27 protein-coding genes, 4 tRNA genes, 1 rRNA gene and 2 pseudogenes are annotated in these 41170 nt (G+C 35.2%); 26 read left to right on the top strand and 8 right to left on the bottom strand.

What is annotated here, in order from left to right:
* The first annotated feature begins 214 nt into the window (after positions 1 to 214).
* Positions 215 to 326: ribosomal RNA gene (gene rrf / locus GOQ17_RS14175) — 5S ribosomal RNA — on the top strand.
* A 231-nt stretch (positions 327 to 557) separates the two neighbouring features.
* Here the strand turns inward: rrf and GOQ17_RS14180 are convergent.
* Complete coding sequence (locus GOQ17_RS14180) at positions 558 to 893, bottom strand: MerR family transcriptional regulator (protein ID WP_159638441.1); 336 nt, start codon at positions 891 to 893, stop codon at positions 558 to 560.
* Between the two features lie 101 nt (positions 894 to 994).
* On the opposite strand from GOQ17_RS14180, the gene GOQ17_RS14185 reads away from it, so the two are divergent.
* On the top strand, positions 995 to 1339 hold the full coding sequence (locus tag GOQ17_RS14185; protein ID WP_201288630.1) for a hypothetical protein: 345 nt from the start codon (positions 995 to 997) through the stop codon (positions 1337 to 1339).
* Between the two features lie 243 nt (positions 1340 to 1582).
* Here GOQ17_RS14185 and GOQ17_RS14190 read toward each other — a convergent pair whose 3' ends face one another.
* Positions 1583 to 3067, bottom strand: a complete 1485-nt coding sequence (locus GOQ17_RS14190) for an SUMF1/EgtB/PvdO family nonheme iron enzyme (RefSeq protein ID WP_159638443.1) — start codon at positions 3065 to 3067, stop codon at positions 1583 to 1585.
* Between the two features lie 163 nt (positions 3068 to 3230).
* Here GOQ17_RS14190 and ispF point away from each other — a divergent pair, with 163 nt between their 5' ends.
* Entirely contained in the window at positions 3231 to 3707 is a 477-nt protein-coding gene (ispF, locus tag GOQ17_RS14195) for a 2-C-methyl-D-erythritol 2,4-cyclodiphosphate synthase (protein ID WP_159638445.1), read from the top strand.
* A gap of 3 nt (positions 3708 to 3710) precedes the next feature.
* Here the strand turns inward: ispF and GOQ17_RS14200 are convergent, their stop codons facing one another.
* On the bottom strand, positions 3711 to 4919 hold the full coding sequence (locus tag GOQ17_RS14200) for a TCR/Tet family MFS transporter (protein ID WP_159638447.1): 1209 nt from the start codon (positions 4917 to 4919) through the stop codon (positions 3711 to 3713).
* A 468-nt stretch (positions 4920 to 5387) separates the two neighbouring features.
* Between GOQ17_RS14200 and GOQ17_RS14205 the strand changes: the two genes are divergently transcribed.
* On the top strand, positions 5388 to 7637 hold the full coding sequence (locus GOQ17_RS14205) for a penicillin-binding protein 1A (RefSeq protein ID WP_159638449.1): 2250 nt from the start codon (positions 5388 to 5390) through the stop codon (positions 7635 to 7637).
* Positions 7638 to 7710: 73 nt separating this feature from the next.
* Positions 7711 to 9510 (top strand): excinuclease ABC subunit UvrC, encoded by a 1800-nt coding sequence (gene uvrC / locus GOQ17_RS14210; protein WP_159638451.1) that lies wholly within the window; start codon positions 7711 to 7713, stop codon positions 9508 to 9510.
* 33 nt (positions 9511 to 9543) lie between these two features.
* Here the strand turns inward: uvrC and era are convergent, their stop codons facing one another.
* Entirely contained in the window at positions 9544 to 10422 is an 879-nt protein-coding gene (gene era, locus GOQ17_RS14215; protein ID WP_159638453.1) for a GTPase Era, read from the bottom strand.
* Between the two features lie 118 nt (positions 10423 to 10540).
* On the opposite strand from era, the gene GOQ17_RS14220 reads away from it, so the two are divergent.
* The 9 genes from GOQ17_RS14220 (at position 10541) to GOQ17_RS14260 (ending at position 19829) form a co-directional block, all read left to right on the top strand.
* Positions 10541 to 10612: transfer RNA gene (locus GOQ17_RS14220), tRNA-Met, on the top strand.
* 42 nt (positions 10613 to 10654) lie between these two features.
* Positions 10655 to 10726, top strand: a tRNA-Met gene (locus GOQ17_RS14225).
* Positions 10727 to 10770: 44 nt separating this feature from the next.
* A tRNA-Met gene (locus GOQ17_RS14230) sits at positions 10771 to 10842 on the top strand.
* A gap of 44 nt (positions 10843 to 10886) precedes the next feature.
* Positions 10887 to 10958, top strand: a tRNA-Met gene (locus GOQ17_RS14235).
* A 275-nt stretch (positions 10959 to 11233) separates the two neighbouring features.
* Complete coding sequence (locus GOQ17_RS14240; RefSeq protein WP_236537162.1) at positions 11234 to 14365, top strand: SusC/RagA family TonB-linked outer membrane protein; 3132 nt, start codon at positions 11234 to 11236, stop codon at positions 14363 to 14365.
* A 10-nt stretch (positions 14366 to 14375) separates the two neighbouring features.
* A complete protein-coding gene (locus GOQ17_RS14245) occupies positions 14376 to 15953 on the top strand; it encodes a RagB/SusD family nutrient uptake outer membrane protein (protein ID WP_159638455.1) in 1578 nt (525 codons plus the stop codon).
* 171 nt (positions 15954 to 16124) lie between these two features.
* Positions 16125 to 17432, top strand: a complete 1308-nt coding sequence (gene der / locus GOQ17_RS14250) for a ribosome biogenesis GTPase Der (protein WP_159638457.1) — start codon at positions 16125 to 16127, stop codon at positions 17430 to 17432.
* Positions 17433 to 17462: 30 nt separating this feature from the next.
* Positions 17463 to 18935, top strand: coding sequence for a cysteine--tRNA ligase (cysS, locus tag GOQ17_RS14255; protein WP_159638459.1), 1473 nt, complete (start codon positions 17463 to 17465; stop codon positions 18933 to 18935).
* 24 nt (positions 18936 to 18959) lie between these two features.
* Positions 18960 to 19829 carry a DUF4440 domain-containing protein gene (locus GOQ17_RS14260; protein WP_159638461.1) on the top strand — a complete coding sequence of 290 codons (870 nt, stop codon included), beginning with the start codon at positions 18960 to 18962 and terminating at the stop codon, positions 19827 to 19829.
* Positions 19830 to 19890: 61 nt separating this feature from the next.
* On the opposite strand, the gene GOQ17_RS14265 is transcribed toward GOQ17_RS14260, so the two are convergent.
* Complete coding sequence (locus GOQ17_RS14265) at positions 19891 to 21255, bottom strand: peptidylprolyl isomerase (protein WP_159638463.1); 1365 nt, start codon at positions 21253 to 21255, stop codon at positions 19891 to 19893.
* 230 nt (positions 21256 to 21485) lie between these two features.
* Here GOQ17_RS14265 and GOQ17_RS14270 point away from each other — a divergent pair, with 230 nt between their 5' ends.
* The 7 genes from GOQ17_RS14270 (at position 21486) to GOQ17_RS14300 (ending at position 32604) form a co-directional block, all read left to right on the top strand.
* Positions 21486 to 22520 (top strand): lactonase family protein, encoded by a 1035-nt coding sequence (locus GOQ17_RS14270; protein ID WP_159638465.1) that lies wholly within the window; start codon positions 21486 to 21488, stop codon positions 22518 to 22520.
* Between the two features lie 41 nt (positions 22521 to 22561).
* A complete protein-coding gene (locus tag GOQ17_RS14275) occupies positions 22562 to 23095 on the top strand; it encodes an RNA polymerase sigma factor (RefSeq protein ID WP_159638467.1) in 534 nt (177 codons plus the stop codon).
* Positions 23096 to 23138: 43 nt separating this feature from the next.
* Complete coding sequence (locus tag GOQ17_RS14280; RefSeq protein ID WP_159638469.1) at positions 23139 to 24314, top strand: FecR family protein; 1176 nt, start codon at positions 23139 to 23141, stop codon at positions 24312 to 24314.
* Between the two features lie 397 nt (positions 24315 to 24711).
* Positions 24712 to 28338 carry a SusC/RagA family TonB-linked outer membrane protein gene (locus GOQ17_RS14285; RefSeq protein ID WP_159638471.1) on the top strand — a complete coding sequence of 1209 codons (3627 nt, stop codon included), beginning with the start codon at positions 24712 to 24714 and terminating at the stop codon, positions 28336 to 28338.
* Positions 28339 to 28349: 11 nt separating this feature from the next.
* The gene (locus GOQ17_RS14290; protein WP_159638473.1) at positions 28350 to 29831 is read left to right on the top strand and encodes a RagB/SusD family nutrient uptake outer membrane protein; all 1482 of its coding nucleotides are present in this window, start codon (positions 28350 to 28352) and stop codon (positions 29829 to 29831) included.
* A 24-nt stretch (positions 29832 to 29855) separates the two neighbouring features.
* The gene (locus tag GOQ17_RS14295) at positions 29856 to 31274 is read left to right on the top strand and encodes a substrate import-associated zinc metallohydrolase lipoprotein (protein WP_159638475.1); all 1419 of its coding nucleotides are present in this window, start codon (positions 29856 to 29858) and stop codon (positions 31272 to 31274) included.
* A gap of 4 nt (positions 31275 to 31278) precedes the next feature.
* Positions 31279 to 32604, top strand: a complete 1326-nt coding sequence (locus tag GOQ17_RS14300) for a DUF4302 domain-containing protein (RefSeq protein WP_159638477.1) — start codon at positions 31279 to 31281, stop codon at positions 32602 to 32604.
* A gap of 221 nt (positions 32605 to 32825) precedes the next feature.
* Here GOQ17_RS14300 and mtgA read toward each other — a convergent pair whose 3' ends face one another.
* Positions 32826 to 33569 (bottom strand): monofunctional biosynthetic peptidoglycan transglycosylase, encoded by a 744-nt coding sequence (gene mtgA / locus GOQ17_RS14305; RefSeq protein WP_159638479.1) that lies wholly within the window; start codon positions 33567 to 33569, stop codon positions 32826 to 32828.
* Positions 33570 to 33696: 127 nt separating this feature from the next.
* Between mtgA and GOQ17_RS14310 the strand changes: the two genes are divergently transcribed.
* Entirely contained in the window at positions 33697 to 34059 is a 363-nt protein-coding gene (locus GOQ17_RS14310; protein ID WP_159638481.1) for a DUF2200 domain-containing protein, read from the top strand.
* Between the two features lie 113 nt (positions 34060 to 34172).
* Entirely contained in the window at positions 34173 to 36779 is a 2607-nt protein-coding gene (gene mutS, locus GOQ17_RS14315) for a DNA mismatch repair protein MutS (RefSeq protein ID WP_159638483.1), read from the top strand.
* Here mutS and GOQ17_RS14320 read toward each other — a convergent pair.
* Positions 36776 to 37894: a hypothetical protein gene (locus GOQ17_RS14320; protein WP_159638485.1), complete on the bottom strand. Its 1119-nt coding sequence runs from the start codon at positions 37892 to 37894 to the stop codon at positions 36776 to 36778. The two genes, mutS and GOQ17_RS14320, sit on opposite strands and share 4 nt — an antisense overlap.
* Before the next feature lie 73 nt (positions 37895 to 37967).
* Between GOQ17_RS14320 and GOQ17_RS14325 the strand changes: the two genes are divergently transcribed.
* From GOQ17_RS14325 to GOQ17_RS14335, 3 genes and pseudogenes are all read left to right on the top strand, one after another.
* On the top strand, positions 37968 to 38675 hold the full coding sequence (locus GOQ17_RS14325) for a tRNA1(Val) (adenine(37)-N6)-methyltransferase (protein WP_159638487.1): 708 nt from the start codon (positions 37968 to 37970) through the stop codon (positions 38673 to 38675).
* A gap of 4 nt (positions 38676 to 38679) precedes the next feature.
* The gene (locus tag GOQ17_RS14330) at positions 38680 to 39174 is read left to right on the top strand and encodes a metallophosphoesterase family protein (protein ID WP_159638489.1); all 495 of its coding nucleotides are present in this window, start codon (positions 38680 to 38682) and stop codon (positions 39172 to 39174) included.
* Between the two features lie 64 nt (positions 39175 to 39238).
* A pseudogene (locus GOQ17_RS14335) lies at positions 39239 to 39582 on the top strand (class 1 fructose-bisphosphatase); the annotation flags it as partial.
* A 13-nt stretch (positions 39583 to 39595) separates the two neighbouring features.
* Here the strand turns inward: GOQ17_RS14335 and GOQ17_RS16435 are convergent.
* Positions 39596 to 40504 (bottom strand): annotated as a pseudogene (locus GOQ17_RS16435) (IS982 family transposase).
* Positions 40505 to 41170: the final 666 nt, after the last annotated feature.

Below are 41170 nucleotides of genomic sequence, written 5' to 3' on the forward strand. Positions count from 1 at the left end.
GCTACAGGTGTAAAGGTTGAGAGACCAAAGCTGAGTAGTACTAATAGCCCGAAGCTTTCCAAGCGGATAGTAACTGTTGTCTTCTTCTTAGTTTCTATTTTTTCTTTCAATAGTATGTCAATTTAATGGTTGATGTATACTTGTAAATGGTTAATGACTGATTTCATTGCTAATTAACAATTGATACTTTAACATTAAACATTAAATAAGATTTTTAGGTGCCTATATCGGCGGTGTTCACCTCTTCCCATTCCGAACAGAGAAGTTAAGCCCGCCCGAGCCGATGGTATTGCCGTAACAGGTGGGAGAGTAGGTCGGTGCCTTTTTTTATACAAACCCCTTATCAATAAAATGATAAGGGGTTTTTTGTTATGGGTTTTTTAAATCAAAATTATTAGATAGTTTCATAATGAATGAACCATTATTTAATATTATTGATCATATATAAATATGAAATGGTAGGTGTTTGTAATAATAATATTATAAAAATATATTAAAAAAATCGAGCTCTTATATATTACAAGAGCTCGATTTTTACAAGATAAGAAAAGTGAGTTTTATAAACTGTCCCGTACCTCTATTAAAAATGATTTTAATCGCTCAAGAGAATCAACAACACGTTGGTTCTCTTTTGCTTCTGACTTATTTGTTTTCAAGTATTCGCGTGCGCCTTGCAAAGTATAACCCTTATCTTTTACCAAATTGAAAATTATTTTCAAATTAGCGATATCCTCCTTTGTAAAGAGGCGATTACCTTTTTTATTTTTTTTGGGTTGAAGAATATCAAATTCACGTTCATAAAAACGAATTTGAGAAGCATTGACGTCAAACATCTCAGTAACTTCTCCCATTGTATAATACAATTTATTGATTTCTCGTTCTTTGTAAGGCATGCTTGAATCGTGCTTTATTTTGTATTAACAAATATACAATCTAGCTTCCATATATAAAAGTTAGGAATAATAGTTGTAATAGAATATGTATACTTGTATGGATGAAAGGTAAGATTTTTATAAGCAAATTTTGGACTAAAGTGTTTTCTATAGGTAAGGCAGATGCTATAACTATTTTTCCGTTTATATTTTTGCGTACCCCTAATCAAAAATATGATAAAATTTTATTGAATCATGAACGAATTCATATTGCACAGGCTTTAGAACTTTTTGTTATACCATTTTACATATGGTATTTGCTTGAATTTTTGATACGTTTCTTAAAATATAGAAATTTTGATAAAGCGTATTTAAATATTTGTTTTGAAAGAGAAGCTTATGCAAATCAAAATGATAAGTATTATTTATATAATAGAAAGCTTTGGAGTTTTTTGAGGTACTTATAGAGAGTATACTGATGTGATAAATTTTGAATTACTCCCATTGTATAGTAAGCTTGCTCGATTAGTTATGGCAGTAGTATTCTTAAATATCGCTAACTAAGCATTCATTTAAATTATCTTTTAGATATATAGCTTAATATTCTATAAGGGATAAATAGCAAAAAAAGAGTTCAATTGTATTTATCAATTGAACTCTTTTTGATTTAATTTCACCTGTAATGAAAGAATGTTTTATAATAATGTTAATTATTTTTTGGGACCAAATACATTTCCTACCATTGTCATTGCGCATCTAAAACCTATCATGGCATTCGATTCATCTTGCTGCATATGACGACGTGTTCCTGGATTCAACCAGTATGCTCGATCATTCCAAGAGCCACCTTTGTATACTCTTGATTTATCATTTATCAACGTTGTTTTACCGTATAACTCTTTTTGTTCTTCATCTTTGAAACCGCGAACATCACTGTCATAAGTAGTTTGTTGGCTGTTTTGTCCAGCTTGCAGTTCTTCCCATGTCTGCTTACGAGGAGCTTTAGCAGCCACTTTTATAGGTCTTCCATATTGATCTTTGGCTAATTTACCCGTCTCAGCATTCTCATATTGGTTGTCCATAAAGACATGACCACGATATGGATTAAAATCTTCAAAATCTTCGAAAGACAGTTGGCGATACACATCGCTTACCCACTCATTGACATTTCCAGCCATATTATATAAGCCGAAATCATTTGGTTTATAGCTTTTTACTGGAACGGTAATATCTCCACCATCATTCAAATCGCCTGCAACACCCATGTTATTACCACTTGTAATTTTAAAGTTCGCCATCATACGTCCTTGTGTACGACGCTTATGATCACGTACACCCAGACCATTCCATGGATAAGTTTTGTTGGATTCAATGTTGCCTTCATAAGTATTTCCAACAAGTCCCAATGCTGCATATTCCCATTCTGCTTCTGTCGGCAATCGATATGCTTGTTTCAATATACCATCTTCCATACGTGCGGTACGACGAGCATTCTGTTGCGCTCCTGGTCTATTGTCTTTAGGCATATTTTTGCCATCGACTCCTTGACCTTGTATTTGACCATTTAAGTATATCTCCGAATTGAAAGGTTGGTTATTTTGATTTTGACTTGCAGTTTTATAATCAGCCAATATACCTCGTTGTCTCAGAATATGTTCGTTGACACGATCTGTACGCCATTGCGAATAAGCATTAGCCTGTTCCCAAGTTACACCAACTACTGGATAGTCTTGGAATGAAGGGTGACGTAAATAAAAATTCACGTAAGGCTCGTTATAAGAAAGAGGGTTGCGCCATACCAAAGAATCTGGTAGTGCATCGTAATACATTTTACGATCTTGAGGAAAATTCTGCGATATCCAGTGTAAATATTCTAGCCAATCTGCATTGGAAACTTCAGTTTCATCTATATAAAACGAAGCAACGGTAACACGACGTTTTAGATTGTCATGTGAATAGGCTACATCCTCATTAAGACTTCCTCCCATCACGAAAGTACCGCCTTCGATAGCAATTAGACCTGGGCCTGGTGCTTCTTTAACTTTTCGATTTATTTGAAGCCCTCCATTATTGGGGTCATTATATTTGACACCTGTCTTATCGGAAAAATTATTTCTCTTGTTTTTACACGAATAAAAGTTGAATAAATTTACCGTAATAAATATCGCTGCTATAAGTATACGCATTCTATGCATAGTAGGATCGAATTGGATTTTTTAGTAACATTCAAAAATATAAATTATTTTAGAAGATAGAGAAAACTCTTATGTAGAATTTTGTACATTTTGTCGATTGTTGTGCCAAGTTAACTATAATTAGTCTGCTTTATGTCCTTTTAAAATCTTAATTTCGTCTATTATGAAAATTAAAGTAGGATTTGGTTTCGATGTACATCAAATTAAAGGAGGGCATCCTTTCATATTAGGGGGTGTAAAATTAGAGCATCACGCAGGAGCTTTTGGGCACTCGGATGCAGATGTGCTTGTTCACGCTATTTGTGATGCAATTCTTGGGGCAGCTAATTTGGAAGATATTGGTTATCATTTTCCAAATACGGATATGAAATGGAAAGGTGTGAGCAGTTTATTATTATTGAAAGAATGTATCCGTTTAATAAACGAAAAAGGTTGGAGTATAGGTAATATTGACGCAATGCTTTGCCTTGAAGCACCAAAAATAAAACCTTATATACCAGAAATGAAAGAAAAAATTGCTGAAGCCTCTGGTCTTGATGTAGAAGATATTTCAATAAAGGCCACAACAAATGAAACTATGGGATTCATAGGTCGTGAAGAAGGTGTTGTTGCTTATGCTGTCTGCTTGATTCACAAGTAGAAGCTATTTCCTTCTAAAATACAAACTAGCAATTATCAAGGTTATTATTGCTAATATAGCAGCTAAAATAAATGGTGCACCTGGAAAATATGGGTGCACTTCTTTTTTAGAAAAATACGAGAATAGAGTCGTCATCACTAATGGTCCTATAATAGAGGTCAAACTAATGACAGAGGTTATACCTCCTTGTATTTGACCTTGTTCGTTGGAAGGGATACGATCCGAAATATAACTTTGTAGTGCAGGCCCAGCAATCCCTGCCGAAACAAAAAATATACTGATTGCGTACATCATCCAACTAGCTGTAGCAAACCCGAATAAAGAGTAAGCTAGGACATATAAGATTAACCCGGTTATTATTGATTTTTGAAGACCTATTTTGGGAATAATGATTCGAATTAAGCCAGCTTGTACAATCATTAACAAAGTCCCTACAAAGCCAAGAGAAAGTCCCACCATTCGTTCATCCCAATGAAATTTTTCCATTGTATAATAAGACCAAGTGCTTTGTACAGCATTGGCAGCGATATTGACTAAAAATATACAGACAAATAAGGGTAATATATTTGGATATGATTTAATGTGTTTGAATGCTCCTATGGGATTTGCATTTTTCCAATTAAAGGGTCTTCGTAGTTCTGGCTTCAATGATTCGGGTATTACAAAGTAACCATAAATAGCATTCAATAGACATAGGCCTGCAGCAGCGAAGAATGGTACTCTTGCCCCGTATTGTCCCAATACTCCTCCTAGTACAGGTCCTAGTATAAAGCCTAAACCAAATGCGGCGCCTAATAAGCCGAAATTTTGAGCTTTTTTCTGTGGGGTGCTGATATCTGCTATGTAAGCTGCTGCAACAGTATGGCTTGCGCCTGAAATACCTGCCACCAATCTACCAACAAATAGCCAAAGAATAGAAGGTGCAAGTCCAGTCAAAATATAATTGATGCAAAAGCCAAATAATGAAAAAAGTAGAATTGGTCTTCGACCATATTTGTCGCTTAAATTTCCGAGCAAAGAAGCGAAGAAAAATTGAGCAAAAGCATATACAAATACAAGCCATCCGCCATATTTGGATGCAGCACTCAAATCTCCGTCTATTAATTCTTGAATTAATTTTGGCATTACGGGGATGATAATTCCCAAACCAATTGAGTCAATTACAACAGTAATAAATATAAATAATAATCCTTTAGACTGTGCTTCTTTCATATTCTATCTTAAAGGTAATAAACATAACAGCATTTATAAATTATTTCTTCATGTGCCAAGTACTGATGTTTCTTTAAGCAAACCATTATAATTCATGATATTAAGTAAGAAATGAAATTTTCCAAGAGCCATTATGATAGCAATAAAATGGATAAGTAGTTAAATTCAAAATTTGGATCATTTATTGAGTATCAATCACCATAAATAGGGTCGTATAATTTTGGCTTTGGACATAATCTCATCTGTGTGGTTTAGAGCTTACAAATAGTATTGACAATTCGATCCAATTGATAAAGAGAAAGATTATGTAGTAAATATTCTGAATTTCCATCCTGAAATAATAAAGGTTGGAGAAAAAAATATACTACCTTTGTAATTCCAAAAAATGATATTGGAAAACTGAAAGATAAGTCTCAGATATACGAGTATTTAGAAAATATATAATAAAGTAGAGTACTACGAATTAGCATGAAGAGAGAAGCAAAGAATAGTAAGCTGTCTGCAGAAGATATTAAACGCTACACCAAAAGATTTTGGATGATCCTTTTGGGTGGAATTGGTTTTGTCGCCCTATTTCTATTTTTAGTTCGCATCGGTTTATTTGGTAAGTTACCTAGTTTTGACGAATTAGAAAATCCACAAAGCAATCTTGCTTCTGAAATCCTAACCGATGATAATAGAGTGCTAGGAACTTATTATAAAGAAAACCGTTCGAATATAGAGTACAAAGATTTATCTCCGCATTTAGTTCATGCGCTCATATCTACAGAAGATAAGCGTTTCTATGGTCATTCAGGTATTGATTATTCCCGTACGATAACAACAGTGTTTCATACCTTAATGGGTAATAAGCAAGGTGGTAGTACCATTACCCAGCAATTAGCTTTAAATCTCTTTGCCGAAAAGAGAGAGCGCAGTACTATAAAACGTATTATGCAGAAATTGCAAGAATGGATTACTGCGGTAAGATTAGAACGTAACTATACCAAAGAGGAAATCATTATGATGTACTTTAATACGGTTGATTTTGGTTATAAAAATACTTACGGAATTAAATCTGCGTCACGAACATTTTTCAATACTACACCTGACAAATTGAAGGTAGAAGAAGCAGCTGTATTAGTTGGTATGTTGAAAGGTCCATCATTATATTCTCCAGTTAGAAATAAGGAACGTTCTGAGGCAAGACGTAATTTAGTAATGGACAATATGCGTAAAGAAGGTTTCATTACTGATGTGGAATTTGAAACTGCAAAGAATAATCCATTGAAATTAGACTTGAATGTGTCTAGTTATGGTGAAGGGTTAGCACCATATTTTCGAGCTGTCTTGAAGGATGAGATAAAGAAAGAATTTCAGCGATTGGGGATCACCAAAGAAGATGGAACGCCATACAATTTGGATAGAGATGGTTTGAAAATATATACACCAATCAATTATGATATGCAAGAGTATGCAGAAACAGCCCAAAAGGAGTGGATGCAAAAATTGCAAAATGAATTTAACAAGCAATGGCGAAATCGTAATGCCTTCACAGGTGACCGCGCTAAATTGTTAGACGCAGGTATGCGCCGTTCGGATCGCTATATACAAATGAAGCAAGATGGTGCTTCGGATGAAGAGATTAAAAAGGCATTCAATACTAAGACGGAGATGACAATTTTCACTTGGCGTGGAAATGTGGATACTGTCATGACGCCAATGGATTCTATTAAGTATAATAAATTGATATTACGTAATTCCATGATGTCTATGGAGCCAAAAACAGGTCATATTAAAGCCTGGGTCGGCGGTATCAATTTTGAGCATTACAAATACGATCAAGTAAAGATGGGTATCCGCCAAGTTGGTTCTACTGCCAAGCCATTTACGTATGCTGTCGCTATTGATAATGATTATTCCCCTTGTCAGCCAATTCCTAATTATCAACAAACTTATGGTGATTGGACGCCGAGAGGAACTGTTCAAGGAGGAAATCCAATTACGCTAAAAAATGCTTTGAAATATTCTCAAAACTATGCTACAGCATATTTGATAAATTTGGTTGGAGCTTCTAATGTCGCTGACCTAACGCGTAAGATGGGAATTACGTCTAATGTTCCGAACTATCCTTCCATTTCATTAGGTGCTTATGAAGCATCAGTATACGATATGGTGGGGGCTTATTCAGCATTTGTCAATCACGGTACATGGATTAAACCAATGATGATTTTGCGGGTTGAAACCAAGGATGGTACAGTACTTTATGAAAATAGACCTGATATCAAAAAAGTATTAAATAGTGAGTCAGCCTATATAATGGTCGACATGTTGAAAGGTGTTGTAGATGGTGGTACAGCTAGCCGTTTGCGTCGTGCGGAGTTTGGTGGCTTGACTTACCCAATGGGCGGGAAAACAGGTACTACTAATGATAATTCGGATGCTTGGTTTATTGGTGTTACGCCTGAATTGGTGACTGGGGTATGGACAGGAGCTGAGGATCGAAGTATTAGCTTTAGTAATATGCAATATGGACAAGGTGCGGCGGCAGCTCTGCCTGTTTTTGGGTTGTATATGAAGCGTGTCTATGCTGACAGTAAACTTAAGTATTCAAAGGGTGATTTTCCTGAACCTCCAGGAGGATTGACTCGTACAATAGATTGTTCGCAATATGGCGGAGTTTATCACGGCGGAGAACCGCAAGAGCCAGAGTTACAGGACGACCGTTTAGGTTTTTAAAATTTTTACAATTAATAATACGCCAGACAATGAATTTTTGTAATTTGTTGTCTGGCATTTTTATTTTGAATTGATGAGTTCGTTTGATTACAAAGAAGAGTTAAAAAAAATTCCACACAAGCCTGGGGTTTATCAATATTTTGATAAAGAAGATATATTAATTTATGTAGGGAAGGCTAAAGATTTAAGAAATCGTGTGAGTTCTTATTTTGTAAATGATAGACAACTCAATTCCAAAACGAGAGTATTAGTACGTAAGATTCAACGTATTGCTTTCACGATAGTAGATACGGAAATAGACGCTTGGTTACTCGAAAATAACCTTATTAAAAAGCATAAGCCTCGGTACAATGTCATGCTCAAGGATGACAAAACCTACCCTTGGATTGTTATCAAAAATGAATACTTTCCACGCGTTTTTTGGACGAGAAAATACATTAAGGACGGTTCTACTTATTTTGGTCCATACGCCTCTGTTGGGATGATGCATATTGTATTGGATACGATTCGCGAATTGTTTCCATTACGTACATGTAATTTAAATTTGGCTCCAGAGCAAATTGCAAAAGGGAAATATAAAGTTTGTTTAGAATATCAAATCGGGAATTGTAAAGGACCTTGTGAGGGTTTACAATCTTTAGAAGACTATGACCAGAATCTTTCGGATATAAAAGATATTTTGAATGGTAAGATTGCGGTTGTAAAAAATAGAATTAAAGACCAATTGAATGAAGCAGCCTCTTCACTAAATTTTGAATTAGCGCATCATCTCAAAAGCAAGCTTGATAAACTTGATAATTACCAGTCCAAATCTACAGTTGTAAGTTCGTCAATTACCAATGTTGATGTATTTAGTATAGCTTCGGATGATAGTTTGGCTTTCGTGAATTTCTTGAAAGTGGTTAATGGTGTTGTAATTCAGACGCAAACCTTGGAGATGAAGAAGCGACTGGACGAAACAGATGCAGAGTTGCTACAAATCGCTATTCCCGAAATTCGAAATCGTTATAAATCTTTATCACGAGAAATCATTGTGCCTTTTGATTTAGAAATCGAGGGAATACCTGAATTTGTGAAATTCACTGTTCCTAAATTGGGTGATAAGCGTAAGTTGCTGGATTTATCACTGAAAAATGTAGCTTATTTCAAAAAGGAAAGAATGCTACAATATGAGAAGCTAAATCCAGAGGTGCGAACAGATCGCTTATTACTGCAAATGCAGAAAGATTTACGTCTGAATGTATTGCCAAGACATATTGAGTGTTTTGATAACTCGAATATTCAAGGGAATTTTCCTGTATCTGCAGTTGTTGTTTTTAAGGATGCGAAACCTTCTAAGAAGGATTACAGGCATTTCAATGTGAAAACAGTCGAAGGTCCCAATGACTTCGCTACGATGGAGGAGGCTGTGCATCGTCGCTATAGACGTATGTTGGACGAAGGACACGAGTTACCACAATTAATAGTCATTGATGGTGGTAAAGGGCAATTGGGCGCTGCACTGAAAAGTTTAAGACTTTTGGGTATTGAGAAAAAAGTAACAGTTATCGGTATCGCAAAGCGTTTGGAGGAATTGTTTTATCCAGGTGACCAATATCCATTGTATTTAGACAAAAAATCTGAAACGTTGAAGATTATTCAGCATATGCGGGATGAAGCGCATCGTTTTGGTATCACATTTCATCGTAATCAGCGAAGTCGCAAGACTTTTGTCTCTGAATTGGAAAATATTCCTAGTATAGGAAAAACAACGGTTGAGAAGCTTTTGAAAGAGTTTAAATCTGTGAAGCGTATAAAAGAGCAATCTGATGAAGAACTAAAAAAAGTGCTTAATCTGAAACAGATAAAAGCACTTCGAGAATATTTTCAATAATAAGCAGCTAGTGTGAACAGTTGCTTATTTTTTTTAGTCTTCGTAACCAAATCTTTTTAAGATATTTTTCTTAGCTCTCCAATCAGGAACAACTTTGACAAAAACTTCTAAGAATACTTTTCCTCCGATAAATTCTTCGATGTCTTGACGTGCATAAGTGCCAACTTTCTTGATCATAGCGCCAGCTTTCCCAATGATGATATTCTTTTGCGAATCACGTTCTACATAGATTTCTGCTGCTATGCGCGTGATATGACCTTCTTCTTTGTAGGACGTTACGGCTACTTCAGTGCTATAAGGGATTTCTTTATCGTATAATTTGAATATTTTCTCACGAATAATCTCCGATACAAAAAAGCGCATGGATTTATCTGTTAATTCATCCTTTTCGTAATATGGCGGATGTATAGGAAGCTTTTCCTTGATGTAGCTCATAATAGGAGGGACATTGTATCCTAACAAAGCCGACATCGCGAAGATAGCCTCAGGATTTAATTTTTCCTTCCAAAATTCTATTTTCTCTCTAACTTCCTCTTCAGAAGATTTATCGATTTTATTAATTAACACTGCTACGGGGGAAGAAGTATTGCGTAATTTCTCTAGTACGTCGTGTTCATCATATTTCTCATGAATATCCGTGACGAATAAAATTACATCAGCATCAATAAGTGAACCTTCTACAAAACTCATCATAGATTCTTGCAGAGAATACTTAGGTTTTATCACTCCGGGAGTGTCCGAAAATATAATTTGATGATTTTCATCGTTCACAATACCCATTATACGGTGACGAGTAGTTTGCGCTTTAGGGGTAATGATAGACATCTTTTCACCTACTAAAGCGTTCATTAGCGTAGACTTACCCGCATTAGGCTTTCCAATTATACTTACGAACCCAGCTTTATGTGACATTTTTTTGTTATTTATTTGTTTTACAAAGAAACAAATAATATCTTTGTACTCCAATTAAGGGAGTAAATAATCTTTGATTTTGGCATAAAGAACAAAGATTTTGACATATAAAATATAATGCGGGGTGGAGCAGTGGTAGCTCGTCGGGCTCATAACCCGAAGGTCATCAGTTCGAGTCTGGTCCCCGCTACTAAAAATAAGTCTAACGCGAGGTTAGATATTATAAATATAATGCGGGATGGAGCAGTGGTAGCTCGTCGGGCTCATAACCCGAAGGTCGTCAGTTCGAGTCTGGCTCCCGCTACTAAAAAATAAGTCTAACACGAGGTTAGAAATTGTAAAATATAATGCGGGGTGGAGCAGTGGTAGCTCGTCGGGCTCATAACCCGAAGGTCATCAGTTCGAGTCTGGTCCCCGCTACTAAAGAATAAGTCTAACGCGAGGTTAGAAATTGTAAAATATAATGCGGGATGGAGCAGTGGTAGCTCGTCGGGCTCATAACCCGAAGGTCGTCAGTTCGAGTCTGGCTCCCGCTACTAAAATTAAAGCCTTACACTTCGGTGTGAGGCTTTTTTTTGTTCCAAATTTCTATATTTCTCATGCAACTATTTCATTTGAAACAAATTGTATTTTTTTAATAATGATTGATATATTTAAAATAGACATAAATTATTGTTAATAAGCAATATATTGTTTATGCAATCGTTTTCGTTTCTTAATGTCTTCATATTTCCATAATAATAAGTTAATATTGAAAAACCATAATGTAGATTATGACATCACACGATAACAATTATATATTCAATTACTTATGAACAATAGATTAGGAATGCCTTTTCAATTAAGAAAAGTAACACCGTTGGCAGCAGCTTTGTTGCTCACGACGATGATGCCAAATGCGTCATTTGTGTTTGCTCATGAGAAGTATGCATTAAAGCTAAATGATTTTGCTCAAGAAACTATTTCTGGCAAAATTCACGATGAATCTGGTCCTGTAGTGGGAGCAACAGTTACCCTAAAGGATAACCCTTCAATAGTTACTACTACAAATGAAGCGGGGGAATTTACTATTAAAGCCTCGGTAGGTCAATCCTTATTGGTAAGAGCGGTCGGTTATACTTCCGTTACTAAACAAATAGATTCGAATAGTCTCAACATTTTTCTTGAAAGCACAACAGAGTCTTTGGATGAAGTTGTTGTAGTAGGTTTTGGTACACAAAAGAAGGTAAACCTTACAGGTGCTGTTCAAGCAATTAGTTCAAAAGATTTAGAAAATCGACCAGTTACGAATGCGTCTACAGCCTTACAAGGAAAGTTTGCAGGTGTTACTATAATACAAAACTCAGGTCAGCCAGGTAAGGACGGTGGTACTATTCGAGTTCGTGGACTTGGTACTACAAATAATGCTAATCCATTAGTGTTAGTAGATGGTGTAGAAAGTTCATTAAACAATATTAATCCCAATGATATTGAAAATATTTCCGTATTGAAAGACGGACCAAGTGCGGCTATTTATGGCTCTAAAGCTGCTAATGGTGTGATTTTAGTTACTACAAAAAAGGGTAAGGTTGGCGAACCTCAACTAAATTATTCGGGTTACGTAGGTATGCAAGATCCTACACGTCTACCTGAATACATGCGTTCCTATGATCATGCTGTTATTTTGAATGAAGCATTAGCAAACCAAGGTCTTCCATTGAGGTTTACAGATGAAGATATCGAAGGGTTCAGAAGTTCTTCTGACAGAGATAAATATCCAGACACAGATTGGTTAGGTCTACTTTACTCAGGGTCGGGATTACAACAATCTCATAATGTACAGATCTCAGGAGCTACTGACAAAGTGAATTACATGGCCTCGGCAGGATTTATGGGACAAAAAGGAGTAATAGAGGTAGCTAAGGCGGACCGTTATAATTTGCGTACAAACTTAGGTGCTCAAGTGACTGAGCGATTGAATTTGAATCTAGGTTTATCCTATAATTATCAACGTATAGATGAGCCAGTAAACCCATACACAGGAGATATGGCTCAAATATTTAGACAAGCAAATCGTATCCCATCTTTTATTCCATATCAATACTCTAACGGTGTGTATGGCTACTATGGAGACGGAAATCCCGTAGCTTGGCTTGATATGAAATCTACTGATGAAATGATTTATAAGCACACGCATATCAATTTCTCTGGTGAATTCAAGATCGTGGAGGGCTTAAAATTTAAGCAGGTAGTGAGTTTCCAGCCTAGAGATAATATGTCATCAAAATTTGTGAAAGAAATACAATTTTATAACCATGAGACTGGAGATCCAACATTTAGACAAGGGGTAAATAACTTAACAGTTTATAATAACCAAGATGAATTGTTAACGTTGCAATCCATATTAACTTTTGACAAAACTGTCGGTAAACATGACTTCAATGCATTGGCTGGTTTTATGGACGAGACTAGACGTGCTGACTTTACAAGAGGTTATAGACAGAATTTCTTAGGAACAGAATTGCATGAGTTAGATTTGGGGGATGTTTCTGGTCAACAGGCTAATGGTGGTGCGCAAAAATTGATATTGCGTTCTTGGTTTGGTCGTTTGAATTATGCTTTTAATAGTAAATACTTGTTTGAAGCAAATTTAAGACATGATGGTACTTCACGTTTTGTGGGTACTAACAAATGGAATTCTTTTCCATCGTTTTCGGCAGGATGGAGAGTTTCTCAAGAGCAATTTTTCCAAAACTCAAACTTAGCGAATCACATTTCTGAATTAAAATTCAGAGGTGGTTGGGGTATTTTGGGGAATCAAACTACTGCAGGTGTAGGTGAGAATGCTTACCCTTCGGCAGACAACTATTATCCTGGAATTTTTACGATCAGTTCGGGATATAATTATCCAATTGGCTCAGGGTTGACGTCAGGAGGTGCAGTAGCAGTAGCTGCTAATCCAGCATTGTTGTGGGAGCGATCAATTAGCTCGAATGTTGGTATGGACTTGAACCTAAGAAACAATTGGTCTTTTGTAGTTGATTATTTCAACAGAACGACAGATCGCCTCTATATGGCTTTGCCAGTTCCTGTAGAATTTGGTCTTCCAAGTCCAGTTCAAAATGCGGGTAAAGTAAAAAATAGCGGATTGGAATTGCAGGTTAATTACTCCAAAAGATCTGGTGAATTTAAATATGATATCGGTGCAAATGTATCTTATATCAAAAACCAAATATTAGAATGGAAATCTAATTCCGCAGAGCCCCATAGTACTTTCTATGTTAGAGATTTAGGTCTTCCTTTGCGTTCATTTTATGGTTACGAAACAATAGGTATTTACCGTTCGGATGAAGAATATAAAAATTCTGGCGTAGTAGGAGTTAATAATACAGTTGGCGCTGGTGACTTGATTTACAAAGATCAGAATGGTGATGGTCGAATAGATGGCAATGATCGTGTATATTTAGGTTCTCCAGATCCGAAATATATATTCGGTTTGACGTCAAACTTTGCATACAAAAATTTTGATTTAAATATGTTTTGGCAAGGAGCTGCTGATGTGCAGGGATATTTATGGGGCGAAGCAGTAGGCAATATCTCAGGTACGGATAAACCTACGGAGATGTTTGCAGATAGATTTCATCCAGTAAACAATCCAAATGGATCTATGCCAAGAGCTTTGACATCATGGGTTCAGAATAAAGCGGAGTCAAATCCATCAGACTTTTGGGTTCAAAATGCAAGTTATTTACGTCTAAAAAATATCACACTTGGCTATAATTTTTCGTCGCAGTTGTTGGCAAAAGTAGGTGTTAAAGGTGCTAAAATTTATTATAGTGGACAAAACTTGTTGACATTTACTGGCTTCGCAAAAGGATTTGATCCGGAAGCACCTGCGGACTCTAGGGGTAATTTTTATCCTCAAGTAAAAACAAATGTATTGGGTCTGAATATTAACTTTTAAGAGGGAAATTATGTTAAGAAAATATAAAGTATTGTGTTTAGCGGGATTGATTGGCATGATGTCATGTGAGAGTTTGGATCAATATCCGCTGAAAGAACTTAATGAAAATGGTTTTTGGAATACAGAAAAGGAAGTTCTATTTGCAGTTACAGGATTATACAACGGTTGGGAATCAGGTAGTCAGATTTTCTACATGGATTGTGTCTCTGATAATTCGAATAATGATTTTGCGCACGAAGGGTATCAGGCATTAGGAAATGGTACTGCAACAGCAACTAATCCAGGAAATGCATCTTCAAGATATACATACACTACTATACGTAGAGCAAATTGGATATTAGAAAATATTGATAAAGCACCAATAAGCGAAGATTTGAAAAAGAGATTGATAGGTGAAGTACGTACTATTCGTGCTTACCGCTACCTTGATCTTGTTACGTTGTTTGGTGATGTACCTTTAATCAAAAATACCCTGACAATTGCTGAGTCACAGGTGCCAAGAACACCAAAAGAAGAGATTTACAAATTTTTGGAAGAAGAATTGGCTGCTGCGGCAGCAGATTTACCCGCAACAGCTTCTGAAAAGGGTAGAATGACTAAAGGAGCGGCTTTAGGATTTTTGTCTAGAGTCTATGCTTTTCAAAATAAACATCAAGAAGTAGCTAAAGTCACTCAGCAAATCATTGATTTAGGTGTGTATAAGCTTTTCAATGATTACGCAGCTCTTTTTGAAGAGGCTAATGAAGGAAACTCAGAAGTTATATCTGATATTCAACATATTCAAAATGAATTTGGTTATACCTCTTTAGGGATTATGCTACCCAATAGTATTGGTGGTTGGAGTTCAATCGTTCCACTTCAATCCCTAGTGGATAGCTACGAAGCAATAGATGGAATGCCAATTAATCAATCAGCAGTTTATGATGCAACCCAGCCCTTTCAAAAAAGAGATCCGAGGTTGAGTGCAACTATTGTATATCCTGGTGCTTCATATAATGGAAAATTCTTCGATCCACTTGGGGATACAAATGATCATCCAACAAGCGCTGATAATGCTTCGAATTCAGGTTATAATTATCGTAAATACATTCAAAACCCATCTAGCTATTCTAATGTGTGGAATGTTGGGGTGAATATTATTGTACAGCGCTATGCTGAAATATTATTATTGAATGCGGAAGCAAAAATTGAATTGAACTCAATTGATAATTCAGTATATGAGAATATTAATTTGGTCAGAGAGCGTGCTGGTTTGCCAAAAGTTGACGCTGGTCAATATCCTTCTCAATCAGCCTTGCGCGAATTGGTAAGAAGAGAGCTACGAGTTGAGTTAGCGGGAGAGGGTCGCCGTAGATTTGATATTGTACGTTGGGGAATTACAGATCAAGTGATGAATGGTCCTGTTTATGGATCATTATCAAAAGGAACTGTTAATTCTGCGACAGGTGAAGTTACTTTTACAAATCTTACAGATAGATTCTTTGTTGAAAATAGAACCTTTGAAAAGGGTAAGAATGAATACTGGCCAATACCGCAATCTGCAATTGATGCGAGTAAAGGTGTGTTAATTCAGAACTCTGGATATTAATTCCTAAAATATATCATTTGAAAGGGCTTTTTACTACGTAAAGAGTCCTTTTTCTTTATGAGATTTCCCTGAAAGGAATACAATCTATTTTATGTAACTTTGTGCCTTATATTTCATTTTGAAATGAGTTGCCGAGATGGTAACGCGCGAGATTAATTTATTTAGAATAATATGGCAAACATTGTTGCAATTGTAGGTCGCCCTAACGTAGGAAAATCGACTTTATTTAACCGTCTTACAGAAAGTAGAAAAGCTATTGTAGATGACTTTAGCGGGGTGACTCGTGACCGTCATTACGAGATGGCAGAGTGGATTGGTAAGAAATTCACCGTTATAGATACAGGTGGTTTTGTGCATGGTTCGGATGATATCTTCGAGGAAGCTATTCGTGATCAGGTACATATCGCTATTGAGGAAGCTTCTGTGATTATTTTCATGGTAGACGTGAAAGTGGGTATCACTGATTTAGATGACGAAATCGCAGATTTATTGCGCCGTACATCAAAACCAGTTTATGTAGTAGCTAATAAAGTGGATCACGCCAAATTGCACCACGAATCAACCGAATTTTATGCTTTTGGTTTAGGTGAGGTGTATAATGTGTCATCAGCTACGGGTTCAGGTACAGGTGAGTTATTGGATGCAATAGTTTCTCATTTTCCTGATCCTGAAGAAGAGGTTGAAGAAGACCCGCTTCCAAAGGTTACAATTGTAGGTCGTCCGAATGTAGGTAAATCATCTTTGACGAATGCATTATTAGGAACTGATCGCAATATCGTAACCGATATCGCAGGTACGACACGTGATACTATTAAAATCCATTATAATCAATTTGGACACGAATTCTTATTGGTAGATACTGCAGGTCTTCGTCGTAAAAGTAAGGTAAACGAAGATATTGAGTTTTACTCGGTTATGCGTACAATTCGTGCATTAGAAGATTCAGATATAGTTGTATTAATGTTGGATGCTAATGATGGTATCGAAGCTCAGGATATTAATATTTTTCATTTAGCAGAAAAGAACAAAAAAGGTATTGTTATCGTAGTCAATAAATGGGATACTATTGAGAAAGACAACAAAACAATGAAAGAGTTTGAAGCTCGTATCCGAGAAAAAATTGCACCTTTCACTGATGTGCCTATTATTTTTACATCTGTGACGGAGAAACAACGTATTTTCAAAGTTGTGGAGACAGCGATGGAAGTACATCGTAATAAAACTAAAAAAATTCCTACTTCAAAACTGAATGAAGTGATGTTGGGTGTAATTGAAAATTATCCGCCACCGGCAATCAAAGGAAAGTACATCAAAGTAAAATACGCAACGCAATTACCAGGAAAGGCACCGATGTTTGCTTTCTTCTGTAATTTGCCACAGTATATCAAAGATCCGTACAAACGCTATGTAGAGAACAAATTGCGTGAAAACTTTGATTTCACGGGTGTTCCTATTCAAGTATATTTCAGACAAAAATAATTTTTTAAATCAAGCAAGCTAGAGTTCTATATGCAACACAATCTGGTACTTTATAATACATTAACACGTAAAAAAGAAAAGTTTGAGCCGATACATCCTAATCTAGTTGGGATGTATGTATGTGGTCCTACCGTTTATAGTGATGTACATTTAGGAAATTGTAGAACTTTTGTTTCTTTTGATTTAATATTCCGATACTTACTTCATTTGGGGTATAAAGTGCGCTACGTCCGTAATATTACAGACGCAGGTCACTTGGAAGGTGATAACGACGAAGGTGATGACAAATTCGCTAAAAAAGCGAAGTTGGAGCAGTTAGAACCGATGGAAATCGTGCAGAAATACACAATTGGTTTTCATGATATGTTGCGTCTGTTTAATACCCTTCCACCTAGCATTGAGCCAACAGCAACAGGACACATTTCAGAGCAAATCGAAATGGTGAAGCAAATCATTGCAAATGGTTATGCTTATGAAGTAAATGGTACGGTTTATTTTGATGTAGACAAATACACCAAAGAGCATAACTATACCATCTTGACAAATCGTAATCTTGAGGATTTATTAAATAACACGAGAGAATTGGGTGGTCAGGATGAGAAGAAAGGTAGACTGGATTTTGCACTTTGGATCAAAGCTAAACCGGAGCATATCATGCAATGGCCAGCGCCTTGGAGTGTTGGTTTTCCGGGTTGGCACATTGAATGTTCGGCAATGAGTCGCAAATATTTGGGTGACCAATTTGATATCCACGGTGGTGGAATGGATTTGGCTGCTACTCATCACACAAATGAAATAGCGCAATCTCAAGCTTGTAATCACACTACTCCTGCCAAATATTGGATGCATACGAATATGCTAACTGTAAATGGAGCGCGTATGTCTAAGTCAGCTGGTAATGGGTTTTTACCCGGCGAATTATTCACAGGTAATCATCCGCTTTTAAATAAGGGTTATTCGCCGATGGCAGTTCGTTTCTTCATGTTGCAAGCGCATTATAGAAGTACATTGGATTTCTCAAATGATGCTCTGGATGCAGCGGAGAAAGGATATAAACGCCTGATGAATGCTATAGCCATATTAGAAAAAATTGTTCCTGCTGCAAAATCAAATATGGATATTGATTTGGATGCTTTGACAGCACGTTGTTATGCTGCGATGGATGATGACTTTAATTCTCCAGTATTGATTGCTGAGTTATTCGAATTAGTGCGTTTAATTAATTCAATTTACGATGGTAAACAACAAGTAGACGAGGCAACTTTATTACAAATCAAAAAGTTATTAAATGATTTCGTTTTTGATATCATGGGCTTAAAAGACGACCAATTGGGGACAGATAACGAAAGTCTGGACAAATTGATGGAATTAGTCATAAGCCTGCGCAATCAAGCGAAACAAAATAAAGATTACGCAACCTCTGATAAAATCAGAAATGAACTTTCAGCTATCGGTATTCAATTAAAAGATAGCAAGGATGGAACACTTTGGAATAAGATTTGATTAAGAGATTGCAAATAATTTTAGATGAATTATATTACTATTCTTAAATCTGTATCATTAGCGACAGCAATGTTTACTACGCAGTCTTTGTTTGCTCAGCTTCCTGAAAAAGTTGGTGGACTTATTACTGCTGATCGTAATGCTGCTATTATATCCAAAGGCCAAGGTCCACATACTGCTTTCTCCTCAATTATCGATAAAGAATCAGTTTTTTATGTGCCTTCAGCAGTTAATGCTTTCAATTATTTGAATAACAGACCTAATATTCCAGATGTGATGACTTGGGAGCCGAATTTTGCATTGGTATCCAAAAGTTTGGAGTTTGGTGTGACTTCTGGAAGTTTGGAGTTTCAAAAAGTTGGCGCTATTAAACGTTTTGGACAATATCTGATAATTTGGAAACGAGATAAAAAGGGTGTTTGGAAAGTGGATATGCGTGCGGAGGTAGAAAATTACGGTAAGGCAGCAGCAAAGGATCTAATGTACCAAGAACCTGATGATTCTTGGTATTTAAAACATCGTTCTCAAGTGCGCTTAAAACAGCGTGAGGATATAGTATTATCAACAGATCAGTTGTTTTCTACGATATCAAAATCAAATACTGAAGCTGCCTATAATGAATTCATGGCAGATGAAGTGCGATTTTACTATCCATGGCAAAACGAAATGGAGGGAAAGAGTAACGTTGTCAATTTTATCAAAAAGCAACGTATAGATATAGTGACAGAGCCCTTAAAAGTTGGAAGAGCGTACAGCGGCGAATACGCCTATTCTCAAGGTACAGCAACTGTTCATACGAAGGATAAGGCTGTGAAATTTAATTATATCCGTATTTGGCAGTTGAAAGAGGATTTTCAGTGGAGGGTAATTTTAGAAATGATGTTTGAGCGTTAAATCATACTAGAAATATAAAAAGGCGAGGCTTGAAAATTTTCAAGCCTCGCCTTTTTATATGTTATTTACTTGCTAATTCTTTAGTCGGTTTTGTCCAGATTTTTAATTCCTCGCATGACATGAACTCAGGGTTGATATCTATGTAAGTTGTTTCTCGACGCGTTTCGAACCACTCACTAAGTGTACGGTTTACTTTGTCTTGTCTTGCAGCTTCTTTGATTTTTGCAAAGTCTTGCTCCAAGCTAGCTTTATGTGGAGGTATTCTCGATCGTAAATAATAGATACGATATGACCTTTCGCCCAATCTCTTATCTGTATATACGATTGGTTTAGATATTTCACCTTCTTTTAATGGGTCTATTGCGTTAAATACTTCTACATCGTCTAACTGATTCATTGGGATTAATGTAGAGCGATCTTCCATATTACTCACTACACCACCAGCATATTTTGTGTTTTGATCGTCTGAATATATTGAGGCAGCTTGATTGAAGGTTAGTTTTTTTGTGTTGATCAAATCAGCAATACTATCAATTTTCGCTTTTGCGCGGTTTAACGATTCTATTGTTGCTTGTTTTTTGACAAGGATGTGGCGTACGTTCACTTCTTCTCCTCTGCGGTCTAGTACTTGCAAAAAGTGAAACCCGTATTGTGTTTCGAATACAGGTGAGATTTCGCCCTTTTTCAATCTAAATGCATTCGCAGAGAATTCTTTCACCCAGTTTTCACGTGTATTAAAACCTAATTCTCCACCATACGGAGCAGAACCGTCTTCAGAATAGAGACGTGCTATAGTGCCAAAATCAGAACCATTCAATACTTGTTGGCGGTATCCCTCAGCTTTTTTGCGAAATTGATCTTTTTCTTCCTTTGTTAATACTGGGTTTATTACTAATTGTGCATATTCAATTTCTGTATTGAAGTACGGTAAACTATCAGGATTTAAACTGTTGAAATATCTTTTTACTTCTTCTGGAGTCACATCAATTTTAGACACAATTTGGCCTTGCATCTTGTTTCCTTTTAATTGTTCTGCGACAGCAGGGCGCATCTCTTCTTTGTGTTGAAGAATAGAGCGATTCAAAAATTCTTCTAAGCGCTCTTTGCCACCAGCACGTTGAACCATGTTACGAATACGGAAATTCAACTGGTCATCAACTTCACTTTCTGAGACTTCCACAGAGTCAATCACAGCTTGTTGTGCCAATAGTTTTTGTGTCAACAATTGCTGTAGTATGTAGCACTTAATATTGTCATCAGGCTTATTACCTTGTGCCAAAAACTGCGTGTATTCTAATTCTAAGTCAGATTGTAATATATGTGCATTACCTACAGTAGCTATTATTCGATCTACTAATTTTTCTTGTGCCGATAAAGTATTTATGTATACTGTTAGAATAATAAGTATTCCTAAAAGTTTTTTCATTAATTGTCTGTCAAAATTTATGGTACAAAAATATTAGAATAATTTATAAAAGCACTATTTTTCAAATGAATAATGCTAACTTACTCTCCGCAACTAATGTATATAGTGCATTATCTGCGAATATACTGTTTTGAATTTACCAAATAATCTATTTAACGAAATTTAACGAGTCTATGAAATGTTATAATCTTTCGTTCGTCTTTTTGTGTGTTTCAGCTGTTTTATTTACTATGGAAACATCATATGCACAAGTATATAAAATGTATGTCGGAACATATACGAATAATAACGATAGCAAAGGGATTTATGTCTTTGATTTCGATGAAATCTCGGGAAAAGCAACTTTGAATAAGACAATCAATATGAGTAATCCTTCTTTCTTAGCGCGTAATGGGGATAAATTATATGCAGTAAATGAGGATACAAAAGGTATGGTTTCTGTATACGATTTAGCTCAAGATAAAGTGTTGAGTCAGGTATCAACAAATGGAATGCACCCCTGTCATATCGCGTTAAGTCCAAAAGATCCTATAGCTGTAGTTTCTAATTATTCGAGTGGTTCTTTATGTCTTTTTTCATTGAATGGTGATGGAAGTATTAATAGTATGGATGATTTTATAAAATTTGATGGCTCGAGTATCAATAAGGAAAGGCAAAATAATTCACATATACATTCAGCTTTCTTTAATAAGGAAGGTACACAAATTTATGTATCTGATTTGGGAACGGATTTTATTTATGTATTCGATATTGTGTTTAGTGATGGGAAGTATTATTTACACAAATCACAAGATATAAAAACAAAATTGGGAGGTGGGCCTCGCCATTTGGTATTATCAAAGGATCAAAATACTATTTACAGTGTGCTGGAATTGACGGGGGAAGTGGAGGTATTTCAATATTCAGGTTCTGATTGGATTTCTAAACAAATCGTACCAATGTTTCCCAAAGATTTCGAAGGTGAGCATGGTGGAGCAGACATTAAAATAGACAAAAATGGAAAATATGTTTATGCTACCAATAGAGGCACCGCTAATTTTATGTACAAATATAGGGTGAAGAGCAATGGGTTATTAGAAAAAGTTGGACATGTTAGTGTCTATGGAGATTCACCTCGTAATGTAAATATTTCCCTAAAAGAAAAAAGTGTATTTATAGCTAATCAGATCACAAATAATATCACTATTTTAGATAATAAGTCTTTAATGTCGGAAATTGTCTACAACAAATTGGAATTGCCTAATCCTGTGTGTGTTATATTTTAGAATATTACTATGTTTGTATCAACATTATTCGAAATTCATTAATGTCTACTACTGCCAAATATATTAAATTAGAGTTCGAAAAGCATTACCAAAATCTTTGCTTTTTTGCCTATACATTAATTGGCGACAATGTAATGGCAGAGGATTTCGTTCAAGAAGCTTTTTTAGCATTTTATGCGAAGTTTGATACAATATTACCAAATGAAAACGTTTATAAATCTTTTCTGTACACATCAGTAAAGAATAGTATTTTGAACTGGCATAGAAGAAATAAAGTAGAATCCAAATATCATCAATTAACTAATTTTGAGGATTTTGTCGATTTGGATTTTGATAATGCGATGATTAAAGCTGAAACTATAGCTGAGGTGAATAAATTAATTCACAATCTACCTCGTGCCTGTCAGCAAGTATTTAAACTTTACTACTTAGAAGGCTTGTCTTCTAAAGAAATAGCGGCACAATTAAATATTAGTATAAATACGATTAAAACACAAAAGCTTCGGGGATTAAAATATATTCAATCAAAATTGCACCCCGAGTACTTCCTGATATTTATTTTTTTAATAAATTAATTTATTTTGTCACCCCTTTTCTTAATGATGGTTTCTTATTTGTATGAACCAAGAAGAAACTAACTTAGCTAAAATTATCGCTAAATATCTAAATAATGAATGTGATGATTCCGAAAGGGAATTGTTAGAATCTTGGTTATTGCAATCTAAGAAAAATAGGGATGTATTGGATGATCTGATGAATTCTCAAAGGCTTCAAGAGGATCTTATACAATATAATTTATTTGATAGAGCTGCCGCCTGGGGAAAGTTATCGGATAAGTTTAATGCGAATAGCACAAGTGTGAAGAAGTTTAGGTTCAATAAATTTGTGTATGCTGCGGCTATAATTTTCGCAATTATAAGCGTGTCATTTTTTTATCTAAAGTATGTAAATACATTCCAAAATAGGTATAGTGTTTTATCGGAGGGTGAAATCTTAAAGGATTCTGTTGGTGACATTCTTCCAGCCACTACTGGAGCTATTTTAGTAAATTCTGATGGTAAGAAGGTTGTTTTGTCGAACTCATTTAGTATTCATAAGGACGGCTCTGTAGCAATAGAAGGTTTAAGTTCAGAATCTCATACAAATAATTCCGAAAATTCATATTACGAATTAATAGTGCCCAAAGCCAAAATTATTCATTTTACGATGTTTGATGGAAGTAAGGTGTGGGTAAATGCTAACTCAAGATTAAGAATACCCACACAAAGTTATCAAAATGAACGTCGTATAACTTTATTATCTGGGGAAGCATATTTTGAAGTCGAGAAATTTGAGAATACCAAGTTCATTGTGGATTCCGAACATGGTTCTATAGAGGTGCTAGGAACAAAATTTAATGTCAATACTTTCAAAAACTCTTTTAAAACAACACTAGTAGAGGGTAGCGTTAAATTGATTAATGACTTTGATCAAAAGGTATTAATTCCAAATACGTCAGCAATTTTTATAGATCAAGAATTTATGACAGCAAAAGCAAATATGGCTTCAGATTTAGCGTGGAAAAATAATTTGTTTTATTTCAATAATCTTTCTCTAGATAGAATTGCTAAACAGATTGAGGATTGGTACGGGGTGAAGGTAAATATTGAAGCAAGTGTTGCTAAGTTAAATAACACATATTCTGGTGAGCTTGCTAGAAATGTGCCTCTGACTAAGGTCAAGGATATGTTGGAGTTCATATCAGGACTAGATGTAAGAATTGAAGGCGATAATTTGAATATTATAAATGAATAACAGGAATGCGCCAACATTCCTGTCAAAAATAATTTACTAACTGGTTTATAATGTAAACCGACTTAAAAATAATAAAAATTGTTAAGATACACATTATGTATGTTATTGAATTTCAGTTTTTTTGTATTTCTTTTTAAGAAATAAGTTTTATAGAATTTCTTTCATCAACAATATGTGTGTTTAATAGTGTGAATAAATTAACTAAGGTGTGAACGAATAAATTTAAAACTATGATCTGAAAATTACTATTAACCAATTAGGAGTGCGCCAACATTCCTGTCAAACTTAATTTACTAACTGATTTTTTTTAATGTTAAACCTTAAAAAATGTATGAATAATAATTGCCTACGAGAAAAGGTAAACAAGCCTTTCCTTCTCAGAAAAACGATCTTTTATATGAAAGTTGTCCTTTTGATTTTAATAACCAGTTTACAATTGGTTGCTGCAAAGACATCTGCACAAAGAATTTCTTTACAAGCAAGGAATGAGAAATTAGATGAGGTATTCAAGAGTATTACAACCCAAAGTAACTTCAAATTTTTGTATAATGATGAGGTAATAACAAAGCATCCAAGAGTATCACTTGAAGTAAAGAATGAACCTTTGGATGCTGTGTTGTCAAAATTATTACCAAAAGGACTTTTTGAATATAAAATAGTTTCAAACACTATTTTAGTAAATGTAGTTTCTAAAGCCGCGAATGAAACAACTATAGTCCAAACAAAAGCTTCTGGTACTGTGGTTGATGAAAATGGAAACCCAATTAGTAATGCGTCTGTTATATTGGTTGGAAGTAGTACTGTAGTAGTATCGGATAAAGATGGAAAATTCCAAATACAAGCTAATGTTGGTAATACTTTAGAAGCTAGATATGTTGGGTATCAATCCGCAAGAGTAACAGTATCGTCACTAAACAATATACGTATTGTCCTCCGCTCAGATGCTTCTACGAATATAGAAGAGGTTAATGTAGTAGCTACAGGATATCAAAACATTGATAGAAAGCTTTTTACTGGAGCAACTACAAAAGTTAATGCTAAAGATGCTGAAAGAAATGGTGTGCCAGATATTTCTCGTATGTTAGAAGGTCAAGCCGCCGGGGTATCGGTACAGAATGTTTCAGGAACGTTTGGTGCCGCTCCAAAAATTCGTGTACGTGGGGCTACTTCGCTATCCGGTGATAATAAGCCTTTATGGGTTGTGGATGGGATAATTTTAGAAGATGTAGTGAATATTTCTAATGAGGCACTTTCTACAGGTGATGCAAGTACTTTAATAGGTTCATCAGTCGCTGGGTTGAACCCAGATGATATTGAGTCGTTTACTATATTGAAAGATGCAGCAGCAACAGCGATGTACGGTGCTAGAGCGATGAATGGTGTAATTGTAGTTAATACAAAAAAAGGACGTAATACGAATGGAAAGCCGATAGTAAGTTATACTAGTAATTTTACTACTTATATAAAACCTACATATAATGAATTCGATATAATGAATTCAGCAGAACAAATATCGGTTTTGTTAGAAATGGAAAATAAGGGGTATTATAGCCATAGTAATGTAGCTAATGCAAAGGATGGAGGAATATTCTTTAAAATGTACAATCAAATGTATGATTATGATCCAAATTCAGACTCATTTACATTGAAGAACACTAAGCAAGAACGATTAAATTTCCTTTCACGATATGCGAAAGCAAATACAGATTGGTTTGATGTACTTTTTAAGAATTCATTATTACAAGAACACTCAGCTAGTGTGACAACAGGAGGTGAACGTTCTCAAAGTTATTTTTCAACTAGTTTTTTGAATGATAGTGGGATGACTTTAGGAGATAATGTTAAGCGCTACACCATGAATACACGTAATAACTTTAAGCTGAGTGATAAGTTTAGTGTGGAATTTTTAGTAAATGGTTCAATTCGTGATCAACAAACTCCAGGTACATTGACTAGACAATCAGATCCTGTTTATGGTAAATATTCACGCGATTTCGATATTAATCCATATTCTTATGCCTTAAATACAAGTCGCTTAGTCACTCCGTACGATGAAAATGGTAATCTTGAGTTTTTTACCAGAAATTACGCACCTTTTAATATATTAAATGAATTAGAAAACAATTTTCTAAAACTTAATATGTTGGATTTGAAGGCTCAAGGTGGTATTAAATATAAATTTCTACCATATTTAACATATTCAGCAGATGGCTCCTATCGTTATGCTAAAAGTGAGAGACAGCACCATGTTCAAGAATATTCAAATATGGCGCAGGCTTATAGAGCAAATGCTAATCCGACTGTTAATAATGGAAATTTCTTCTTATACGATGACCCAGATTTTCCTAATGAACCATCTATTGTAGTTTTACCAGAAGGAGGGTTTTATAATACGACACTTAATAATATTAAAAATTATTATTTCAGACATAATTTAGAGTTCGACCATACTTATAATGAAGATCATAGATTAAATGTCTTTGGTTCAATGGAATTACGCTATACAGATAGACAGTATACAGATTATGACGGTGTGGGTTACCAGTATGATAATGGTGGGTTGGTTAACTCGAATTATAAATTCTTTAAAAGAGCATCTGAGGCAGGTAATCCTTATTTTGGGATGGGATATAGCAAAGATCGTTTTGCTGCTTATGCCATTCGTGCTGCTTATGCTTTTAAAAATAAGTATAGTGTAAATAGTACTTTTAGATACGACGGTTCTAATTTAATGGGTAAATCACGAACTGCACGTTGGTTACCTACTTGGAATGTCTCAGGAGCTTGGGATATTGATCAAGAGAAATTTTTCGAGCCTATTCGGTTAATTCTTTCGGGAGCTAGAATAAGATCTACTTATGGATTAACAGCAAGTATGGGTAGTGCCAATAATTCAGCAGCAGTATTCTACTCTACTATCGCAAGACGACCATATGATAATGAGAAGGAATCTCTAATATATAATGCGAGTTTAGAAAATTCTGGATTGACATGGGAGAAATTATATGAATTCAATATCGGGACAGATCTTTCTTTCTTTAATAAGATAGATGTTACAGCGGATTATTATACGAGGAATATCTTTGATTTGATTGGAACGATTAGAACTTCTGGTATTGGGGGTGAATATCAAAAAATCGCCAATTACGGAACTATGAAAGCACATGGTTTTGAATTAACAGTGGCAGGAAATCCGATATCGAGGCAAGATGGCTTTAAATGGAGAACGCAGTTTAATTTTGGGATAAATAAGAATGAAGTAACTAGATTGGATGTTAATCAGAACATTTGGACTTTAGTTCGTGCGGAAGGAGCTCCTTTACAAGGAAATGCTCAACGAGGATTATATTCGCTTCAGTTTGATGGTTTGAATCCTCAATATGGATATCCTACATATATAGGTACATTTGGAGAGCGTAATGAAACCGATATTTGGTTACAAGATACTGATATTGATTATTTAAAATATCATGGTCCGACAGACCCAACTTTTACAGGAGGTTTCTATAATCAATTTTCTTATAAAAACTTCAGTTTGTCTGCATTATTTACGTTTGCAAAAGGAAATTATGTAAGACTTCAACCAACGATTTCAGATAGTTATGATGATATGACAGCTATGTCTAGAGATATTGTCAATAGATGGATAACTCCGGGAGACGAGGCAATAACAAATATTCCTGCCATCTTGGATAGGTTTGACTCAGAGAATAGAATAGTATCGTCAACTGGTAAGGTAATGAGTCCTAGATATCCTTATAATGCTTATAACTATTCTACTGAAAGAATAGCCAAAGGTGACTTTATTAGGTTTAAAAATATAAGTTTACGATACCAATTACCAAATAGTTTTGTTGAAAGATTTAAAGTAGCTAACGCCCAATTAGCATTTGTAGGGAATAATATTTTACTACTTTATTCTGATAAAAAGCTAAATGGTGCGGATCCGGAGTTCTTTAACAACGGGGGGGTAGCCATGCCTATCCCTAAACAATATACACTTTCGCTAAAAGTTGGTTTTTAATATTATGAGATATGAAAAGAACAAATAAATATATATATTCTATAATTATAACATCTAGCTTAATCTTTACTGCATGTAATAAATATTTAGATGTTTATCCGGATATGCGTACGGATATTAATACAGTAGAAAAAGTTGCGCAATTAGTAGGTTCAGCGTATCCTCAAGCTGATTATATTGCTATGGCCGAAACTTACTCTGACAATGCAATAGACAAAGGTCCTTCGGTTGGTCACAATGATGAACCATTTGTTAGTCTTTATTATTGGAAAGATATAAGTGACGATGGAACTAATACTCCTTCTAACTATTGGCAAGCCTGTTATGAGGCGATTAATCATGCAAATCAGGCTCTTAAAGCTATTGAGGATAATAAATTGGGAGACGAAGTCTTGCCTTATAAGGGAGAGGCTCTGATTGCAAGAGCTTATTCGCATTTTATGTTAGTAACCTTTTTTGCTAAGGCCTACGAGATTGGAGGAGTCAATGATTCTCCAGGAATTCCTTATATTACTGAGCCAGAGAATGTGGTGCTTGCACAATATAATAGGGGTACAGTAGCTTCTGTTTATGCAGCGATTGAGAAAGATTTGGTGGAGGGAATAGCTTTACTTCCTGGTGGTGTGTGGAAGGTGCCTAAATATCACTTTACACCAGCTGCAGCTCATTTGTTTGCTTCTAGATTTTATTTATTCAAAGGAGATTGGAATAAGGTAGTAGAACATGCTAACGCAGCAGTTCCTAATGGTGACTATTTATCATCTTTAAGACCATGGAATACTACAATTCGAAACTATACAGTCGAGGAATTTAGAACAGAATTAACTAAGTCTGATAAAAACTATAATGTATTATTGTCTAATACCTATTCTACATATCAACGTAGTACTATTGGTGGTACAACTAGGTATGGTTTCGGTACAAATGTATTTCAAAATATATACAACGGTATAACTGCTACTGGAGCTCGTTTCTACAATATGGGGCTAAGTTGGTCCGATGGTAACTATACGACATATGTATTCAAAGAGTTTTGGTATGCAACTAGTACTGCAGGAGATATAGGTCAGCCTTACATTATGCAGCCATTATTCATAGCTGATGAAGGACTTATGAATAGAGCAGAAGCATATGCACAGCTAGGTAATACAGCCGCAGCTTTAAAAGATTTAAATCAATTTGCTAGTGTAAGAATAGTGAATTATAATGCAACCAATCATGCTGTTACTGTTGAGAAATCTAAAGAGTTTTTTGAAGTTGATACTGATAGGGACGCTTTGGTACAAACGGTACTCCAATTTAAGCAGATTGGTTGGATGTGTGAAGGATTACGTTGGTTTGATATTTTAAGACATAGAATTCCTGTAGTACACAAGCACATCGCGACGGATGGAAGTGAATCCTTTGAGACTTTGGAGCCTGATGATAATAGGAGAATGTTTCAGATACCTCAAGACGCTGTAATAGCAGGTGTAGAGCTAAATCCTAGATAATAATTTATAATTAAATTTAAAGATATGAAAAAGATAGTTTCTTTTTTTCTGATAGTAGTGTCGGTTTTTGGAATATTGAGCTGTTCAAAAAGTGATGAACATCTTGAAGTAGATTTATCAAAGTATAACTCCGACATTACTGTAGAGAATGATATTGACAAATGGTTATCTGAAACTTTTGTCAATCCATATAATATTGAAGTCATTTATCGTTTAGAGAGAAATTTCACTAATGTTGCAAGAGATATATCCCCAGTAGGGCTTGAAAAAGTAGAGCCAATGATGAATGCGGTTTTGAAGACTTTTCTGCAAACTTACGAAGAAGTCGCAGGATCAGCCTTTATAAAGAAATATACTCCTAAGCAATTTGTATTATATGGGTCTCCATCATATAATGATAATGGGTCTATTACATTAGGTACTGCAGATAATGGGAGACGTATTGTTTTGTACGAATTAAATAGTTTGAATTTTAATAATCCTAACCAAGTTAAAAGACCAATTCGTACCATCCATCATGAATTTGCACATATTTTAAATCAAAATATTGTAATTCCTCCTTCATTTGAACAAATTTCAAAAAGAGATTATACAGCAGATTGGACAGGTGCCGCTAATACTCCTGCAGTAGCAAAATCATTAGGATTTATTTCTCAGTATGCGCGAAGTTCATTTGGTGAGGATTTTGCTGAGATGGTTGCATTTTTACTGGTCGAAGGTCAGGTGTTCTTTGATAATTATTGTGCTACAACAACAATTGAGGCGGCGAATGCGCTTAGAGAAAAAGAAAAGTTGGTCATAGCATATTATAAAGATTATTTTGGCATTGATTTTAAAATCCTACAAGCAACTGTTCAGAAATCATTGAAGGATAACTATAATGCTGTTGAACCTGAGGATAATACACAGTCTATACTTAATCTCATATTAAATAATAAGTTGAATAATATAAAATTTGACCCAACCTCAGATATTTTTAAAGAACACGGGATATCTAAAGATTTTGAAAAAGTATGGAAAAATTACGTAACAGCAGTATCTACTCAAGATTCAGTGCCATTGCGGAGATTTCCGCAGACACTATCTCTTATGTTTTCATCTAGTACTAGAATGGTTCTGAGAGTTGAATATTTAAATGCTAATAATGTGTTAGTGAATGCAGATTATAATTTTGATTTTATAATTGATCCGCTTGCAAATGAAATCAAATTCTCTAAATCACTACCAGAAGGTACAACCACAGCTCATAATAACGGAGCAGTGATTAGTTTAAAACCATCATTTGAAAAATATTTGTTGCCATATTTTACAAATAGGGTTTTTACTATGGAATGGCTTCCTAAGACTATTTCTTCTACAGATCCTTTATTTAGGACTTTGGGAGGGTTTTCTGAAAAAGGATCCACAACTAATTTTTATTATGGACCTATAGTGTTGAAATAATAGTATGAGAAAGATATTAATAATGCTTATTACTGCGGCAATAGTTGTTGGTTGCAGTAAACAAGAGACCGAGTTGATTTTCAACTCAACGCCAGAAGAAAGGATGAATCAATCTCTCGCTGAACTGAAATCTACATTAGTTAATGCGCCTAATGGATGGATAGTAGGCATGGAGACAGGTACTAAGGGTGGATATGGATTCTACATGGATTTTTCTGAGGATGACAATGTCACAATGTATAGTGATGTGAACGAAGGTTCGAGATCAGTGTCGAAAAATTCCACTTACAGAATTAAGTGGGGTACGACTGCATCGTTGATCTTTGACTCTTATAGTTATATCTCACTTTTACAAGATCCCCAGCCTTCTGTTGCAGGAGGCGTTGCTGGTAAAGGGTTTCAAAGTGATTTGGAGTTTAATTTGAATCGAATTTCTGGGGATTCTATGATTTTTAGTGGAAAGAAATATAATAATCAACTAATTTTGGTTAAAGCTTCGGAATATGAGAAAAGTGGATACTTAAATGAAAAATTTCCAGAAGATATTAAGATAATTAATGAATATCTTAATAATGGAATACCAGTAGTTAAAGTAGGGGATGTTGAAACTGAAATTAGTATAAATAGCGATAAAAAAGTTTTCAGTTTAGTAGGATTAATTGATAATGAAGTTGTAGGCGTAGATATTAAATATTTTAATATTATAGGAGAAAGTATTGGATTTATTAAACCTATTGCATATAATAATGAGTATTTTACTGCAATAGTTAAAGAGGAGTCAGGGTACAAATTATTAACTCAAAGTGGTATGAAATTTGATATTTATAAATCAGATAATTATATATTACCTCCTGCATATAAGTTGGGATCCGCAATTTCAAAAATGACAGTTCCAGGTGCATTTGATAATTCCGAAAATTTGCCAGCAAAAACATGGTCATCATCGTTCGCAGTTGATTGGATTAATTATAATGTTTTGGCTAAGACATCCGGATATAATTTAGTTACTGGCACAACTACTCATACATTCGTACCTGTAAGAAACGAAATCTCCGTTACTACAACTATTTTTCAAAATACTTCTCCATTTACTGCCACCTATGCTTATAAGTACTCATTGGACAATGATAGGGGAATAATAAAATTTACATCGATATCTGCCGTAAATGGAAATGGTGGTATAATCGTTCCTTATATGGAAGACAGTTTTTTTGCTAATATGAAAGATAAAGAATTTAATCTATCATATATAAAGGATGAAAAATTTGGTAATGCTATTCAATTTACTAGAGTAGACGATCCCAATTATTTTTTCACATGGTTCTATTAATCATTTATATAAAAAATACAAAGGGTAGTAATTTTTAAATTCTACCCTTTGTTTTATGATTGTCCGCTTTTTGGACAAATGGATCGTATTACAGGGTAAGTGCTTGATGTTGAGTCAAAGCAACCTCTGTTCAATGCTAATTGAGAGTTTTATTGGATATCGAACATACTGAGATAGCTAATCTTATCAGTGGTAAGATATAATTTCAATACATAACACACCTACTCCGGCACCGAATAATGATTCAAATATCGGACAATGCTATTGGCTCGAGAGTTAATATAATTTGAGGGTCTTCGTGCATCCCATTTGCGTGGATTAGGAAGGATTGCAATGATTAGTGCCGCTTCCTTTTTAGTTAGGCTTTTACCAGATTTGCCAAAATAATATTGAGCAGCAGCCTCTGCGCCGTAAACACCTTGTCCCATTTCAATAACATTTAGATAGACTTCTAATATTCTCTTTTTAGACCAAAAAATCTCGATAAGTACAGTGAAGTAAGTTTCTAAACCTTTACGTATCCAAGAACGTTGAGGCCACAGAAAAACATTCTTAGCAGTTTGTTGTGAAATAGTAGAACCTCCACGTAGTGGTTTGCCGTCTTTATTTTTTTCGAAAGCTTCCATAATAGCTTTGGTATCAAAGCCATTGTGCGTCATGAAATGCGCATCTTCACCCGCTAAAGCAGCCTTTTTCAAATTTGTGGAAAGTTCGTCATAGTCTAACCAATCTTTCTCTATTTTAAACCCCTTGCCAGCAGCCTTCCATTCAAAGCCACGCTTTATCATTAGATATGTCACAGGAGGATTTATAAAACGTAAGGCTATCACCCAAAAAATAGTTATCGTAAAAAATCCTATTATAATTCTTAAAGTCCATTTAGCGGCTAATTTAAGCCAATTTTTGGATGGTGATTTTCGAGTATTTGTTCTTTTCCGGGAAGTTGTGTTTCTTTTAATAGCCATGACTATTTGATACGGTATTTTGATGCAAACCTAAATAAAAAATTACAATATGAATAAGCAATAATTCAATGTTTAAGACATATTTATGTGTAATAAAATTAGCTATCTTTATATAAAACGAGATAATATGAAAGATACCAGCCACCACGACGACAAAATAGCAAAAATGACTTTTGCGTCCGTTTATCCACATTATGTGACTAAAGTTGAGAAAAAGGAGAGGTCGAAAGCAGAATTGCATGAAGTGATTAGTTGGTTGACGGGTTTTTCAGAACAACAAATACAACAACATATAGACAATAAATCCACTTTTGAAGATTTTTTTGCGTCCGCAATCTTACATCCAAACGCTCATCTTATTACAGGTAGTATATGTGGCTATAAAATTCAAGAAATTACCAATCCATTAACACAACAAGTTCGGTACCTGGATAAATTAGTGGATGAATTAGCTAAAGGCAAAAAAATGGATAAAATTCTAAGAAAATAGATAAGTTTATATGTTTGTTTTGTGTGATTTTAGTCAAAAACTAAGGTTTATTAGTCCTTGTCAAATCACTGCATTTATCTTAATTTTACAACTCAACTAAAATTTATTTTCCATTGGCAAAGGCAAAGAAAGAAACTCCTCTAATGCAGCAATATAATAGCATTAAAGCTAAATATCCAGGTGCATTATTGTTATTTCGTGTAGGTGATTTTTATGAAACGTTTGGTGAAGATGCGATTAAAGCTGCCGGAATATTGGGGATTGTCCAAACCAAAAGAGGAAATGGTACAGAGTCCGAGACCGCCTTGGCGGGATTTCCCCATCATTCACTCGAAACTTACTTGCCAAAATTGGTCCGTGCAGGCTGTCGTGTAGCCATATGTGACCAATTGGAAGACCCTAAACAAACTAAGACTATTGTAAAACGTGGAGTTACAGAGTTAGTGACGCCTGGTGTTTCATACAATGATAATATCGTACAACAAAAGTCAAACAATTACTTAGCGTCTATTTATTTTGAAAAAAGCATCGTTGGAATTTCTTTCTTAGATATTTCTACAGGCGAATTTTTAGTGGCGCAGGGAGGTGTGAATTATATTGACAAATTGCTTCAAGGCTTCAAACCGACAGAAGTAATTATGCCGCGCAAACAGTCCAAAGAGTTTCTCGAGCAGTTTGGTTCGTCCTATTATACATATTTTCTAGACGAATGGCCATATTCTGGCGATTATGCCAATGAAAATTTGCTCAAACATTTTGAGGTAAATTCGTTGAAGGGTTTTGGTATCGACCGTATGCCGACGGGGATTGTTGCTGCGGGGGTTGCGCTTCATTATCTCAATGAAACAGAACACCGCAATTTGCAACACATTTCGAATATTTCTCGAATAGAGGAAGACCGATTTATGTGGTTGGATCGATTCACCATTCGCAATTTAGAATTGATAGGTTCAGCAAATGAAAATGCAATTACACTTTCGGATGTGCTGGACGAGACTGCTTCGCCAATGGGAGCGCGTCTATTAAAGCGTTGGATTGTTATGCCACTCAAAGATCGCAAATCTATTCAAGAGCGATTGAATGTAGTAGATTATTTTTATCAGAATCGTGATTTGCGTGATGACCTCATTCGAGAAATAAAACAAGTGGGTGATCTAGAGCGTTTGATTTCTAAGATAGGATTATTAAAAGCTAATCCACGTGAAATAATCCAGTTGAAACGTTCCCTCTATGCTACTGAAAAGTTGAAGCAATTGACGAATGTTCAAGAGTCAGAGGCTTTGCGTATGATTTCTGAGCAATTGAATGCTTGTGCTATCATTCGTGAGAAAATAGAAAACACTATTCAGGCTGAACCTCCCGTTTTACTCCACAAAGGTAATGTGATAGCAGATGGTGTAGATGAAGATTTAGATAAGTTGCGTAAGATAGCGTTTGGAGGAAAAGATTATCTAGTCGAAATACAAAAACGTGAAGCAGAGGCAACAGGTATTCCATCTTTAAAAATAGCATTCAACAATGTCTTTGGGTATTATTTGGAAGTGACTAATACGCATAGAGACAAAGTTCCAGAAAGCTGGATTCGCAAGCAAACGCTTGTCAATGCCGAACGATATATCACGGAAGAGCTTAAAGAATACGAAGAACAAATCTTAGGCGCAGAAGAGAAAATTCAGGTAATTGAAAATAGAATTTACAGTGAATTGCTGGTTTCGATTGCCGAGTATATAAAGCCTATTCAGCTGAATGCACAGTTAATAGCTAAGTTGGATGTGCTTTTAAACTTTGCAACTATTGCGGAGAAAAATTATTACACAAAACCAGAAATTTCAGATTCTAAAATATTAGATATCAAAGGAGGTCGTCACCCCGTAATTGAGAAAAATCTTCCAATAGGAGAGGAATATATTACGAATGACACGTATTTAGATCCTGAATCTCAACAAATCATTATTATCACTGGTCCGAATATGGCGGGTAAGTCGGCACTTTTGCGCCAGACAGGCTTAATCGTGTTGATGTCTCAAATCGGGTCATTCGTGCCAGCAAAGGAAGCACACATCGGATTGGTAGATAAGATTTTTACACGTGTGGGCGCATCGGATAATTTGTCCTCTGGCGAATCTACTTTCATGGTGGAGATGAATGAGACGGCAAGTATTATGAATAATTTGTCTGACCGTTCATTAATCTTATTAGACGAAATTGGTCGTGGAACGAGTACCTACGATGGTATTTCTATCGCGTGGGCTATTGCAGAGTTTCTGCACAATCATCCATCGGCTAGAGCCAAAACCTTATTTGCGACACATTACCACGAATTGAATGAGTTGAATAATTCGATGCCACGCATCAAAAACTATAATGTGACGGTGAAAGAAGTCAATAATAAAGTGATTTTCTTACGCAAACTAATGCCAGGCGGCTCAGAACATAGTTTTGGTATTCACGTAGCTAAATTAGCAGGAATGCCTCCAAAATTGATTGGTCGAGCTTCTGAAATTCTCAAACGTCTGGAGCAAGAGCGTACTGGTGGAGAGAAAATAAAAGACAGCATGCGTAAAATCCAAAAGCAAGCACACCAATTGCAAATGTTTGCTATCGACGACCCTGTCTTAGAGAAAATTCGAGACATGCTGAATAATTTAGATGTGAATTCACTTACACCCGTGGAGGCTTTGATGAAGTTAGATGAGATTCAGCGCGTGCTTAAGAGTTAAAATCGTACAAAAAGCTCAAACGAAGCGTATTTGGATGGGATAGTTGTTTTTAGACGGCTATCCCATTTATATGGAATAAGATGTAGATTACTTTCTATCCCTATGTAAGTTTTTTTGCTTATATGCCTCATGATAGAAATGCCAAATGTGGAATGCATAGTTTGCACATTTCTCGGCAACCTCGTTTCGGTTTCATTTCCTTCATCATCTTCCCCATATACGGTTTCAGATAGTCCAGTCCAAATAACGCCATAACCCGCATTTACCTTTGGTAAAATTATGAATCTATATTTGTCTAGCAATTTATAACCAACACCTATTGCCAAAACATGACTGGAATTGGGTTCGACTTCTCGAATTTCCTCTTTATACACAAAATCTATTGCAGGTGTTTTGGTATGCACTCTAAATTTGTAATGCACATCAAATACAAAATCACTGCTAAAGGATGACATCATCGATATCCCACCAGTTAGAGATTTGCCGAAATATTCATTTTCGCCAACCGGTAAAAACGTGCCAACATGTATGCCAAAAGTATGCTTTTCTTTATATTGTTCTAATTCGATTCGCTGTTTCATCTTTTTGACAGATGAAGTTTCGGGTTGCATTATACTCATATAGGCGTTAATGTCATCTTTGAACAGAAGTAATAAAGCTTCTTCTTCTTTGTTTAAGTGATTATATGTTAAAGAATTCAAAAGTGCATTTGCTTTGACTTTCAATAAAGAATCAGCCCGATGACCTAAAGGGATGTAAGTATATTTTTTCTTATTTTGCTGATAAGCATTTCTATTCGTATATGTTGCATCCCATCGTTCTATCAGATTTTCATCAAATTTATTTTTCAAATATTTAGCGCGGATTTGGTCTGTATTGGTTTTATTTATTATTTGATAAATTAATTTAGTCCTTAAAGTAAATTCAGTCTCACCACAGGTTGCCTCAATCGTATTTAAAATTTGTATAATATTATTGTAATCATTGTCTTGTAGTTGTGCAGCTAGTTTTTCCAGGGCTATAGCTGTCACCGATTCGCATTGATTCTGTGCTTGGACTGAAGAAAATGTAGTATATAGTATAACAAACGAGATAGCGGTTTTTATAAATTTCATATTGGTTAATTTCTGTTAAAAGTATGTATTTATTTCAATTTCTTTAGTTGCAATTTAGCTACCTTTGTTAGACATGAAATCAGTATTTAGGTTTAAACAGTTTGAAGTTAATCAGCAAGGTTGTGCGATGAAAATAAACACTGATGGGGTGTTGTTGGGGGCAATGGTTGATGCGAATAATCCATCTAGAATATTAGATATCGGAACAGGTACTGGCGTGATTGCACTCATGTTGGCACAGCGATACTCTGAAGCTCAAGTCGACGCAGTAGAAATAGATGAAGATGCGCATAAAACTTCCATAGAGAATTTTCAAAATTCACCTTTCGCTTCGCGTATAAAAGGCGATTTGGGTTCGTTTGAAGAGATGAATGTACTCAATAAATATGATTTAATCGTTAGTAATCCGCCCTTTTACACGAATTCTTTACATAATCCAGATTCAAGGAAGAAATTAGCAAGACATGCGGATCTTGATTTTTTTGATAAGCTGTTGGTATTTGCAAAAGAATATCTTTCTGAGCAAGGGCAATTAAATTTGATACTACCAGTTGAATTAGCAGAATATGTGATTTTAAAAGGGGAAGAATTGGATTTTTGGCTATCTAAATCTATTGTCATAAAATCTTTTACAAATTCAGAAGTTATTCGAAAAATAATCACATTGAAGAGAGAAAAGGTTGAAAAAACTATTTTGGAAGATTTCGTGATTTACCAAGAGAAAGGTGTTTATTCCCAGTCTTATCGTACTGTATTAAAACCATTCTTTTTAGCATTTTAGGGATATGAAAAAGATAGGATTGATTTCGGATACACACAGTTATTTGGATGATGCGGTTTTTGTTCATTTCAAAGATTGTGATGAGATATGGCATGCCGGCGATTTTGGTTCTTTGGAAGTGGTTGAGAAATTGGAAGCTTTCAAACCTTTTCGAGGGGTGTATGGCAATATTGATGACAAAACAATTCAAATGCGCTGTCCTGAACATTTGCGCTTTGAGTGTGAAGGTGTGGATGTGTGGATGACACATATTGGTGGTTATCCTGAACGCTATTCTTCTTTGGTAAAAACTGAGATAACTAAAAATCCACCTCAACTTTTTATTTGTGGACATTCGCATATTTTGAAAGTACAATACGACCAAAAATTGCAGCTATTACATCTCAATCCTGGCGCAGCAGGTAAACAGGGTTGGCATAAAATTAGAACTTTGATGCGATTTGATTTAAATAACGGTAAAATTGAAAACTTGGAAATTATTGAGTTGAATTTAAGGTGAAAATTTTCATATTTTTACTTTTGAAAACTCAAATTTATGATTCTACAAAACCCTAGGTCAGTTCATTGTTGAAAAACAAGCTGACTTTCCTTACGCCAAAGGCACTCTCCCGTTTATTACTTTATATTGCTATACCCGCCAACATTGTGAACCGTGAAGCCTATAAGGCTGGAGTCTAGATGGTAGTGTAGGTTGGAACTATTTTTTCTATCTATAGACGCAAGAGTGAGGTGGGAGAAGAGTTGACAGAAGACCATTATTTACAGACTGGATTGGATCAGGTGGCTGCTGGTTATATCATTTATGGTTTTTCTACTATGCTTGTATATACCATGGGATAAGGTATTAACGGTTTTACTCTGGATCCGTCTATGGGTGATTTTTTTATCGCATCCTAATATTAAAATAACGTGAGTTCGGTTTAAGCAGCAAGGAATAATTGATTTTGTTGCTGTTCAAACTGAATGTTTAAAGAAGGCTTTTTAGGAAAAAAAGCATAAGCTGCCAAAGTTCCTAAAATATTTAACAAGAAGTTGTTTACCGACCTGTGTCTAGTATGCTGTAGCTTGCAAATGTTCTTTAGTTCATCATTTACACATTCAATGATTGGTCTTTTTCGAAGCATTATTTTATCGGTTTGACTTAAGTTCATTCCTTTCATATTTTTTCTAGGTTTGGTCACCATCTGTATTCCATTTCCCCAGAGTATATCCGCCATTGCTTTTGAAATATACCCCTTATCCCCATATAGTTTACCAAAAATATCCTTGGTCATATTCATCATATGTTTTAGATTTCTGTCATCCACATTGCCCTTAGTAAGGTAAAAAGACAATATTTCTCCTTTATCATTGATGATTAGGTGTAGTTTGAAACCATAGAACCAACCTATTGGAACACTGACCCCGTTCAGCAGTATCTCTGAAAACTTTATTTTGGTGTATCCTTCTGTTGTGGCACACCTTGATATGCGTAGAGTCAATAAAATTAATACCCCCACTCTTGCCTAGACAGCACATCTTTACAAAAGCATAAAGGTCAGAGCACACCTTGGTTGAAGCTCGACAAACCTATTATAAGAGGTTAATCCAGGGAAAAGATCCTTGAGATGGGGCAATGCATAATGCACATAAAAAGACTTCAAATTGCTGAATTGACCCGAATGAAAAAGGACCATTAAGCTGATCATTTCACTCTCACAAAGACTAGCTTTTCTATTGCGTTTACCGATTTTTCTGTCTTCTAAAAGCTTTTCTTCAAGAATAGGTTGGATTTCAATGCAAAAATCATCCACTTTTACGAAAATTTCTATAACTTTATCTCTCAACATAAGGCTTGATTTATATTTGTAATAATTTGATTGTCAACTAATTATATACAAAAATCAAGCCTTATTTAGTTAAAATAATATATAATTTCACTTTTTTCTTATCCCGAACTCACGTTAAAATACCTTATACCAATAGATCTTATATTTCACGCTATATAGATTCAATGGTGGCAGATATTGACTGAAATTTATTGTTGGGTGGTGTCTTTATCTATCCACAGACAGCAGCGCAGCCAAACGGGAAATTGCGCCTTAATGTACGAATGTGATCCTATCGGATTTATATAGACAAGCTGGTGGAAAAGCATCGACTGGAAATAAACGGATTTTGGACATGTATCTGCTATTATGGGGAGTACAGCGATGGTCAATATGGTTTTAGAGTTTTTGCAGTAGTCTACAAGCTATCGCGAACCTGGATTAAGAAAGATTTCTAACGCTTTTGTATAAAGGGTTTAAGAATTATAATGGTCTTACTAATGTGTTCAGTTAAGTATTAGATCATAAGTTTCAGAATTATTATTTAATTGTGATTATTTAAAATATTCCACACGCTCACAATAAGTTACGGTTTGTTTCGTTTTTATTTTCCCGGGATGCTTGTTTTGTATTACAAATCTTCCCTATCTTTGCACCACTCCGCAAGGGAGGAACGGTTCTTCGGAG

This window comes from Sphingobacterium composti, assembly GCF_009829075.1.
GTDB classification, from domain to species: Bacteria; Bacteroidota; Bacteroidia; order Sphingobacteriales; family Sphingobacteriaceae; genus Sphingobacterium; species Sphingobacterium composti.

Bases quoted from the DNA above. Each gene is read 5' to 3' on its own strand.
- GOQ17_RS14240 (WP_236537162.1), top strand. From the start codon at position 11,234: ATGAACAATAGATTAGGAATGCCTTTTCAATTAAGAAAAGTAACACCG.
- GOQ17_RS14300 (WP_159638477.1), top strand. From the start codon at position 31,279: ATGAGAAAGATATTAATAATGCTTATTACTGCGGCAATAGTTGTTGGT.
- GOQ17_RS14320 (WP_159638485.1), bottom strand. From the start codon at position 37,894: ATGAAATTTATAAAAACCGCTATCTCGTTTGTTATACTATATACTACA.
- uvrC (WP_159638451.1), top strand. From the start codon at position 7,711: ATGAGTTCGTTTGATTACAAAGAAGAGTTAAAAAAAATTCCACACAAG.
- GOQ17_RS14245 (WP_159638455.1), top strand. From the start codon at position 14,376: ATGTTAAGAAAATATAAAGTATTGTGTTTAGCGGGATTGATTGGCATG.
- GOQ17_RS14290 (WP_159638473.1), top strand. From the start codon at position 28,350: ATGAAAAGAACAAATAAATATATATATTCTATAATTATAACATCTAGC.
- ispF (WP_159638445.1), top strand. From the start codon at position 3,231: ATGAAAATTAAAGTAGGATTTGGTTTCGATGTACATCAAATTAAAGGA.
- GOQ17_RS14200 (WP_159638447.1), bottom strand. From the start codon at position 4,919: ATGAAAGAAGCACAGTCTAAAGGATTATTATTTATATTTATTACTGTT.
- der (WP_159638457.1), top strand. From the start codon at position 16,125: ATGGCAAACATTGTTGCAATTGTAGGTCGCCCTAACGTAGGAAAATCG.
- cysS (WP_159638459.1), top strand. From the start codon at position 17,463: ATGCAACACAATCTGGTACTTTATAATACATTAACACGTAAAAAAGAA.
- GOQ17_RS14190 (WP_159638443.1), bottom strand. From the start codon at position 3,067: ATGCATAGAATGCGTATACTTATAGCAGCGATATTTATTACGGTAAAT.
- GOQ17_RS14330 (WP_159638489.1), top strand. From the start codon at position 38,680: ATGAAAAAGATAGGATTGATTTCGGATACACACAGTTATTTGGATGAT.
- GOQ17_RS14205 (WP_159638449.1), top strand. From the start codon at position 5,388: ATGAAGAGAGAAGCAAAGAATAGTAAGCTGTCTGCAGAAGATATTAAA.
- GOQ17_RS14285 (WP_159638471.1), top strand. From the start codon at position 24,712: ATGAAAGTTGTCCTTTTGATTTTAATAACCAGTTTACAATTGGTTGCT.
- era (WP_159638453.1), bottom strand. From the start codon at position 10,422: ATGTCACATAAAGCTGGGTTCGTAAGTATAATTGGAAAGCCTAATGCG.
- GOQ17_RS14265 (WP_159638463.1), bottom strand. From the start codon at position 21,255: ATGAAAAAACTTTTAGGAATACTTATTATTCTAACAGTATACATAAAT.
- mtgA (WP_159638479.1), bottom strand. From the start codon at position 33,569: ATGGCTATTAAAAGAAACACAACTTCCCGGAAAAGAACAAATACTCGA.
- GOQ17_RS14270 (WP_159638465.1), top strand. From the start codon at position 21,486: ATGGAAACATCATATGCACAAGTATATAAAATGTATGTCGGAACATAT.
- GOQ17_RS14180 (WP_159638441.1), bottom strand. From the start codon at position 893: ATGCCTTACAAAGAACGAGAAATCAATAAATTGTATTATACAATGGGA.
- GOQ17_RS14295 (WP_159638475.1), top strand. From the start codon at position 29,856: ATGAAAAAGATAGTTTCTTTTTTTCTGATAGTAGTGTCGGTTTTTGGA.
- GOQ17_RS14325 (WP_159638487.1), top strand. From the start codon at position 37,968: ATGAAATCAGTATTTAGGTTTAAACAGTTTGAAGTTAATCAGCAAGGT.
- GOQ17_RS14185 (WP_201288630.1), top strand. From the start codon at position 995: ATGAAAGGTAAGATTTTTATAAGCAAATTTTGGACTAAAGTGTTTTCT.
- GOQ17_RS14260 (WP_159638461.1), top strand. From the start codon at position 18,960: ATGAATTATATTACTATTCTTAAATCTGTATCATTAGCGACAGCAATG.
- GOQ17_RS14310 (WP_159638481.1), top strand. From the start codon at position 33,697: ATGAAAGATACCAGCCACCACGACGACAAAATAGCAAAAATGACTTTT.
- GOQ17_RS14275 (WP_159638467.1), top strand. From the start codon at position 22,562: ATGTCTACTACTGCCAAATATATTAAATTAGAGTTCGAAAAGCATTAC.
- GOQ17_RS14280 (WP_159638469.1), top strand. From the start codon at position 23,139: ATGAACCAAGAAGAAACTAACTTAGCTAAAATTATCGCTAAATATCTA.